Origin of the sequence: uncultured Dokdonia sp. (assembly GCF_947492535.1) — a bacterium.
Taxonomy (GTDB): domain Bacteria; phylum Bacteroidota; class Bacteroidia; order Flavobacteriales; family Flavobacteriaceae; genus Dokdonia.
The window spans coordinates 230,686-288,356 of record NZ_CANLNH010000005.1 but is presented as its reverse complement, the minus strand read 5'-3'; the positions used below and the strand labels follow the sequence as shown (position 1 = coordinate 288,356).

48 protein-coding genes and 2 tRNA genes (2 of these 50 only partly in view) are annotated in these 57,671 nt (G+C 34.7%); 20 read left to right on the top strand and 30 right to left on the bottom strand.

Features of this window, described 5'->3' with window-relative positions; translation table 11 throughout:
- The 3 genes in view from Q1A60_RS09200 to Q1A60_RS09190 are tightly spaced (at most 5 nt apart) and all read left to right on the top strand, a layout consistent with a single transcriptional unit that may run on beyond the window.
- Window positions 1–1,096 carry the 3' portion of an ATP-binding cassette domain-containing protein gene (locus tag Q1A60_RS09200; RefSeq protein WP_299765975.1) on the top strand. The gene continues 551 nt to the left of window position 1, outside the view, so 1,096 of the gene's 1,647 nt are visible here — the last part of the coding sequence; its start codon lies off the left edge, out of view; its stop codon occupies window positions 1,094–1,096.
- Between the two features lie 5 nt (window positions 1,097–1,101).
- The gene (locus Q1A60_RS09195) at window positions 1,102–2,454 is read left to right on the top strand and encodes a biotin/lipoyl-binding protein (RefSeq protein ID WP_299765977.1); all 1,353 of its coding nucleotides are present in this window, start codon (window positions 1,102–1,104) and stop codon (window positions 2,452–2,454) included.
- Window positions 2,451–3,911: a TolC family protein gene (locus tag Q1A60_RS09190; RefSeq protein ID WP_299765981.1), complete on the top strand. Its 1,461-nt coding sequence runs from the start codon at window positions 2,451–2,453 to the stop codon at window positions 3,909–3,911. The genes Q1A60_RS09195 and Q1A60_RS09190 overlap by 4 nt, the downstream gene beginning before the upstream one ends.
- A gap of 134 nt (window positions 3,912–4,045) precedes the next feature.
- On the opposite strand, the gene cmk is transcribed toward Q1A60_RS09190, so the two are convergent.
- The 3 genes from cmk to lon all read right to left on the bottom strand — a co-directional run bounded on the left by cmk (window position 4,046) and on the right by lon (window position 8,442).
- Window positions 4,046–4,738, bottom strand: a complete 693-nt coding sequence (cmk, locus tag Q1A60_RS09185) for a (d)CMP kinase (protein WP_299765983.1) — start codon at window positions 4,736–4,738, stop codon at window positions 4,046–4,048.
- 81 nt (window positions 4,739–4,819) lie between these two features.
- Window positions 4,820–5,836, bottom strand: coding sequence for a type IX secretion system protein PorQ (gene porQ, locus Q1A60_RS09180; RefSeq protein WP_299765985.1), 1,017 nt, complete (start codon window positions 5,834–5,836; stop codon window positions 4,820–4,822).
- Between the two features lie 155 nt (window positions 5,837–5,991).
- Window positions 5,992–8,442: an endopeptidase La gene (gene lon, locus Q1A60_RS09175; RefSeq protein WP_299765987.1), complete on the bottom strand. Its 2,451-nt coding sequence runs from the start codon at window positions 8,440–8,442 to the stop codon at window positions 5,992–5,994.
- A 421-nt stretch (window positions 8,443–8,863) separates the two neighbouring features.
- Here lon and Q1A60_RS09170 point away from each other — a divergent pair, with 421 nt between their 5' ends.
- From Q1A60_RS09170 to Q1A60_RS09155, 4 genes are read left to right on the top strand one after another with little or no spacing between them, the layout of a single operon-like run.
- Window positions 8,864–9,442 carry an RNA polymerase sigma factor gene (locus Q1A60_RS09170; protein WP_299765989.1) on the top strand — a complete coding sequence of 193 codons (579 nt, stop codon included), beginning with the start codon at window positions 8,864–8,866 and terminating at the stop codon, window positions 9,440–9,442.
- The gene (locus Q1A60_RS09165) at window positions 9,408–9,959 is read left to right on the top strand and encodes a hypothetical protein (protein ID WP_299765990.1); all 552 of its coding nucleotides are present in this window, start codon (window positions 9,408–9,410) and stop codon (window positions 9,957–9,959) included. The genes Q1A60_RS09170 and Q1A60_RS09165 overlap by 35 nt, the downstream gene beginning before the upstream one ends.
- Window positions 9,960–9,982: 23 nt before the next feature.
- On the top strand, window positions 9,983–11,068 hold the full coding sequence (locus tag Q1A60_RS09160; RefSeq protein ID WP_299765992.1) for a hypothetical protein: 1,086 nt from the start codon (window positions 9,983–9,985) through the stop codon (window positions 11,066–11,068).
- 22 nt (window positions 11,069–11,090) lie between these two features.
- Entirely contained in the window at window positions 11,091–11,810 is a 720-nt protein-coding gene (locus Q1A60_RS09155) for a head GIN domain-containing protein (protein WP_299765994.1), read from the top strand.
- Between the two features lie 66 nt (window positions 11,811–11,876).
- On the opposite strand, the gene Q1A60_RS09150 is transcribed toward Q1A60_RS09155, so the two are convergent.
- The 8 genes from Q1A60_RS09150 to Q1A60_RS09115 form a co-directional block, all read right to left on the bottom strand.
- Window positions 11,877–12,665, bottom strand: coding sequence for a hypothetical protein (locus tag Q1A60_RS09150; protein ID WP_299765996.1), 789 nt, complete (start codon window positions 12,663–12,665; stop codon window positions 11,877–11,879).
- 286 nt (window positions 12,666–12,951) lie between these two features.
- Window positions 12,952–13,704 (bottom strand): lipocalin family protein, encoded by a 753-nt coding sequence (locus Q1A60_RS09145; RefSeq protein WP_299765998.1) that lies wholly within the window; start codon window positions 13,702–13,704, stop codon window positions 12,952–12,954.
- Window positions 13,705–13,832: 128 nt separating this feature from the next.
- Complete coding sequence (locus tag Q1A60_RS09140; RefSeq protein ID WP_299766000.1) at window positions 13,833–15,134, bottom strand: MFS transporter; 1,302 nt, start codon at window positions 15,132–15,134, stop codon at window positions 13,833–13,835.
- Between the two features lie 67 nt (window positions 15,135–15,201).
- A complete protein-coding gene (locus Q1A60_RS09135; protein WP_299766002.1) occupies window positions 15,202–16,029 on the bottom strand; it encodes a M48 family metallopeptidase in 828 nt (275 codons plus the stop codon).
- A gap of 26 nt (window positions 16,030–16,055) precedes the next feature.
- Window positions 16,056–18,470, bottom strand: coding sequence for a glycoside hydrolase family 31 protein (locus Q1A60_RS09130; protein WP_299766004.1), 2,415 nt, complete (start codon window positions 18,468–18,470; stop codon window positions 16,056–16,058).
- Window positions 18,471–18,689: 219 nt separating this feature from the next.
- A complete protein-coding gene (gene glgB / locus Q1A60_RS09125; protein ID WP_299766006.1) occupies window positions 18,690–20,603 on the bottom strand; it encodes a 1,4-alpha-glucan branching protein GlgB in 1,914 nt (637 codons plus the stop codon).
- Window positions 20,604–20,605: 2 nt separating this feature from the next.
- A complete protein-coding gene (locus tag Q1A60_RS09120; protein ID WP_299766008.1) occupies window positions 20,606–21,874 on the bottom strand; it encodes a glucose-1-phosphate adenylyltransferase in 1,269 nt (422 codons plus the stop codon).
- Window positions 21,875–21,881: 7 nt separating this feature from the next.
- Entirely contained in the window at window positions 21,882–23,291 is a 1,410-nt protein-coding gene (locus Q1A60_RS09115) for a glycogen synthase (protein WP_299766010.1), read from the bottom strand.
- Between the two features lie 260 nt (window positions 23,292–23,551).
- Between Q1A60_RS09115 and msrB (Q1A60_RS09110) the strand changes: the two genes are divergently transcribed.
- The 3 genes from msrB (Q1A60_RS09110) to lpdA all read left to right on the top strand — a co-directional run bounded on the left by msrB (Q1A60_RS09110) (window position 23,552) and on the right by lpdA (window position 26,023).
- Window positions 23,552–24,034 (top strand): peptide-methionine (R)-S-oxide reductase MsrB, encoded by a 483-nt coding sequence (gene msrB, locus Q1A60_RS09110; protein WP_299766012.1) that lies wholly within the window; start codon window positions 23,552–23,554, stop codon window positions 24,032–24,034.
- Window positions 24,035–24,132: 98 nt separating this feature from the next.
- Window positions 24,133–24,525: a peptide-methionine (R)-S-oxide reductase MsrB gene (gene msrB / locus Q1A60_RS09105; RefSeq protein ID WP_299766014.1), complete on the top strand. Its 393-nt coding sequence runs from the start codon at window positions 24,133–24,135 to the stop codon at window positions 24,523–24,525.
- A 121-nt stretch (window positions 24,526–24,646) separates the two neighbouring features.
- Complete coding sequence (gene lpdA / locus Q1A60_RS09100; RefSeq protein WP_299766016.1) at window positions 24,647–26,023, top strand: dihydrolipoyl dehydrogenase; 1,377 nt, start codon at window positions 24,647–24,649, stop codon at window positions 26,021–26,023.
- A gap of 128 nt (window positions 26,024–26,151) precedes the next feature.
- Here lpdA and Q1A60_RS09095 read toward each other — a convergent pair whose 3' ends face one another.
- Window positions 26,152–26,862 (bottom strand): NUDIX domain-containing protein, encoded by a 711-nt coding sequence (locus Q1A60_RS09095; RefSeq protein WP_299766018.1) that lies wholly within the window; start codon window positions 26,860–26,862, stop codon window positions 26,152–26,154.
- Window positions 26,863–26,929: 67 nt separating this feature from the next.
- Here Q1A60_RS09095 and Q1A60_RS09090 point away from each other — a divergent pair, with 67 nt between their 5' ends.
- Complete coding sequence (locus tag Q1A60_RS09090; protein WP_299766019.1) at window positions 26,930–29,200, top strand: glycoside hydrolase family 3 C-terminal domain-containing protein; 2,271 nt, start codon at window positions 26,930–26,932, stop codon at window positions 29,198–29,200.
- A 40-nt stretch (window positions 29,201–29,240) separates the two neighbouring features.
- On the opposite strand, the gene Q1A60_RS09085 is transcribed toward Q1A60_RS09090, so the two are convergent.
- The 5 genes from Q1A60_RS09085 to Q1A60_RS09065 all read right to left on the bottom strand — a co-directional run bounded on the left by Q1A60_RS09085 (window position 29,241) and on the right by Q1A60_RS09065 (window position 33,003).
- Window positions 29,241–29,978 (bottom strand): diphthine--ammonia ligase, encoded by a 738-nt coding sequence (locus Q1A60_RS09085; protein WP_299766021.1) that lies wholly within the window; start codon window positions 29,976–29,978, stop codon window positions 29,241–29,243.
- Between the two features lie 5 nt (window positions 29,979–29,983).
- A complete protein-coding gene (aroQ, locus tag Q1A60_RS09080) occupies window positions 29,984–30,397 on the bottom strand; it encodes a type II 3-dehydroquinate dehydratase (protein WP_299766022.1) in 414 nt (137 codons plus the stop codon).
- Window positions 30,398–30,553: 156 nt separating this feature from the next.
- Window positions 30,554–31,069 carry a porin family protein gene (locus tag Q1A60_RS09075; RefSeq protein ID WP_299766024.1) on the bottom strand — a complete coding sequence of 172 codons (516 nt, stop codon included), beginning with the start codon at window positions 31,067–31,069 and terminating at the stop codon, window positions 30,554–30,556.
- A gap of 307 nt (window positions 31,070–31,376) precedes the next feature.
- On the bottom strand, window positions 31,377–31,892 hold the full coding sequence (locus Q1A60_RS09070; protein ID WP_299766026.1) for a porin family protein: 516 nt from the start codon (window positions 31,890–31,892) through the stop codon (window positions 31,377–31,379).
- Between the two features lie 544 nt (window positions 31,893–32,436).
- Window positions 32,437–33,003, bottom strand: coding sequence for a porin family protein (locus Q1A60_RS09065; protein WP_299766030.1), 567 nt, complete (start codon window positions 33,001–33,003; stop codon window positions 32,437–32,439).
- A 247-nt stretch (window positions 33,004–33,250) separates the two neighbouring features.
- Between Q1A60_RS09065 and xerD the strand changes: the two genes are divergently transcribed.
- A complete protein-coding gene (xerD, locus tag Q1A60_RS09060) occupies window positions 33,251–34,156 on the top strand; it encodes a site-specific tyrosine recombinase XerD (protein ID WP_299766031.1) in 906 nt (301 codons plus the stop codon).
- 65 nt (window positions 34,157–34,221) lie between these two features.
- Here xerD and Q1A60_RS09055 read toward each other — a convergent pair whose 3' ends face one another.
- The 10 genes from Q1A60_RS09055 to menA form a co-directional block, all read right to left on the bottom strand.
- On the bottom strand, window positions 34,222–34,596 hold the full coding sequence (locus Q1A60_RS09055) for a hypothetical protein (RefSeq protein WP_299766033.1): 375 nt from the start codon (window positions 34,594–34,596) through the stop codon (window positions 34,222–34,224).
- A 9-nt stretch (window positions 34,597–34,605) separates the two neighbouring features.
- A complete protein-coding gene (locus tag Q1A60_RS09050) occupies window positions 34,606–36,813 on the bottom strand; it encodes a carboxypeptidase-like regulatory domain-containing protein (protein WP_299766035.1) in 2,208 nt (735 codons plus the stop codon).
- A gap of 14 nt (window positions 36,814–36,827) precedes the next feature.
- A complete protein-coding gene (locus Q1A60_RS09045) occupies window positions 36,828–38,141 on the bottom strand; it encodes a M24 family metallopeptidase (RefSeq protein WP_299766036.1) in 1,314 nt (437 codons plus the stop codon).
- A gap of 90 nt (window positions 38,142–38,231) precedes the next feature.
- Window positions 38,232–38,711 (bottom strand): hypothetical protein, encoded by a 480-nt coding sequence (locus tag Q1A60_RS09040; RefSeq protein WP_299766038.1) that lies wholly within the window; start codon window positions 38,709–38,711, stop codon window positions 38,232–38,234.
- Window positions 38,712–38,805: 94 nt separating this feature from the next.
- Complete coding sequence (locus tag Q1A60_RS09035; RefSeq protein WP_299766040.1) at window positions 38,806–39,438, bottom strand: hypothetical protein; 633 nt, start codon at window positions 39,436–39,438, stop codon at window positions 38,806–38,808.
- A gap of 51 nt (window positions 39,439–39,489) precedes the next feature.
- Complete coding sequence (locus Q1A60_RS09030; protein WP_299766041.1) at window positions 39,490–41,655, bottom strand: von Willebrand factor type A domain-containing protein; 2,166 nt, start codon at window positions 41,653–41,655, stop codon at window positions 39,490–39,492.
- A gap of 91 nt (window positions 41,656–41,746) precedes the next feature.
- Entirely contained in the window at window positions 41,747–42,838 is a 1,092-nt protein-coding gene (locus tag Q1A60_RS09025) for an AMP-binding protein (RefSeq protein ID WP_299766043.1), read from the bottom strand.
- Window positions 42,839–42,896: 58 nt separating this feature from the next.
- Window positions 42,897–43,841 carry a type II CAAX endopeptidase family protein gene (locus Q1A60_RS09020; protein WP_299766044.1) on the bottom strand — a complete coding sequence of 315 codons (945 nt, stop codon included), beginning with the start codon at window positions 43,839–43,841 and terminating at the stop codon, window positions 42,897–42,899.
- On the bottom strand, window positions 43,832–44,881 hold the full coding sequence (locus Q1A60_RS09015; RefSeq protein WP_299766046.1) for an o-succinylbenzoate synthase: 1,050 nt from the start codon (window positions 44,879–44,881) through the stop codon (window positions 43,832–43,834). Before Q1A60_RS09015 ends, Q1A60_RS09020 begins: the two co-directional genes overlap by 10 nt.
- Before the next feature lie 10 nt (window positions 44,882–44,891).
- Window positions 44,892–45,797: a 1,4-dihydroxy-2-naphthoate octaprenyltransferase gene (menA, locus tag Q1A60_RS09010; RefSeq protein ID WP_299766047.1), complete on the bottom strand. Its 906-nt coding sequence runs from the start codon at window positions 45,795–45,797 to the stop codon at window positions 44,892–44,894.
- Between the two features lie 106 nt (window positions 45,798–45,903).
- Here menA and Q1A60_RS09005 point away from each other — a divergent pair, with 106 nt between their 5' ends.
- Window positions 45,904–47,592, top strand: a complete 1,689-nt coding sequence (locus tag Q1A60_RS09005) for an alpha-amylase family glycosyl hydrolase (protein WP_299766049.1) — start codon at window positions 45,904–45,906, stop codon at window positions 47,590–47,592.
- 2 nt (window positions 47,593–47,594) lie between these two features.
- Here Q1A60_RS09005 and Q1A60_RS09000 read toward each other — a convergent pair whose 3' ends face one another.
- From Q1A60_RS09000 to Q1A60_RS08990, 3 genes are all read right to left on the bottom strand, one after another.
- A complete protein-coding gene (locus Q1A60_RS09000) occupies window positions 47,595–48,137 on the bottom strand; it encodes an NAD(P)H-dependent oxidoreductase (RefSeq protein WP_299766051.1) in 543 nt (180 codons plus the stop codon).
- A gap of 108 nt (window positions 48,138–48,245) precedes the next feature.
- Entirely contained in the window at window positions 48,246–49,763 is a 1,518-nt protein-coding gene (locus Q1A60_RS08995) for an outer membrane protein transport protein (RefSeq protein WP_299766052.1), read from the bottom strand.
- Between the two features lie 51 nt (window positions 49,764–49,814).
- On the bottom strand, window positions 49,815–50,996 hold the full coding sequence (locus Q1A60_RS08990) for a hypothetical protein (protein WP_299766054.1): 1,182 nt from the start codon (window positions 50,994–50,996) through the stop codon (window positions 49,815–49,817).
- A 103-nt stretch (window positions 50,997–51,099) separates the two neighbouring features.
- Between Q1A60_RS08990 and proS the strand changes: the two genes are divergently transcribed.
- The 7 genes from proS to Q1A60_RS08955 all read left to right on the top strand — a co-directional run.
- Window positions 51,100–52,578 carry a proline--tRNA ligase gene (gene proS, locus Q1A60_RS08985; protein WP_299766056.1) on the top strand — a complete coding sequence of 493 codons (1,479 nt, stop codon included), beginning with the start codon at window positions 51,100–51,102 and terminating at the stop codon, window positions 52,576–52,578.
- An 83-nt stretch (window positions 52,579–52,661) separates the two neighbouring features.
- Window positions 52,662–52,733 (top strand) — tRNA-Glu (locus tag Q1A60_RS08980).
- A gap of 57 nt (window positions 52,734–52,790) precedes the next feature.
- A tRNA-Glu gene (locus Q1A60_RS08975) sits at window positions 52,791–52,862 on the top strand.
- A 30-nt stretch (window positions 52,863–52,892) separates the two neighbouring features.
- Window positions 52,893–53,144, top strand: coding sequence for a 30S ribosomal protein S20 (rpsT, locus tag Q1A60_RS08970; RefSeq protein WP_299766058.1), 252 nt, complete (start codon window positions 52,893–52,895; stop codon window positions 53,142–53,144).
- A 211-nt stretch (window positions 53,145–53,355) separates the two neighbouring features.
- Window positions 53,356–53,706, top strand: a complete 351-nt coding sequence (rplS, locus tag Q1A60_RS08965) for a 50S ribosomal protein L19 (RefSeq protein WP_299766060.1) — start codon at window positions 53,356–53,358, stop codon at window positions 53,704–53,706.
- Between the two features lie 691 nt (window positions 53,707–54,397).
- Window positions 54,398–56,623, top strand: a complete 2,226-nt coding sequence (locus tag Q1A60_RS08960) for an NADP-dependent isocitrate dehydrogenase (protein ID WP_299766062.1) — start codon at window positions 54,398–54,400, stop codon at window positions 56,621–56,623.
- A gap of 430 nt (window positions 56,624–57,053) precedes the next feature.
- Window positions 57,054–57,671, top strand: the beginning of a protein-coding gene (locus tag Q1A60_RS08955; RefSeq protein ID WP_299766064.1) for a TonB-dependent receptor. The gene runs 1,758 nt beyond the window's last position; only the first 618 of its 2,376 coding nucleotides appear in the window; its start codon is at window positions 57,054–57,056; its stop codon lies off the right edge, out of view.

Sequence of the window (57,671 nt, the reverse complement as noted above, 5' to 3'; positions counted from 1 at the left end):
ATTAGATACAAGTCTTGATGAGTCTAAACAAAAGTATAAAGTAGCACATTGGATTCAAGAAGTAGCCAGAACTATTACGAGTTTTAAACTCTCTGGTCAAACCTCTTTAGCTCTTGAAAAAAATGACAAATTGGTTTTAGAATATTTAAGAGCACGTGAAGGCCACTTTAAAATTTTGGTACTTCAATTCATGCAAATGATTGGCTTTAAAGTCCTTGTTACTGCTGGACTCTTACTTATAGGCGGAATTCTAGTACTGAACCAACAGATGAATATTGGTCAGTTTGTAGCGGCAGAAATTATTATTCTTTTAGTGATTAGTTCTGTCGAAAAATTGATTACAGGTTTAGAGTCTGTATATGATGTATTGACTTCGCTTGAAAAGATAGGACAAGTCGTAGATAAAGAGCTAGAACCTCAAAAAGGAGACCTTATTATAGATGAAGAGACACAGCTTGTTGTTGAACTAAAAGATGTAAGCTATAAGCATATTTTAAAAGATGTTTCCTTAACACTTCAACCTGGGGAAAACTATGTGATACAAGGACCACAAGGTTCTGGTAAAACAACCTTACTAAGACTTATTGCTGGTATTTTTGAGCCTAGTACCGGTGATATATTTATAAATGATCGGTCATTAAAAAGTGTTCATTTAAATCATTATAGATCGTATATCGGCCAGTCTTTAAATGAAGAATCTCCTTTTGAAGGAACGCTAAGGGAAAATATCACTTTTGGAGATACTACTATTTCAGAAAAACAAATTCAATGGGCCTTAGAAAAAACAGGACTCATGAATTTTGTAAAAAGTCTAGACAATGGATTACAAACTATTATCTATCCTGAAGGAAGGCAAATTCCCTATACCATTTCAAAGAAAATTGTATTAGCACGTAGTATTATTCGTAAGCCTAAACTACTCATTTTAAAAGACCCTTTAGATCATTTTAGCGAAACCGAAGCAGAAAAATTAATTCAATTCCTAGCAGGAAAAGAACATCCTTGGACACTTTTGGTTGTAAGTCAAAACCCTAAATGGAAACAATTTTGTCACAACCACATTATTGTAGAAAAAGGATCTATCATTAAAAAATAAGAACCATGCTTAATATTGCAGAAAACAAATTAAATAAGACAGTAGACCTTAAAGAATATAAGGCTATATCTAAGGTGATGCACAAAAAACATTTTAAGCATTTCAATAGATTTTTACTGACCTTTTCTTTCATAGGTCTTATTATATTATTTCTTCCTTGGACACAAAATATTACTGGAAAAGGATACCTCACCACCTTACGCCCTGAACAACGTGCTACCACGGTACAATCTCAAATTCCTGGACGTATTGAAAAGTGGTATAAAAAAGAAGGAGATTTTGTAAATGAAGGAGATACGATCATGCATATTTCTGAAATTAAAAATGAGTATTTCGATCCTAATTTAATCGCTCGTACAGAACAACAAATCAATGCAAAATCAAGTTCTGTTATAGCTTATCAAGGGAAAGTAAATGCACTTAACAATCAGGTGGTCGCTTTGCAAAGAGAACGTGTACTCAAACTAGAGCAAGCCCGTAATAAATTATTACAAGCAAAACTTAAAGTACAAAGTGATAGTATAGATCTGGAAGCTGCAAAAACAAATCTAACGATAGCAGAACGTCAATATAAGCGTACTGAGCAATTACAAGCCGAAGGTCTTAAAGCGACAAGAGATGTAGAAGACAAACGATTAAAATTGCAAGAAACACAAGCAAAATTAATCTCTCAGAAAAATAAATTGCTTACTAGTAAAAACAATGTGATCAATGCACAAGTAGAAATCACACGTGTTCAAGCTGCATATACAGATAAGATTTCAAAGGCACAAAGTGATAAATTTACCGCTTCTTCTAGTGGATTTGATGCCGAAGCGCAAGTAACAAAACTTGAAAATTCGCTGTCCAACTATCAAATTCGAAATAGCTTATATTATGTGCGTGCACCACAAAGCGGTTATCTTAACAAAGCAATTAAGGCTGGTGTTGGACAAACATTTAAAGAAGGAGATGAACTCATTAATATCATGCCCGACAATCCAGATCTTGCCGTAGAGATGTTTATCAATCCTATAGACTTGCCATTGGCACATAAAGGAGGTGATGTTCGTATTCAGTTTGATGGATGGCCTGCTATTATCTTTAGTGGATGGCCTAATGTATCTACAGGAACCTATGCAGGTAAAATTGTTGCTGTAGAAAGATTTATTAGCGACAACGGTAAATACCGATTATTAATTGCACCAGATCCTAATGAGGAGCCATGGCCAGAGGCACTTCGCGCTGGTTCTGGAGCACGTTCTATTGCCTTACTAGAAGATGTTCCTATCTGGTTTGAGCTTTGGAGACAACTCAATGGGTTTCCACCTAATTATTATCAAGCAGATTCAGCAACCAAAAAGACAGCATCAAAATGATGAAAATAGTGTTGTATACATTCATGTTTCTTTTAGGGTCCGCTTTCGCGAACCTGTCTGCTGCTAGTGCTCAAAATATAGCACGACAGGCAGGAGCGCAAACAACCCAACTCCCAAAAGCTAAGAAAATATTAGGTTTTGAAGAGTATTTAGGATATGTGAAACAGTTTCATCCTGTAGTAAAACAAGCAGAATTGGTGCTCACTGAAGGACAGGCGAATGTCTTAAAAGCACGTGGTGGCTTTGATCCAAAATTAGAAGCAGATTACAGTCGTAAGGATTTTAAAGATCTTGAGTATTATGATATTCTGGATGCAAAACTCAAAATCCCTACTTGGTATGGTATCGAATTAAAAGCTGGATTTGAGCGTAATGAAGGGGTTTTTCTTAATCCAGAGAGAAATGTTCCAGAAGAAGGTCTTTTTGCTGCAGGAGTGTCTATAGATATTGCGCAAGGACTATGGATTAATGACCGTATGGCAACCTTGCGCAAAGCCAAATTCTTTAGACAACAAACACAAGCAGATCGAGATCTATTAGTAAACCAAGTGATCTATGATGCTTCTTTAGCCTATTTTAATTGGTTACAAGCCTACCAAGATGCCATTACTTTTGAGCAATTTGTAAGCAACGCACAACTGAGATATGAAGGAATTCAGAAAAATGTAGAAGTAGGAGAAAGTGCACAAATTGACGAAACAGAAGCTTTAATATCATTGCAAAACAGGCAATTAAGTCTAGAACAAGCACAAGTAACACTATTTAACGCAGGAATGCGCCTGTCAAATTTCTTATGGCTGAATGGGGAAACCCCTTTAGAATTAGAGCAAAACGTAATCCCTAATCTGGACATTTCGAATGAAATAGATATTACGCTACAAATTGCAGGGCAATCCTTAGAAACTTTTACGGTAACAAATCATCCAAAGCTGCAATCCCTAAATCTAAAATTAGAAGGATTGCAGGTAGATCGTACGTTAAAGGCAAATAAATTGTTACCCAAATTAAAACTGGAATATAATTTTCTTACCTCAACTCCTGACATAGGAAATAGCTTTTTGGCAAATCAATACAAAGGGGGTGTTAATTTTAGTTTTCCATTATTTTTAAGGAAAGAACGTGGAGATTTAAAGCTTTCAAAACTAAAAATACGCGATGCAGAATTAGATGTAATAGCTACCGAAACAAATATTCAAAATAGTGTGAAAGCCATTTATCAAGAGCTTGATTCATACACAAGACAAAATACTCTTATTACTGATATTGTTACCAATTATCAAGTACTACTCACAGGAGAAGAACGTAAGTTTGAATTAGGTGAGAGTTCTATATTTTTAGTGAACTCCCGTGAAAAGAGTCTGATTGATGCCTATTTAAAAAGAAATAAAACGCAAAACGGATTTTTGAAAGCAAAAGCAAAACTCTTTAAAAGTATAGGAGTACGCCCTGTATTATAATATTCTTTTAACCCGCATTATGGAACGTAAATTCTAATAGCTACCAACTTAAAAGTGATCGTTTTAATCAGACAAGTACAGTTTAGTAAGCATCAATAGCTACTGACTAATAGCTACATACTATCAGCTAAAAGCTAAATACGTTTAGCAATACGATCTTTTGCGAGTTGCAAAATCGTATGAAACTGATCTTCAATATTGGTTTCTGTATTGTCTATTTCTATAGCGTCCTCAGCTTTGACAAGGGGTGAATCTTTACGTGTAGTATCGATAGTGTCACGCTCTATGACATTACTTAACACAGATTGATAGGTTATAGAATCACCACGTTCTAAGAGTTCGTTATAGCGTCTTTTAGCGCGTTCTTCAGCACTAGCGGTCATAAATATTTTGAGTTCGGCATTTGGAAAAACAACGGTACCAATGTCACGTCCGTCCATCACAATGCCTTTCTCCTCTCCCATCCGTTGTTGTTGCTCTACTAATTTTGCACGTACTTCTGAGACGGTTGCTACTGGACTTACAAAAGAAGAAACTTCTAAGGTTCTGATGTGATTTTCTACGTTTTCACCATTCAAACATACATCTGCTTTTCCGGTAGAAACGTTTTTCACGAAAGTGATCGTAATAGCATCCAACTTCTTAATCAAGAGTTCTTTATCAAAAAAACCATCGCTTATCAATCCTTCACGCATGGCAAATAAGGTCACAGCGCGATACATCGCACCTGTGTCTACATATATGTATTCAAGCCAATCAGCAAGCTGTTTAGCAACTGTACTTTTCCCTGTGGATGAATATCCGTCTATGGCAATGGTGATTTTCACGAAAGTGTTATTAAGACTACGAAAGTAAAAATTAGAACTGGAGGGATAAAATAATATGGAGTTTTATTGTAAAACTATGTTTTACTGCAAATCAATATTCAACCCAAATAAGCTACTTGAAGCTACACTATTAAAACGTGCATAGGCGTAGTTAAAACGAATCTTATTGATCTTAATCCCGATACCAGCACTAATACCCGCAAAGCTACGCTGATTGATAATACGTAATTCTTCACTACGTCTGAAGTTATATCCTAATCGGATATTGAAGCCACTTCGAGGGAACAATTCAACTCCTACAATGGTATGACGAATAACATTATCTAGGATACCTATTTCTTCTCCTGTGGTATTTCCATCAAGGTCTGTAATACCTCTTGCTTCATTTTCAAAAGCGATATTCCACAATTGCAAGTTTTCAAAAGTAAGATGCCATCGTATAGGTACATTAGGTACAATTTGAGAGATTCCTGCATCTATCTCTAGTGGCAATTTTTCAAAAGTATCTACATACGGAGTAATCTGCGTTCCTAAATTACGAACAACCGCAGCGATATTTAGATCCCATTTTTCATAATTATAAATAAATCCAAGATCTGTTGCGACCCCTACAGAGGTAAATTGTTCTAATTTGGATGTAATAAATTTCACATTAGCACCGATGTGAAAATCTGTACGAGGAATATTTACAGCATATCCAAAAGATAAAGCTGCTTCTCCTCCACTAAAATCGCCTGTTGGATTTCCGTTTTCATCTCTTCCGTCAAATGTCCCGTAATTAATATAGGTAATACCCGCATGAATTACTTGAGTACGTCTGTCCCATAAATAAGCATAACTCGCTGTCCCATAATTAATATCTGCTAGAAAGTTGACATAATTTACAGACAGTTGATTATCCATCCTGTAATTAATAGTAGCGGGATTGTAGAGCGCAGAATCAGGATCATAGTCATAGTTTGTGATGACCTTCCCTCCTAGTGCTGCTTGTCTAGGTGACGTTGATAAATTCAGAAATTGATAGGTAGCACGACCCCCTAACTGCGCATGACAAAAGGTGGATATTAAAAATACTACGAATAATATATATTTCTGCATGCAATGTATTCTAGTCTTTATACACTCTTTGAATTTATAATACTATAAAATGTACTATTTCAAAACGCATACAAGTATAATATATTTTGACAGGAGCGTAAAATATAAAGGACGAGAATATATTCTCGCCCTTACATTTATAAGTATATTAATAATTATAGCTTTTTAGCATTCTTTACTTTTTGTTTTGTGAGTGCTAATTCTAAGACTTCGCTCATATCTTTTACATAATGAAATGTAAGTCCTTTGAGGTATTCTTCTTTAATTTCTTCAATGTCTCTTCTATTTTGCTCGCACAATAAGATCTCTTTAATTTTAGCACGTTTTGCCGCTAGGATTTTCTCTTTAATTCCTCCTACAGGTAATACTTTTCCTCGTAATGTAATCTCTCCTGTCATAGCGATGCTCTTCTTCACTTTACGCTGTGTGTATAAAGACACTAATGACGTTAACATAGTAATTCCTGCACTAGGTCCATCTTTAGGAGTTGCTCCTTCAGGTACATGAATATGCACATTATATGAGTCTAATACCTCTGGTTTTAATCCAAGCATTTCTGCATTAGCCTTGATATACTCCATTGCAATAGTAGCACTCTCTTTCATTACCTTCCCAAGGTTTCCAGTAATAGTCAGCAATCCTTTTCCTTTAGATAATGCCGACTCTATAAATAAGATATCACCCCCTACGCGTGTCCAAGCAAGTCCTGTGACTACACCAGCCACATCATTATTTTCATATTTACCACGTTCTAAGCGAGGTGATCCAAGTACTTCAATAATATCATCGTTGTTTACTTTGACATTATAATCTTCTTCCATGGCTATATTTTTTGCACCATAGCGTACCATTTTTGCGATTTGTTTTTCAAGGCCACGTACTCCAGATTCCCGTGTATATCCTTCCACAATTTTTTCTAGTTGTGGTTTTGCAATCTTAAGCTGAGTATCATTCATTCCATGCTCTCCTAATTGCTTTGGCAATAAATGACGTTTTCCTATCTCTACTTTTTCTTCTATCGTATATCCAGTCACATTAATAATCTCCATACGATCACGTAATGCTGGCTGAATCGTATTCAAGCTATTTGATGTAGCGATAAACATCACTTTAGAAAGATCAAATCCCATTTCTAAGAAGTTATCATAGAATTCACTATTCTGTTCTGGGTCTAAGACTTCCAACAACGCAGAAGAAGGATCTCCTTGGTTTCCTGCGCTAAGTTTATCTATTTCGTCAAGTACAAAAACAGGATTGCTTGTTCCTGCTTTTTTAAGACTTTGGATGATACGACCTGGCATCGCTCCGATATAGGTTTTACGATGTCCGCGTATCTCTGCTTCATCACGCAATCCTCCTAAACTCATACGTACATACTCTCTTCCTAATGCCTCTGCTATCGATTTACCAAGAGAGGTTTTACCAACACCTGGAGGTCCGTATAAACATAAGATAGGAGACTTCATATCGTTACGAAGTTTCAATACCGCTAGGTATTCTATAATACGACGTTTTACATCATCAAGACCATAATGATCACGGTCTAATATTTTCTTAGCACGTTTTAAATCAAACTTATCTGTACTAAACTCATTCCATGGTAAGTCTAAAAATAAATCTAGATAATTACGCTGTATACTGTATTCTGCAACTTGCGGATTCATGCGTTGCATCTTCGCAAGTTCCTTCTTAAAGTGCCTTGCTACTTTTTCGTCCCATTTCTTGTTTTTAGAACGCATACGCATTTCTTCAATCTCATCTTCAGATGATACGCCACCCAATTCTTCTTGAATGGTCTTCATTTGTTGATGTAAGAAATACTCACGTTGCTGCTGACTCATATCACTTTGCACCTTACTCTGGATATCATTTTTGAGTTCTAGCTTTTGACGCTCTAAATCCATAAATGTCAACGTTTCTAAAGCACGTTTATGAAGATCATTTACTTCCAACAACTGCTGCTTTTCAGAAACTGTAAGGTTCATATTAGAACTTACAAAGTTGATCAAAAAGGAATTACTCTCAATATTTTTAATCGCAAAAGAAGCTTCCGAAGGAATATTAGGAGAATCCTGAATAATTTGTAACGATAAGTCCCGTATAGAATCTATCGCTGCCTTAAATTCTTTATTATTTTTTGCTGGGCGTTTTTCTGGATATTCAGCAATACGCGCCATCATATATGGTTTTTCTGAAGTCACTTCTGTGATTTCAAAACGTTTCTTTCCTTGAATGATTACCGTAACATTACCATCAGGCATTTTAAGTACACGTAAAATACGTGCCACCACACCTACTTTATGAATATCGTCTGCCGTAGGGTTTTCTACCTCCTCATCTTTTTGAGCAACGACACCTACGATTTTTCCTCCTTTATTAGCCTCATCTATAAGTTTAATAGAGGTATCTCTTCCAGCAGAAATAGGAATCACAACACCTGGAAATAATACCATATTACGTAAAGGTAAAATAGGAATACTCACAGGAAGTTCTTCTTTATTAATCGCTTCTTCATCTTCTGGAGTCATTAAGGGGATTAACTCCGCATCTCCATCTATATCTTGCAATGACAATCTGTCAAGCGTTGTAAATTTTGGTTTTGCCATATTATATATACGTCATAATGTCACATTTTTGTTTCAGTAGACGTTTCATTTATCAATTAATTACTAACGTATTAAAAGGAATGTATATATAAACCTACATATATACACTATCTTCTCTATATAGAAGTCAATTGTTGTGCCAGTTTGTGCGAATTTAAAAAGATGTTTTTATTCTTTTCAATATTCTTTTTTCCGCTTTCGCGAAAGCGAACTCACCTGCATCAATATCGTATTCTTACTAAGAATCTTTTATGTAATTTATAAAATATAAAAAGAAAAAATGCAGGCAACACCTTTAAAAACAGTAGCTTCATTATCTTTAAAGTGCCCTAATTACAATTTGTTTCAAATATTTTTTCACGAAAGTGTAACAAACTAAAAAAGAACACATCTTTATAACAGAAATAACCAAAACCATAAAGTGACACTAACCAATCGCGATATTAATGATCTCCTACCCATGTGTAAACGTGGAGAACAACCTGCACAGCTAGAAGTGTATAACCGCTACTACAAAGCGATGTACAATACAGCATTGCATATTGTAAAAGATACCGCCGAAGCAGAAGATGTCATGCAAGAAGCATTTCTCAATGCATTTACAAAGTTAGATAGCTTTAAAGGAGATGCTTCCTTTGGAAGTTGGTTAAAACGAATCGTAGTGAATAAAAGCTTAAATAGTTACCAGCGTTCAAAGCGACTAGATGAAACACCATTAGAAGATCACTTATACCGTATTGAAGATGATGCAGACGGTATTGCCGAAACAGATTTAAGTACTGTCAAAGCACAACAAGTAGTGAAAGCAATGAGTCATCTTAAAGATAATTATAGACAAGCATTATCTCTACACCTCATCGAAGGATATGATTATGAAGAGATGAGTACGATATTAAATGTAAGCTATGCTAATTGTAGAACCGTGGTTTCTAGAGCAAAAGATAGTTTACGAAAATTATTAAAAAATGATGAAGAAGGACGATATAGAACAACTATTTGATCGATTAGAAGGTCAGCTTAGTGCTGCAGAACCAAGCACTGACCATCAATCTCGATTTTTAGAAAAGTTACAGAGTATACAGCCTGTACAAGAAAAACCTGTACGTAAACTTAACTGGTGGAAACCACTAGCGGTTGCTGCAAGTATTGCTTTAGTGTTTATGATTACGCTTTCGCGAAATGTAGATACTGATGTAAGAGAACTTGCCGATGTATCTCCAGAAATGGAACAAACACAGCAATTCTTTACGCAGACCATAGAAAAAGAATTGTTTGAAATTAATGAGCAAGCAACTCCAGAGACACAAGCCGTTATAGATGATGCTAAAAAAAGACTTGCAACACTAGAAGCAGATTACGACAACTTAAAAAGTGATCTTGCAGAAAGCGGTCAAGACAAAAGAGTAATCTATGCAATGATTAGTAATTTCCAAAACCGAATCGATCTTTTACAGCAAGTACTAGAACATATAGACGCTATTAAAAATTTAAATGAATTAAAAGCTTCTACCTTATAAGAAGCCTTAATCATACACATACTATGAAAACAAAAATCTACACATTATTATTTATTTTAATCTCTATACCTACGGTTGCCTTTGCATACAATGGTTTTAAAGGACGCTACACCAAAGAGAAGAAAGTTAAAAAAGAATTTACTGTAAACCCAGATGCACGTCTTAAAATAGACAATAGTTATGGGAATGTAAATATTATCTCTTGGGATGAAAACAGAACCGTTATTGAAGTTTTTATTAAAACAAATGGTAATAATGAAGAAAGAGTTCAAGAAAAGCTAGATGAAATTGATGTAGAATTTGATGGAAGTGATGGTCTTGTAAGCGCTGTTACAAAGTTTAATAAAGAAGGAGGACGTTCTTGGTGGAAAAGCTGGAAAAGTAGCAATGTCAATATGGAAATACGTTATGAGGTAAAAGTTCCTGTAACGAACGATCTTGATATTGATAATGAATTTGGGAATATTTATATAAACAAGACTAATGGAGTAACTAAAATAAATTGTAAACATGGGAATCTTTCATTGGGAGAACTATTAGCAGATAATAATAGTTTAGCACTTGATTATGTTGGTAATTCAACTATAGAATATATAAAAAGTGGTCGAATTAAAACAAAACACTCCAGTTTTAATATAGAAAAATCAGGTACTATAGAACTTAATGCAGAACATACTACAAGTGTATTTGGAGTTATTGAAAATCTCAACTATGCATGTGAGTTTGGAAAATTACAAATAGATACTATTGGTAATCTGATGGGAAGAGGGGATCATTTAACGACCACATTTGAAACGGTACAAGGAGATGTAAACTTGAATACAAACTACGGCTCTGTACGAATTAATGAGCTAAGTGCTTCTGCAGGTGATGTCATCATTCAAAGTGACTATACAGGAATCAAATTAGGATATAACAGTCAATATAATTTTACATTTAATATCTCTTTAGAGTATGCGGGACTTGGTGGTAAAGATGATCTAGAGTTTACCAAAAAACGTATTGAGTCTTCAGATAAATACTACGAAGGATATCATGGTAATGCAAATAGTCAAAATAACATAAACATCAACTCTGAATACGGAGGCGTAACATTCACTAAAATATAAATCAATCTAAAAATCAAACATTATGAAAAAAGTAATCACAATCTGTCTTATTCTAGTATCAGCTATTCAAGTACAAGCGCAATGGTGGGGCAAAGGAGTTAAAGGAAATGGTAACATTACAACAATTACTCGTTCTGTAGGAACCTATGACGAAGTAAACGTAGGAGGATCATTTAACGTAGAACTTGTCGCGGGTACAGAAGGTACGATCACTATTGAAGGAGATAGCAATCTATTAGAATATATTGTTACTGAAGTACGAGGAAATGCACTTAAAATTAAAGTAGAAAACAACAAAAACATACGTTCTTCAAAAAAGATCAAAATCACGGTTCCTTTTCAGGATTTAAATGAAGTAACTCTTGCTGGATCTGGAGATGTCTGGACGAAAGATGTGATCAAGGCTACCAATTTTAAAACATCCGTAGCAGGTTCTGGTGATCTTATATTACAACTAGACGTAGATTCTATAGATGCAAGTGTAGCAGGTTCTGGTGATCTTACATTAAAAGGTAATAGTAGAGATATAGAAGCTAGTGTTGCTGGTTCTGGAGAAGTACACGCAAAAGATTTAAAAGCAGATAATGCGTATGTAAGTGTTGCAGGTTCTGGAGACGTTGCAGTATATTGTAGTAAAAGCATCAAAGCACGTGTAAGTGGTTCTGGAGATGTTGAATATTACGGTAATCCAGATAAGCAGGATACAAAGGTTTCTGGTTCTGGTAAAATCTCAATGCACTAAGAACATGATATACACATAAAAAAAACCTCGCAATGCGAGGTTTTTTTACTTTATATATATTTAATTTTACTGAGCAGTGTAAATAATAACTAAATCTTCAGATACTTCAACCGTACCATCACCAGTATCATTAATAAACTCTCCTAAAAAGGCATCGGTAAAAGAGAATATAATTTGATTTCCTGATATTATACCTGGAATTTCTTCTCCAAAATCATCAAAATTTAAAGTATTACCATCTCGCACATAACCAGTTTCTGTATTCTCAACTTGATCAATACATTCAGACAACTGAACCAAATTCCCATTGGAATCTTCTTCAACTACAATATTTAAAAATGAAGTAGACATTGCAGTGGCATTTGTTTCATCATTAAAAAATATCGTTTCATTTTGGAAACATCCTGTTTCTGCTAAAAGATCTGTCGTTGCAATTCCATCTCCATTAAAATCTAACTCAGACGTAGTTGTAAAAGTGGTTAATAAATACGTTCTACCCACAATATTCACACCGTCATCATCATCATCTCCTCCTGTTACGAGATTGCAGTCAGTACCTAGTTCATCCAATAACATTTGTAACGCACCTCCTTCATCGCCACATGTATTTATAAAACTATTAATAGTTGCTATAAATGCATCACATCCTGCTTGTGCTTCAGATGGATCTAAACCTAAAAGTGCTAGTTGCGCTTCTGCGATAGCAAGAGGTCCTGTTTCTTGACAAAACACTTCTGGATCACTTCCGTCAGGTGTACTAAAGAATTCACCTTCTAATTGTTCATCATCACATGAAACGAAGGCTAATGCTGTAACTAATAAAATAAAAGGCAGATAGTAGGATATTTTTTTCATTCTAATATAGATTTGTAAACTTCAAACGCAAACTTAAGTAAAATATTCTACTCTTATCAAAGATGCTAGACTAACAGTGTCAGGATAGTATCTTATAAATACTATTAATTTCATAAAAGGTACGAACGTATTTATACCTATTTCTTAATTACTAATACACTAGTAAAAAGATTATGAAACATCTAATTTATAGGTAATAAAAAAATCCAGTAAAGCAAGCTTCACTGGATTGAATTATTTATTTTAGAGGCTGTCGACTTATTTCTACGATAAACTAAGTCATCAATTACAATCTAGTGTATTCTCTAAAAAAGAACTCAACTAACTCGCCATCAACTGTTTCCCCGTCAAACTGAATTCTTAGCGTATTTTGATTTACAAGTATAATACTTGAAGGTTCATCTGAATTGGTACAATCAACTCCAATACATTCATTATCATAATTTGCTTGATAATTACCATTCATATTAGCCCATGTGCCTGAATCTGTTGAAGATAAAACTACACACTCACTATTAGGAATATCATACATTGTAAAACTATATGATCCATTTTCTTCAAAAATTTGTCTGCTTTGTTCGGAGCAATCATTAGCTAAAAATTCATTCTCCATATCATTAAAAAAATCAACAGATCTGACTAAGGCCCATTCACCAACAATCGGATCTATAGTTCCATCATCATCATCATCGTCGTCATCGTCTCCGTCACCTCCATCAGTCGTAAGGTTACAATCAGTACCTAATTCATCTAATAATAATTGTAATCCTCCTCCTTCATCACCACATGTATTTATAAAACTATTAATAGTTGCTATAAATGCATCACACCCTGCCTGTGCTTCAGATGGATCTAAACCTAAAAGTGCTAGTTGTGCTTCCGCGATAGCAAGAGGTCCTGTTTCTTGACAAAAAACTTCTGGATCACTTCCATCTGGAGTGCTGAAAAATTCACCTTCTAATTGCTCATCATCACAAGAAATAAAGGCAAAAGTCATAAATAATAAAAGAAAGGGAAGATAGTAGGATATTTTTTTCATTCTTGTATAGTTTTGTAAACTTGGAAACGCAAACATAAGTAAAATATTCTACTCTATTTTTATTAAAATACTATAATATTAGGTGATTCTTTGTATACGCTTTCGCGAAAGCGTACACTGAAAAAACATTACTTTTTTTCTTCCTTAGGGACTCGTTTTAATAATAATACACCCACGCCAAAGAATACAATTAAAAAGATAATAGAATAGCGCATACTTCCTGTAAGTTCTTGCATTGCTAAAAACATAAGCATTCCAAAGACAATTCCTATTTTTTCTGATACGTCATAAAAACTAAAATAAGAAGTCGTATCATCTGTTACTGGCAGAAATTTAGCATAGGTAGATCTTGAAAGTGCTTGTACACCACCCATGACCAATCCAACAACACCCGCTGTCACATAAAATTGTATAGGTGTGTAGACAAAGAATGCCCAAGCACATATGGCAATCCAAATAATATTAATCACAATCAATGCTTTGACGTTTCCTATCCGTGCAGATAATTTTGAGGTTAAAAATGCGCCTAATACGGCTACTAATTGAATGAGTAAAATACTAATAATAAGCCCTAGTGTTTTATCTGTAGTTCCCCAATCTAATTCTTCTGCTCCAAAATAGGAAGCTGCAAGCATCACCGTTTGTACCCCCATACTATAGACAAAGAAAGAAATAAGATATTTTTTTAAACGAGGTTTATGTTGCATTTCTTTCCATATCGCTTTCAATTCTCTAAAACCCTGATAAAATATATCTTTTGATAGTGCGCCATCACTCTTATTTCCTTTAGGTAAATAGGTATAGGTATACTGACTAAAGACAATCCACCAAATCCCTGTAAGCACAAACGAAAATCGCATCATTTCAATTTGATCTGCTGTTTCTTCTTTACTCATTACCATAGCAAGACATATTATAAGAAGTATGACACTTCCTATATACCCTAAAGAAAAACCTTTGGCACTAATACTATCATGCTGGTCTACATGCGCAATATCTGGTAAGTATGAATTATAAAACACAAGACTTCCCCAGAAACCTATCAATGCCAACAGATACAATGTAAGCCCAAGAAAAATATGATCTACATAAAAAAAGTATAATCCAATCGTACTAAAAGCGCCTAAATAACAAAAGAATTTCAAAAAGAATTTCTTATTCCCTAAAAAATCAGCCACTCCAGAAAGTAAGGGCGATATAATAGCTACTATTGAGAAAGCTACCGCCGTCGTTCCAAAAATGAGGGAACTACTTTTCCAATCTTTTCCAAAAACGGCTACAGTTTCCTGTCCTTTAACAGAGAATATAGCATCATAAAAAATAGGGAAGATAGCCGATGCGATCACTAGACTATAAACTGAATTTGCCCAATCATAAAATGCCCAAGCATTTAAAAGTTTTTTGTCTCCTTTCTGTAACTGTGTCTTCATCCTACTAAAATAAGAAAGCTACACGATTGTGTAGCTTTCTTATGAATAATATTATGATAAATTTTATTTATTTAAACGAAGTCACGCCAAACTTTGCTGCCTCTTTTACAGCAAAGGGTGCTTTTGCAGTTAGGTTTGCAATTCTAGAATCATTAGAAGGGTGTGTACTTAGTATTTGTGGCGGTGCTTGTCCTCCACTTGCTGCTTTCATACGTTTCCATAAATTTGCAGCTTCATAAGGATCATATCCTGCAATGGCAGCAATCACAATTCCAATCTCATCTGCTTGTGTTTCGTGAGAACGGCTAAAAGGTAACATTCCTCCTAATTGTGATGCAAGACCATACGCTTGCATCCATGATGCTTGCTGCTCTTGACTTTGTCCAGCGACACCAGTTCCTACAGCGACACCAACAGCTCCAATTTGTTGTAATTGTGCAGCACTCATACGTTGCGCTCCATGGTCTGCTAGTGCATGTGCTAACTCATGTCCCATTACCATAGCCAGTCCTGTTTCTGTTTGGGTAATGGGTAAAATACCTGTATACACTACAATTTTACCACCTGGCATACACCAAGCATTTACCGCATCATCTTGTACTAAATTATACTCCCATCGATAATCCTTTAAGTAGCCTGGTTCTCCTAATGAAGTAAGGTATCGTTCTGCTGCAACAGCTATTTTCTCTCCAACACTTCTTACCATATTGGCATCGGCCGTTCCAGTAATTACATTATTTTCAGACAGAAATTGATCATATTGCTGAAAAGCCATTGGAAACAACTGATCGTTACTTACAAAATTTAAGGTTTTCTTTCCTGTAAAAGGGCTTGTTTTACAAGCACATACTAGGACAACAGTTAATACTAAGGTGAATAATCGTTTTGTCTTCATGGTCATTGATTTTAAGTACGATAAAGTTACAAATTATCTGCAATCCCTGAGATATGAAGCTCTGTAAAATCTTTAGGTACGATCAAAGAACACGTTTTATCGTCGTATTGTACACTTTCAAGCGATACTTGTGTATTATCCAATTCAATATCTTTTATTTTAAATGGCAATCCAATTAGATGAATTCTATACGTATCGTAGGGTGTAATATAGGTTCCGCGTTTGTGTTGTTGTATAATCCAGTCACTCTCGCGTCCTGACATTTTAAAGGTTCTAAAACTATAACGCTCTTTTGTATAATCATATCCATCTTGTGCATCTTCATATACATTCGATTGATTTTTCCCTAACGCATAATACACCTCTAATTCAATTTGTTCTAGTTTTTTCTCACCAACATATTGCTGTATTGGATATTTAGGAATAATAGCACCTGCTTTCACAAATAAAGGCATGCTATCTACATCTGCATCTACCCATTGCTCTTTCCCTCCTTCTACTGGAAGTTTACTCCAATAGTTATACCAAGTACCTCTTGGAATGTACATACGTCTTCCCTTAGCATTAGGTTCTAATACAGGGCAAACTAAAATTTGGTGTCCAAACACAAACTCATCGGTTCTATAATGTGTTTGCGGATCATCCTGATCAAAGTACACAAGTGGTTTTAATAATGGCGTCCCATTTTGAGTATACTCATAAAACATCGTATACAAGTAAGGCAATAGTCTATAGCGTAAGTTGATAAATTTACGTGCGATATCGGTCACACCTGGATCAAATGCCCAAGGTTCTTGATCTCCATGATGTCCAGAAGAATGTGTTCTGCAAAAAGGATGAAAAACACCTAATTGAATCCATCGTGCATATAACTCTCCTGTAGGTTGTTCTGCAAATCCACCTATATCAGTTCCTGTAAAAGACATCCCAGAAATACACATACGTTGCACTTGGATATTGGCTACCCATAAGTGTTCCCAACTTGCGATATTATCTCCTGTCCAAGACGATGTATAACGTTGTGCCCCACTATATGCTGAACGTGTAATTACAAATGGACGTTTAGGATAGGCAAATTTCTTTACACCTTCATAAGTGGCACGTGCCATCTGAGTTCCATAAATGTTATGTGCTTTACGGTGACTACATGGATTGCCATCATAATCATGGCGTACATCAGGGGGAAATGTTTTTCCTGGCACTTCCATCACTGCAGGTTCATTCATATCATTCCAAACCCCTTTGACACCTATATCTCCTATCAGCTCTTTAAAGAGACCTGCCCACCAGGTGCGCACTTTAGGGTTTGTATAATCAGGAAAATTACATTCGCCTGGCCATACTTTTCCTTTCATATACGGACCATCAGCACGTTTACAGAAATAATCATTCTCAACGCCTTCATTGTATATGCTATAGTCTTTATCTATTTTAATTCCTGGATCTATAATCACAATGGTCTTAAATCCATCATCAGCGAGTTCTTTCACCATGCGTTTTGGATCAGGAAAATACTCCTTATTCCACGTAAAGCATCGAAAGCCATCCATATAATCAATATCCAGATAAATCCCGTCACAAGGAATTTGAAGTTCTCTGAACTTTGCTGCTATTTCTTTTACATTACTTTCTGGATAATAACTCCACTTACATTGCTGGTATCCCAATGCCCATAAAGGTGGCAATTCTGGAACGCCAGTAAGATTGGTATAACTTTTTACTACATCGGGCATACTAGGTCCGTAAATGAAATAATAATTCATCTCGCCTCCTTGTGCCCAAAAACTCGTCACATCCATACGTTCATGACAGAAATCAAAAAAGGTTCTAAACGTATTATCAAAGAAAATACCGTAAGCTTTCTTTTTATTCAATCCAATGTAAAAAGGAACACTCTTATAAATAGGATCTTGATCTTTTCCAAAAGCATATTGATCGGTAGCCCAATTTTGCACACGCTTTCCTCGTAAGTTCATATGCATTGGTTTATCACCTAATCCATAATAACTTTCTGCATGTTGTGCTTTTTTACTCATCTTAACGATGTTCCCTCCGTATTCAAAGCTTTCTTCATAATGAAAACCAAGTTCGTCTTCATTGATTAAAAACCCATCTAAATCATAGATTTTTGCTTGAAGACTTAGTTTTTCTATATGAACAACAAGTTTTGATGTGGTAACAATATAGTTGAGATCATCACTTGTCACTTCCAGATGATTGTAGCCTCTATTGGCCCCTTCATCTATAGCATATGAGAAATCATTTTCAAAAGCACCTTCTGTTGCATACCGAAATCTGATTACACTATCTCTTAATACTGTCAATTGTAAAATAACAAGGTTTTCAGTTTTAAAATATAAGGTATCTACTTCCTTATTAAAATCTATAATTTGATTAGGAAATTGATTCCCTTTTTGTTGTAATTCTGTATTAATGATCATAGGATCTTTATTTTATAATTCAAATAAACACTATCTATTTAAAAGAAGAAAATTAATCGCAATAAGTTATTAACGCTAACGTTTTCGTAGTGTTATTATAAGGTCGCTATCTTGTTTTTGAAGGTATTTTATACGCTTTCGCGAAATCGAGCTTGCGAGATTCACGACCAAAAGGGAGAGCGTAGCGTTAAAGCGTACTACGTATTATTCACACTATTTTTATGATTTTAATTCCAATACAATTCCTCCAAGCGGTGGCACCACAATTTCTGCGGAATGGGATTTACCGTTCCATGAAGTTTTTGAAACCTTGAGATTTTTATTATGATAATCTCCTGTTCCTCCATATATAGAGGCATCACTATTAAATAGTTCTCGTAAGGTTCCTTTTTGGGGCACTCCAATACGATATGTTGTACGTGGTACAGGCGTCATATTAAATACTCCTATCACCAACGTATCAGCATTATTCCCTTTACGAATATAGCTTAACACTGCATTTTCACTATCGTCATGGGCGACCCATTCAAAACCATCTGCCTCAAACTGTTTTTCATATAATGAGGGCACTGTTCTATATAAATGATTCAAATCTGCCACTGTTTTCTGTACACCTTTATGGATATCATATTGTAAGACATACCAATCTAATTGTTCTTGAAAATTCCATTCAGACCCTTGTCCAAATTCGCTTCCCATAAACAGCAATTTCCCTCCAGGGTGGGTATACATATAGGTATATAATAATCTAAGATTTGCAAAACGCTGCCACTCATCACCAGGCATACGTCCTAGTATAGATTGTTTCCCATACACCACCTCATCATGTGATAAAGGAAGCATGAAATTTTCTGTAAACCCATAGGTCATACTAAAACTAATCTCATTATGATGATGGTTTCTGTATAAGGTATCTCTTTTAAAATAAGAGAGTGTATCATGCATCCAGCCCATCATCCATTTCATACCAAAACCTAATCCGCCTACAAATACAGGTTTACTTACCATTGGAAAGCTTGTAGATTCTTCGGCGATGGTTTGTACATCTGGGAAGCTGGCATATACTTCTTGATTGAGTTCTTTTAGAAAACTAATCACAGCTAGGTTTTCTCTTCCTCCCTGCTCATTAGGTTCCCACTCTCCTTCTTCTCGACTATAATCTAGATATAGCATAGAGGCCACCGCATCTACACGTAAGCCATCTATGTGATATTGATCTAACCAGAATAACGCATTGCTAATTAAAAAGGAACGCACTTCATTACGTTCATAATTAAATATCAAGGATTTCCAATCGGGATGATAGCCTTTACGACGATCTGGATGTTCATAACAGGCAGTACCGTCAAAGTTTCCTAGTCCGTGTGCATCTTCTGGAAAATGGGACGGCACCCAATCTAGAATGACACCAATGTCGTTTTGATGAAATGCATCTATGAGTGTCATGAGTTCTTCTGGATATCCAAAACGAGACGTAGGTGCAAAATACCCTGTGAGTTGGTAGCCCCAACTTGGATCATAGGGATATTCCATAATAGGCATGAATTCTACATGGGTAAAGTTCATTTCTTTTACATAAGCTACTAACTCTGTTGCCAGTTCTGAATAGCTTAGACTTCGATTGTTTTCTTCGGCTTTTCGTTTCCACGAACCTATATGTAGTTCATATACAGAGAAAGGGGCATTTAAGCTATTATGCTTGTGACGCTTTTGCATCCAGTCTGTATCTTTCCAAACATGGTCAGTACTATAAACAATCGAAGCTGTTTTAGGTGGATGCTCAGCACGTCTTGCAAAAGGATCTGCTTTTTCAGTAACAATCCCGTTATGATTAGAATGAATCTTGTATTTATAGGCATCACTATGACCTACATTAGGAATAAAGCCTTCCCAGATACCACTTGCATCCCATCGTACTTGTAACAGATGTGCGCCATCTTGCCAATGATTGAAATCTCCAATGACCGATACTTGATTGGCACTAGGTGCCCAAACTGCAAAATAGGTACCTTCTACACCATTTACCGTGCAGATATGCGAACCCATTTTTTCGTGTAAACGAAAGTGTTTTCCAGCCTTAAAAAGTGAAATATCAAAGTCTGTAAACAGACTGTAGGTTTGTACATTACTCATACTTAAATAATCGTTCCCGAAGGAATCAAGGCTCCGTTTTTAACAACCACAATACCATCTCTTACTACATAGGTATCTGTCTCAACATCCTCTAAATGCTTTCCACCAGTAATACGAACATCATCCCCAATTTTTACATTTTTATCAATAATACAATTGGTGATAAAACAACGATCTCCTATTCCTTCATGAGGTGTCCCTTTTGCGCGTGCGGCGTCAATTTCTTCTAGATCTAAAAAGCGATTACTTCCCATGACATAGGAGTTTTCAATCACGGTACCTTTTCCTACCCTTGAACGAATTCCTATAACAGAATTTGCAATACGACTTCCATGAATGATACTTCCTTCTGCTATAATTGATTTTTCGAGAGTCGTTCCTGATATTTTTGTGGGAGGTAATACACGAGGGCGTGTTAAAACACTTTGATCTCTATTAAATAAATTAAATTTAGGAATATCTGCTGTAAGATCAATATTGGCTTCAAAGAACGAATCTATATTTCCTATATCTGTCCAATAGCCTTCATAAGCATAACTTAATACTTTATGATCGTTGATAGATTGTGGTATAATTTCTTTCCCAAAATCCATAGTATCTGTACCTTCTAATAAGTCTACTAACAGGTCTTTATTAAAGATATAAATCCCCATAGAAGCTAAGTAATGTTTTCCTTGCTTCTTCATAGCTGAAGAAACTGGTGACTTCCATTCTGGTAATAATGATGTATCTGGTTTTTCTATAAAAGAACCTATGGTTTGATCTTCATTTGTTTTTAAAATCCCAAAGGATGTAGCGTCTTTAGCATTTACAGGAAGGGATGCTATACTAATTTTAGCATCTGCTTCTATGTGAGCTTCTAACATTTTATTGAAGTCCATTTGGTATAATTGATCTCCAGAAAGAATGAGAATATAATCAGACTCATAACCTTTAAAGTGATGCATGCTTTGACGAACGGCATCTGCGGTACCTTGAAACCAGCCTTTATTTTCGGGTGTTTGCTCTGCTGCTAAGATATCTACAAAGGCATTTGAAAAATAGCTAAATTGATAGGTATGCTTGATATGCTTGTTTAAGGAAGCAGAATTAAACTGGGTTAAAACAAACATACGTTTGATATTAGAATTGATACAATTAGATATAGGAATATCTACCAAACGATATTTTCCAGCGATAGGCACTGCTGGTTTTGATCGCATTTTTGTAAGTGGGTATAATCTTGATCCTTGTCCTCCCCCTAAAATAATTGCTAATACCTTTTTATTCATTTCTATTCTATTTTAACTGATTATATAAAGATACATACATTTGAGCTGAGTTTTCCCAACTGTGTTCTAAATGCATCATTGTCTTTTGTATTTCTTTAAACTTCTTTTGGTTTTTAAAATGCGTTACCGCTCTTCCTATACTATATACAACATCTTCTACTGAAGTATGATCATGACAAATCCCAAATCCACCTTCTTCTCCTAAATCAATGACTGTATCTTTAAGTCCACCTGTACGTCTTACAATAGGCATACACCCATAACGTAACGAATACATTTGGTTGAGTCCGCAAGGTTCTACGCGACTCGGCATTAATAAAAAGTCTGCTCCTGCATATACCTGATGAGACATCCGTTCTTCATAACCTATATAGGCATTATAACGGCCCTTGTATTTTATGGCTAAATCGGCCAATTGAGATTCTACTTCTGGCGAACCTGAACCTAATAATATAATATTCACATCATACTCTTGTAATGCTTTGTCTATAATTGTTGGTAAGATATCGGCGCCTTTTTCCCACACCAAGCGGCCTATAAAACCAAATAGCGGCTTGCTCGCATCCAAGCCAAACTCATCACACAATGCCTCTTTATTGACTTTACGTCCAGATTGTCTGGTCCGTATGGTATAGTTTTTATGTAGATAAGTATCTGTTGCAGGATCCCATGTTTCGGCATCTATACCATTTAAGATCCCTACACATTTCGCACGTTCATGATTCAATAACCATTCTAGTCCGTTGGCTTTCTGTTTCAATTCTTCCATATAAGAAGGAGAAACTGTATTTACGCGCCATGCACATTTAATAGCTGCAGCCAGCGGATTAATCATGCTATCCCAGTCAAGTAATCCTATATCGCTTTCGCGAAAGCGTGGCAAGATATTCTCCATTTCGTGAGAAAACTGTCCTTGATATTGTGCATTATGTATCGAGAGTACCGTCGGAATATTTTTAAGCGTAGCAAAATCTTCACATCGACTCATCATAAATGGCACAAGTCCTGTATGATGATCATGGCAATGTACCACCTCAGGAAGTGTATCCTTACTTAAAATCCATTGTAATGCTACCCGTTGAAAAGCCACAAAACGTAACGCATCATCTTCATAACCATATACGTCTTTTCGATCTGTTAAGTCAGCGATACGTATTAGAAATAACGGAAAACCTAATGCTGGGTCCTGTACTGAAAGTACTTCTGCAAAATAGGTTTTTTGATTCATCACTAGGGTATAGCAAAAATCAACTACAGTGGTTGCTTTTTCTACATAAGCTGTCTCATAGTACGGCATCAAAACAGTGGCATGATGCCCTATTCTATTTTGATATTTTGGTAATGCGCCTACAACATCTGCAAGACCCCCAACTTTAGCTATAGGATAGCACTCTGCACTTATATGTATAATCTTCATGAACGGTGGTTAATAGGTATACAAGTTTATTAATTTAAAACAAATCTCTTGTATTACACCTATTTATATGTAAAAATTACATTAAATTTTTAATATAAATATTCAAAAACAAATACATAAAACACTGTTTTACAAATAGTTAAATACACTTACAACGTTGTAGTTTACCCTTATAAAAGTTTATCTAATTATGTCATTTTAGAATAGTTTTAACGACAGAAAATATGATAAATCGTATTTTTACATAAAAAGAAAAAGTCATGATAAGACAATTTGCAATAGCTTTATTTACATTGGTACTTATAAGTTGTAATGGAAAAGCACAAGAAAAAGAGCCTGAAGTATTTCCAGTTCAAAAAACAGATGCCGAATGGAAGGCTGAATTAACAGCAGATCAATACTATATATTACGACAAGAAGGTACGGAGCGACCTTTTTCAAGTAAATTAAATAAAAACTATTCTAACGGAACGTATAAATGTGCTGGATGTGGTATTGCACTCTTTGAGGGAAAGCATAAATTTGATAGCGGGACTGGATGGCCTAGTTTTGATCGTCCTATCGGAGAGAATGTCGCCTATTCTACAGATCGTAAATTAGGATATACAAGAGTAGAAGAACACTGTGCCAATTGCGGAGGTCATTTAGGACATGTCTTTGGCGACGGACCGAGAAACACAACGGGTAAGCGTCACTGTATTAATGGAGATGCATTAGTTTTTGTACCTGAAGGAGAAGAATAAGAAAAGACTACATATACAAATGTGGTTTAGAACTAATTTAAAAAGATTTCTGCTGGAGTTTATGCTGAGCATAATCGAAGTGAGGAAATAAATTGATTATGAAAAAATACCCTATCGAAAAAACCGAAGCAGAGTGGCTAGAAGAATTAGGTCCAGAACGTTATGCCATATTGCGTAAAAAGGGAACCGAGCGCCCGTTTACTGGTGAGTATAACTTACACGCAGAAAATGGGGCTTACAATTGTGGGGCTTGTAATACGCAACTATTTGAGAGTACAAATAAGTTTGATAGTGGATGTGGATGGCCAAGTTTTGATGCTTCTATAGAGGGTACTGTAGAGTACATAAGAGATACTACGCATGGGATGATACGTACTGAAATAGTATGTGCAAATTGTGGTTCTCACTTAGGGCACGTATTTAATGATGGTCCAACAGAAACTGGACAACGGTACTGTGTAAATTCTGCTAGTATTAATTTTAAAGGATGATTTCCTTTTTAAATATAACAACCAATTAGAATCCTGAAGAAACACTTCAGGGTTTTAGTTTTAAGATATGGTGTTTAATATGTATTTTCGCACTATAAAATAGACCATAAAAAATCTAAATATGAGCAAGTATGATGTTATCGTTTTAGGGAGTGGCCCTGGCGGATATGTAACAGCTATTAGAGCTTCTCAACTGGGTTTAAAAACTGCAGTTGTAGAAAAAGAAAGCCTTGGAGGTGTATGTTTAAATTGGGGGTGTATCCCAACAAAAGCATTACTTAAAAGTGCTCAAGTATTTGAATACCTTAAACATGCAGAAGATTACGGTCTTAAAGTAGAAAACGCCGACAAAGATTTTGCTGCTGTTGTAAAACGTAGTCGTGGTGTTGCAGAAGGAATGAGCAAAGGTGTTCAATTCCTAATGAAAAAGAATAAAATTGACGTTATTGAAGGATACGGAAAAATTAAACCTGGAAAAAAAGTAGAAGTTGACGGTAAAGATTATAGTGCTGATCATATCATCATTGCTACTGGAGCTCGCTCTAGAGAACTTCCTAGTTTACCTCAAGACGGAAAAACAGTTATTGGATACCGCGAAGCAATGACATTACCTGAGCAACCTAAGAAAATGATTGTTGTAGGTTCTGGTGCTATCGGTGTAGAGTTTGCTAGTTTTTATAACTCAATGGGAACCGAAGTGACTATTGTAGAATATATGCCTACGGTAGTACCTGTAGAAGATGTAGATGTTTCAAAACAATTTGAGCGTTCTATGAAGAAAGCAGGTATTAAAGTAATGACTAATAGTTCTGTTGAGAAAGTTGAAAAAACTGATAGCGGAGTAAAAGCTACAGTTAAAACTAAAAAAGGAGAAGAAACACTAGAAGCAGATATTGTACTTTCTGCTGTTGGAATTAAAACAAATATTGAAAATATAGGGTTAGAAGATGTTGGTATTGTTGTAGATCGAGATAAGATCATTGTAAATGACTGGTACCAAACTAATATGCCTGGATATTACGCTATTGGTGATGTCACTAAAGGCCCCGCGCTTGCACACGTTGCTTCTGCCGAAGGGATTACTTGTGTAGAGAAAATAGCAGGTATGCATGTAGAAGCTATCGATTATTCTAATATTCCTGGATGTACGTATGCAACTCCAGAAATTGCAAGTGTTGGAATGACAGAAAAACAAGCTAAAGAAGCGGGTTATGAACTCAAAGTTGGTAAGTTCCCATTTTCTGCATCTGGTAAAGCAAGTGCTTCGGGAGCCAAAGATGGTTTTGTAAAAGTAATTTTTGATGCAAAATACGGAGAATGGCTTGGATGTCACATGATTGGTGCTGGTGTAACCGATATGATTGCTGAAGCTGTTTTAGGTCGTAAGTTAGAAACTACTGGGCATGAAGTATTAAAAACAATTCACCCTCACCCAACAATGAGTGAAGCGGTGATGGAAGCTGTCGCTGATGCGTATGATGAAGTAATTCATTTATAAGGCGATCATAAAATACTATATATACTATAAGAGGTCTGCTACATTTAGTAGACCTTTTTTAGTGTATGATTTTTTGAGTGTATACGCTTTCGCGAAAGCGTATATAGAAGCATTCCATTTATAACAGATTATACCTTAAATCTATATACATAAGGTTTACGACGTGGCGCATTTTCTTTAGGTTCAGGTAAACGTTCAAAAACTTCCATCGATAGCATTTTCTTTTGAAAACGACTTCGCTCTAATTTCTTATCCAAAATTGCTTCATGTAATTTTTGCAACTCTGGCATTGTAAATGTTTCTGGTAACAATTTAAACGAAATATGCTCTACCGTAATATCTCTTTTAAGTTGTTCTTTTGAATCAACCACAATTGCTTCATGATCCATATGCATAGTAGGCAAATTATCAAGAGGAAACCAACCATAGTCTAGCGAAAATAATCCCCCATTTGGAAATACTTTATCTATATCTACTAAGGCATAATGAGCAAGTGTTATAAACCGCTGATTAATCCATAAGTCCTTATGCCAAGTATATCCATTTTTCTCTAAAATCGTTTTAAATTGATCTGAAAAACTTCTATTAGGACTTCCAAAAACTTGAAAAAGTTGCAAGTATGATTGTTTTAATCCTGTACGTTCTTCTAATACTCTAATCGCTGCATCACTTACAGACTCTTCCTTTCTAATATATCCTCCTGGCAAACACCATTTATCATCTAATTGCTGTAATATTACTTTAAGTATCCCTTCCTGATATCCTAAGATCACTATATCTACTGATATATTAGGCAAATAATGTTCTTCTCCTTCTTCTAAAAAAGTCTTTAAATTCATACCGTAAAAATACTGATTTGTGGCGATATGCCACATTTATTTTATATTTGTGGCAAAAAGCCACATTATGTCAAAATCTAATTTAAAAAAATGGATAAAGAGAATTCTAAAATTTTTGGGAATTTTCTTATTGTTATTATGCATAGTGAGTGGATATCTATATTATAAGAATTCAAATTATGATATGTACAGTCTGTATATCACTGACACTAATTTAAAAACTAAAATAACCTCATCTGACACAAAAGAGATTGCAAAGGAGTTAGTTTCTCAAATGACACTTGAGGAAAAAATTCAACAAATGTATGGAGAGTCTTATGGAGGTGGTATGACAAAGTTTGTTATAAATGCTGTATTAAAAGAACGATTTCCTCATGTCTATGTTGGAAAAAATGATCGTTTGGGCATTCCGCCATGGGTACTTTCTGATGGCCCTAGAGGTGCCAGAGTATTAGATAAAGAGATAGATGCTGTTACAACATTTCCTGTAGGAATGGCGCGTGGAGCTACTTGGAATCCAGCGCTAGAATATGAAGTCAATAAAGTAATCTCTTCAGAAATGCGTGCTAATCGGGTAAATTATGGTGCAACTCCATGCATTAATATATTACGTCACCCTGGTTGGGGACGTGCTCAGGAAACATATGGAGAAGATCCATGGCTTATGGGAGAATTTGGTGTTGCTGCTGTTAAAGGGTTAGAGAAGAATAATATTATGGCATGTCCTAAGCATTTTGTTTTAAATAGTATCGACAACTCTCGCTGGATTGTTGATGTAAAAGTAGATGAACGTACATTACGTGAAGTCTATCTACCCCATTGGAAAAAAATTATACAAGAAGGCAAACCAGCTTCTATCATGAGTGCTTATAATTCAGTGAATGGGGATTTTTGTGCAGAGAATAAATATTTGCTTACTGACATTCTTAAAAATGAATGGGAATTTGATGGTTTTATAACCACCGATTGGGTATTTGGTCTTTACGATGGTGTAAAAGGAATACAGGCAGGTCTCAATGTAGAAATGCCATTTCAACAAGCCTACACTTCTGACGTTATAGAAACAGCTATTACTAACGGAGAAATTACAGAAAAACAAATTGATCAATTGGTTATTGAATCGTTAGCGACACGCCTCAAATATGCATTAGTTAACGATCAAGATAAGTACCCGCATAGTGTTATTGGGAAAGCTTCAAGCATTGACTTAGCACGTAGTGTAGCCGAAGAAAGTATGGTTCTTCTAAAGAATGAAAATGTACTACCATTTAAAAAGGAACGTGGAAAAAAAATAGCTGTTATAGGACGAATAGCTGATATAGAAAACACAGGAGATAGAGGGAGTAGTAACGCTACTCCTATGTATGTAGAAACTCCTTATGAAGGTATAAAGAAATATCAAGAAGCTCTTGGTAATGAAGTAATATTCAATGATGGTAGTGATATAGAAACTGCTAAACAAATTGCTAGTGAGGCGGATGAAGTTATCTTAATTGTAGGTTTTACTCATGAAGATGAAGGAGAGTATATTATATTTAGTCGTGATAAAATGCTAGAAGCTGCCGAAAATGGAAAACCCACTGATAATACTTCTTTTGGAGGAGATCGTGTAGACTTACGTCTTTTACATAGTGATGAAAATTTAATTAAAACAATTGCACCTGTAAACAAACAACTAGCTATTGTTTATATAGGAGGTAGCGCTATAGATATGTCTTCTTGGGAAGATCAAGTGCCTACTATCTTGTTTTCTTGGTATTCTGGAATGGAAGGAGGAAGCGCATTAGCAAATATATTATATGGAGATGTGAGTCCTAGTGGAAAACTACCTTTTTCCATTGCAAAGAATGTTAAAGACTATCCATATTTCACTCCTTACACTAAGGAAATTACATATGATTACTATCATGGTTACACCTTATTTGACAAAGCTCATATTGAAACTGCATATCCATTTGGCTATGGTTTATCATATACACAATTCAAATATGATTCTTTACAAGTAAAACAATCTTCTTTATCTATTGATGATAGTCTTAGTATTACTGTTCAAATCAGAAATGAAGGCACTATACCTTCTAAAGATGTTGCCCAGATGTATATTGGTTTTAAAAATTCAAAAGTAGATCGTCCTGTAAAGTTACTAAGAGACTTTAAAAAAATAAGTATACTCCCTAAAGAAACTAAAGGGGTTGAGTTACAAATCCCTATTAAGGATTTAGCTTGGTATAATCCAGAGACTAAATCTTGGGAAATTGAACATATGGAGTATGAAGTATATGTAGGGAATTCATCGAAAAAAGAAGATTTATTAATGACTACATTTCAAGTTGAATAATACTATTATTTATAAAAAGTCTCACTCATATGTGAGGCTTTCATGTTTTATGAGCGATTAAATCACAATACCAAAAGGCTGTATCCCAAGATTTCTGATCATCTTCATCAATAAAGCAATTATCATCATCATTATCTGCTTTATCATAGCCTCTTAGTACCTTCTCTCCTATGGTAAAAGGGATTGGGTTTTTAAATATAGGACCGTCATATACAAACGTATGAAACTCTCCATTTTCACCACATACGTCAACAGTATCAGGTAAATCTTCTATAAAAGATTCGTCTATGATTCTTCCACAAAAATGTTCATCCAAATGCTTAGCGTTTACACATACTGTAATGGCTTTAAACCCCAAATCAATAAACTCTTTAAGTAGTGCTTTAGTATCTTTTTTCCATAAAGGATATACGCCTTCTATTCCTACTTCTGCTAATTGTTCATCTCTATACGCTCTTAAATCTTCTAGAAAAATATCTCCAAAAACACCATGTGTATAACCATCTGAACGAAGTTGGGTTACTTCTTTTTTCATGGTATTTGAGTAGCTTTCCATAGAAACCGCTGCAGGAAATTCTATAGTATGTAATGGTAGTCCTATACTTTGCGCTTGTTGTTCTAAAAGTGCTATACGTAATCCATGCATGGACACACGTTTATAATCTGAGTTTATGGTTGTCACTAGTTTTGAAATAGCGTACTGGTCGTTTTGTAAGATTTTATATAATGCTAAACTAGAATCTTTACCACTACTCCAATTAAAATATGTTTTGTTCATATATCTTATAAAAAGCTTTGGATAGCTAGATCATAGCTCTGTAGACCGAATCCTAAGACAACACCTTTTGCATATTTTGAAATATAGGATTGATGTCTAAATTCTTCTCTTGTAAATGTGTTAGAAATATGCACTTCAATAACAGGAGTTCCTATCGCAGCTACAGCATCGCCAATCCCAACCGAAGTATGTGTATAAGCAGCTGCATTCAAAATAATTCCGTCATATACATCATCAGAGTCTTGAATATGAGTAATCAACTCCCCTTCTATATTTGATTGAATATAAGAAAATTCAATACTTGGATATTTATGTTGTAAATCTTTAAAATAATCTTCAAAAGATTTCCCACCATATATTTCAGGTTCTCTCTTTCCTAAGAGATTCAGATTTGGACCATTAATAATGCGTAGTTTCATAAGTGTTAACTTTCGTACTTCGGCTTCGCTCAGCATAAACTTCTACGTCACGATGTTTCTCGAAAACGTAAAAATACTACATTACAAGGCATAAAAAAAGCGTCTAAATAAATAGACGCTTAGGATGATCAATAATTAGTTTAGTTATTGTATATATTAAAATCTATATCCAACACCAACGTTGAAAAAATCAGTTCTAGCTGTAATATCTCCATCACCTGTAAAACTATTTGTTAACTGAAGGTGATAATGAGCTTCTGCAAAAAACTTTTCTGTAAAGTCATATCCAAATCCTCCTGTTAATCCTACAGATAACGATGAAAAGTCGTCTGCAGTTTCTTCTAAAATAAGATTAAACTGAGGACCAGCCTGAATATTAAATCCTCCTTCTCCTATAAGGTATTTTCCTAAAACAGGAATTTGTAAGAAGCCCGTATCATCTATGTTTGTATACAATGCACTTGGCGTAACGTGAAATTGGTCAGAAACTGTAAAATCTGCGACAACTCCTACAAAAAATCCGCTCTCGCTAGCAGAAATATCTTGTCCTCCTGCTTCAACGGTTGCAGAGGCACTTGAAAAACCTGCTTTAACTCCAAATGTAGTTTCTTGAGCATTCATTCCTGTGATGGTTAATACTGCTATAGCAGCTCCTAAAATAATTTTTTTCATAATTGTAATTAATTGTTTTGTTATGTACTAGTTCACATAATTACAAAATCTTACCCAACAAACTAATAATTATTTTCTAAATGCTATGATCTACTTCAAATTTGAAGGTTTAGAATGTATATTCGAATAAAACTATTTGTTACATCTAAATTTTCAGTCATGCACATTTCATAGAATATATGCGACTTCAACAGGTCTAGTATATTATTTCGCGAAAGCGTAAAAAGCCTACATCACAAGGCATAAAAAAGCGTCTATATAAATAGACGCTTAGGATGATCAATAACTAGTTTAGTTATTGTGTATATTAAAATCTATATCCAACACCAACGTTGAAAAAATCAGTTCTAGCAGTAATATCTCCATCTCCTGTAAAACTGTTTGTTAACTGAAGGTGATAATGAGCTTCTGCAAAAAACTTTTCTGTAAAGTCATACCCAAGACCTCCTGTTAATCCTACAGATAACGATGAGAAATCGTCTGCAGTTTCTTCTAGAATAAGGTTAAATTGTGGTCCAGCTTGTACATTAAACCCTCCTTCTCCTATTAAGTATTTACCTAAAACAGGTATTTGTAAGAAGCCCGTATCATCTATGTTTGTATACAAAGCACTTGGCGTAACATGAAATTGGTCAGAAACTGTAAAATCTGCGACAACTCCTACAAAAAACCCACTCTCGCTAGCAGAAACATCTTGTCCTCCTGCTTCAAGTGTGGCAGATGCGCTTGAAAAACCTGCTTTTACTCCAAATGTAGTTTCTTGAGCATTCATTCCGGTAATGGTTAATACTGCAATCGCAGCCCCTAAAATAATTTTTCTCATAATTGTAATTAATTGTTTTTGTTAAGTATTAGTATACATAGTTACAAATTGTTACAAGATAAACAGGTTTTTATTTTGTAAACTTTTCTTAAAACTAGAAAAACTGAATACTGTATTAATTAAAATTACTGTGTATCTCTTTTAGTTAGAAACTGTCGTATTCCTTTAGATTCCATAATAAGACAAGTATTTTTAAACTTCTTATTTCTTATACAATCGGAAGTATTGCAAAAAGTTCTATTACAATTGAAAAGAAGAGACTCAGAAATTTATTATATGATATTACAACCTAGATCACAAGTACGTATTGTAGCTAGATGGTAGTTCTTTAAATTAATCTTCAAAAGGACTTTCCTCCATATATTTCAGGTTCTCTTTTTCCTAGGAGATGGAGACCATTTATAATACGTAGTTTTATCTACTAACTTTATTTTATCAATGATGATATTTTAATATACGCTTTCGCGAAAGCATAAAAACAACAGATTACAATGCATAAAAAAGTGCTTTCAACTATAAAAGCACTTTTTTTACACTAGATTTTTTAATTGAAGAAGTATCCTACTGAAAGTGAAAACACATTATTTCTTGAACGTAACCCTTGGGCATAATCTGTAAGACCAAGACTATATCGCCCCTGAAAGAAAATTCCTTGTTCTAATTTATACTGTGCTCCAAAAGCTAAAGCAAGATCTATAGTTTCAGCACCAGGTATATCAAATGTACTATTGTCAGCTTCTGTTTCTGCGTTAATATTAAACCCTATTTGAGGACCTGCTTGTAAACTAAAGCTATCTAAAACTTTATAATCTAATAAAACTGGTACGTTAATGTAATCTAATTTTATGGTAGACTCAAATCCATTAACATTTGAATTTGCTCCTTGGGCAGAATACAAAAACTCGGGTTGAATCCCAACATTTTCAGTAAGTTCTATATTCACCACTCCTCCTAGATGGAAAGAAGTTCTTCCATTTATAGTTCCAACTGCATTTTCAATGTCTAGAGAGGCTAAATTGACACCTCCTTTAGCACCAAAATGAATGTTTTGAGCACTTACTCCTAAAATGGTTAATATCCCAATTGTAACAAATAAAATGATTTTTTTCATAGTTTATATTTCTTTAGTTAATTCAACTTTAGGCAATAACGAGTATTTAAAATCTTTAGTATATTAATTAGCATTTGGGTTTACCTAGTAAAATATCCAAATAATATAGTTTTCTTCACGGCTTTATTTTTAATTTATGAATTAGATTTTATTAGGATTCATTCGTTAAATCAAATAGAACAAGTATTTTTAGGTTACTTATCTTACTATATGCTAAGAGTAGCCATAAAAAAGAAGATATACTTACATGAATTGGAAACATAGTATTACAGATTATAAACACTACTTACGTATTGAACGCGGACTCTCTGATAATACGATTTCCAATTATTCTAGAGATATTACAAAATTGATTCGATTTCTTGAGGCACATAAGATCACAAAAAGCCCTATTACAATTGGAAAAGAAGAGATTCAGAAATTTATATATGATATTGCTAAAGAAGTACAACCTAGATCACAAGCACGTATTATATCTGGACTAAAAGGTTTTTTTAATTACCTCATCTTTGAAGATTATCGTGATGACAATCCTACTGATTTAATAGAACCTCCAAAAATTGGACGTAAACTACCAGATACGCTGTCTGAAGAAGAAATAGATCAGTTGATTGCTGCTATAGACTTAGGTCATCCACAAGGAGAGCGTAACAGAGCTATGCTAGAATGTTTGTATGCATGTGGACTTCGAGTCTCTGAATTAATCAGTTTACAACTTTCAGATTTATATTTTGAAGAAGGATTTATTAATGTAATAGGAAAAGGAGATAAACAACGTTTTGTTCCTATAAGTCAACATACTCAAAAATATATTAACCTATATCGCAATGAAATTAGGATACACACAGCCCCTAAACCTGAATATAGTAATACCCTTTTTCTAAACCGTAGAGGACGACAGCTCACAAGAGCTATGGTTTTTACAATTATTAAAGATCTAGCGATTAAAGCGGGTATTCAAAAAACGATTAGTCCGCATACGTTTCGGCATAGTTTCGCAACACATTTATTACAGAATGGTGCCGACTTACGTTCTATACAACAAATGCTTGGTCATGAAAGTATTACAACTACTGAAATTTATATGCATGTAGACAGATCTCAACTTTCTGAGGTATTACACACATTTCATCCTAGGAGTAAGAAGAATTAAAATTCTATTCATAAATTACAATATAATAGTATTGTTATTAGAATAGAATAAATATAGAATTCTGATTAAATTACATCATAGTCTATTTCTTGATTAACAATTTTTCTCATAAGGTTTACCTCCATAATCTTGAAGTTATTTTCACGTATATAAAGAATAAATTGTTCAGGAAGTTTTAATTTATGTTGTACCAAATAGTGTTTTATCCATATAGGCCAAATCCATTTACCATCTGTAAAATAATTTCTAGAACCTGCTACTTCTCCACATAATTTACAATCTTCCTTACTAGCCATTGTAACTATTTTACCCCCATTTTCTAGATAATTAATAATTAAATCTAAATCATGATAATCTGATTTGTTAATCAATTCAGGTTTAATGTGTTCTTTATCGTCAAGTATTTGATTAAAAATATCATTTATGATGTACTCCGTCATACGTTAATTTTATAATGTAACCTCCAGTACTGTATATGGTTGATTTACATCAATTAAACGTACTACTTTTACTTCTCTAGATTCTTTAGGAGTTCCGTACTCATCATAGACTGTAAATTTCATATACGTAGGTGATCCATCATCATCTGTTATTTTTCCGTAATAAATGATATTAAAAGTCCATTTTCCTTTATCATCTTCTGTTAAGAAAAATTCTTCCATCTGAAAGCCATCTCTCTTTTCTTGAGCAAGTCGCTGTGCTGCTACTTTTTCAGTATGCTCCCATGTAAAGAATCTATTTTGAGGATTTACAATTTGTAAATCAAATTTTGCATCTTGATGATTCCATTCTAAAACAATACGTTTTTTCAGTTTTTCTGGCTCTTTTAAGAATCGAGGTAAAATGGTACTTACATTGATTGCACTTTTATATTTTTTTATAAAGTTTTGATATTCTTTAATAAGGCTTTCTTCTATACCAGAAGCATTTACGACAATATTGCCTTTCCCTTCCACAATATTTTGATAGATATTAAAAGCATTACCTACATCACCATTTTCTGCATATGAAAGTGCTAGATCACGATAAGATTGTACTTCTAAAGATCTAATTCGACTGATATATTTATAAACCTCTAATGCTTTCTTTTTATTCCCAATCTCATCTATTTTAAAAGCCATCGCTCTTAATGCTGTTGCATCATTTTTTGCAATTTCAGAAACATTAGAAAGGACTCGAGAAGTCATTTCTACATTATTCCATCCTTTAAAATAATCGGCAACATTGAGATAAAAACTAGGGGTACTACCATACGTATCTCTTTGTATAAGATATTCTTCAAAAGCGGCGTCAATTGTTTTGTGCTTTTGCAAAGCCGCTATATATTCTGTTTTGGGAAGTGCTTCTATTTCGATAGCCGTATCAGCATATGTAGCAGTAGTTCCTTTAGGTGCGGTATCTCTTTTTGTTACTTCCCCTGCTATTGCAGATTTTGTTGTAATCAATATCACGCCTCCTTTTCCTAGTGTACCGTATCTATTTGTAGCGGCAAGTCCTTTTAAATAGCTTATACTTGCAATATTATCAGGATTAATATGAGTTGATATCCCTGTGCTTCCTGTATTTCCTGAAAATTGTCCAGAATCAGTTTTAGATTGAGGCACACCATCTATAACCACCAATCCTGTTTGATCTCCAAGAAGTGTCATGTTTTTGTGTCTTCCTAAAAACTGAGATAAATCTACTCTAGTTTGTGCTGCATCATTTGCAATCTCTAGTCCTGCAAATTGTCCATTTACAGCTTGTTTCACATCTGTATCTATTTGAGAAATTTCTTTATCTGTAATAGTCTCTACAGAATATCCTAATTTCTTTTTCTGGATTTTATGTTGTCCAAGATCTACTTCTTTTTCTTCAACAGCAGTCTCATTATTTCCTCTACTTGTAATAACGACTTCTTTAAGCACATCCCCTTGATCACTAAATATGATATTCAACGTCTGTTGCTTACCAACTCTAAATCTTCTTGCTTTCTTACCTACGTAAGATATTTCCAACACACTTTCTGGAAATGCTTCTATACTATACGCTCCTTTTCTATCAGTAATTACTTCTTTATCCCCTCCTACTATTTTAATGACTGCTCCTTCTAATGCTTGTCCTCCTCCAGTATTAGCATCTATTACAACACCAGTAACTAGAGTAGGTTGTCTATTTTTTTTGCGTGCAAGTTTATTTGTATTTGTTAGGCTACCGACTGAGTTGAGTGCCAATTTCATAATAGAACGATTCTTATTATTGGTGATAATATGAACAGGCGCGCTTGCTTTTTCAGGTAATTCAGAAGAGATACTTTCTCCATCTGTTGAAAGTATAAAACGATCTGTTTGTATAGTGAAATCAAGAGATGCAAAAGAGACAGCTCCGTCATATACTGTACTTTTTAATTCCGCTTTTAGGGCATCCCAATTTCCATTAACGATCGTATAATCTTCTTCTAAAATAATTTCTGAACTAAAAGACACAAAATGGACCGCTGCTTCTTTATGTTTTTCAAAAAAAGTATCTAAATATTCTAATTCTATATCAAGATTCCTATCCTGCATAGATAATGACGCATCCCAATAAAATAGTATGTTTTCTTTAGTTTGCGCTTGAGTTGTGTGCGCTTTCGCGAAAGCAAAAAACACAGCAATTACAATAATTAGATTTTTCATGATCGTATGGTTGTTTAGTCTATCAATATCAAGGCATCTTGTCTTCCTGAAACATATCTAAATCCTTCTTCACCCCAAAAACCTGCTTCTTCTAACATGATACGAATATCTTTTTTCCAAGCAGGAATAGTAACGGTAGTGTTAAGTTCTATAGCGTAGGCAGTGTTTTCATAGAGTGGATAGTCTCCCGTACCTACTACACCTCCTTGACTGTCCCACATTCCTATAGTAGGACCTGCAGAATGTCCATATAAACCTAATGGATGTGTGTAAATTGCCGGTGAATACCGATCATCTTTTCCCTCTTTTAAGGCTTTTAATAGTATCTGATTTCCCGTTTTTCCAGTCTTAAAATTAGTTGTTAAAATATCCTGAACTCTATTTCCATCTGCAAATGCATTGACCAAATAGTCAGGCGCTTGCGTTTCTCCATCTTTTAGCACATATGCATGTTGTTGACAATCGGTATTTAATCGTAAATACGTGATTCCAAAATCACAATGTAGCAAGTCTCCTTTCTGAATAACCTTGCCTTCGGGTCTATTAGAAAAGGATTCTATATGACTTGCTAATTTCTCATTACTACGCTGTATATCTACCGTAGGATGAAACCAAGTTTCTAATCCCATATCGGTAACACGTTGTCGTAAATACCATACTACATCATCTGTAGTGGTTGTTCCTGGCGTAATTACCGTAGCGCTAAAAGCATCTTTAATGATATCATGTGTAATATCTACAAGTTGTTCAAAATACACCATTTCTTTAGGTGTTCGGGTCTCTATCCAACCAATAGCGAGTTCTTCTGCAGATGTAATTTTAGAAGCATAACTAGTAGGCAACGCTTCTAAAAACTCATTATAATCTGTACGGACAACACCATCTGCCAAACCAAAATAATCAGAATAGTTGAGTGCTATTTTTTTAGGATTACGAGCTTCTATAAGCTTCACTAAAGCTTTCCATTGGTCAGGTTCCTTTTCTTTATCCCAAGCTGAAGTAATACTTTTTCCAATATTATATCTCGCTACTGCTAGTTTTTCTATAGTATTTTTTTCTTGATCTCTATAAAAAACAAGGATGGTACGTCTTCGTGCATTCAACCAAGTTGCAGGCAACATTGTTTTTAACACAGGGTCTTCGTTGTACTCTCTTGAAATTAACACCCACATATCTATATTGGCTCTATCCATAAGTTTTGGAAGCAGTGTATTAAAACGGTCTTCCAAAATATCATCAACAATTACTGCACGCTCTCGTTCTGATACTACTTGAGCTGTAATATTATATGATAGTATTAGCAATAAAAAAGTATATATTCTTGTCATTAGAAATAAATTTAATTGATCATTTAAAATTACGTAAAATAAAAAAGAGTGCCGTATAGCACTCTTTTTAATATTTATATAAAAAGGAGATTATCCTTTTTTATTTTTTTTCTTTCTCTTTTTCTTCTTTTCTTCTTTTTCTTCTTTCTTTTTCTCCTTCGCTCTATTACCAAATTGCTCTTCGATAAGTATCTGCTCTACTTGATCTTCTGAAAAGACTTCTTTAAGTGCTTTTTCAAATTTCTTTTGCTCAAGGTTGATTTGTTTTTGTTTATCCTCAAATTTTAAATCTGGATTATAATCTATATCAACACGAGCTCTATAATAATCTTTCAAATAGGTACGCAATACTTCTTTTTCAAATACATCTATCCCAAGCATTTCTTTATAAAGTGTTGCTTTTTCTATACTCAACTGATTTACATCTGGTTTTTCGGGCTCACCAGCATCTACCTGTCTTGGTTGAGGCGAATACCCACGTTGGCCACGTTGAATACTTCCTAAGTTTTGAGCTCCTATCGAAAGTGTTCCTAGAAAAAGAACGAGCGCTAAAACAATTGTACGTTTCATTTTAAAAATTTTTACAAAGATGCATCTTTTATTTCATTTTACAGCTTTTCAAAAATGATGCCTAAAATTTAAAAAGAACACAATATCTTTCATCTTAATCTTTTATTACCTCTAACACTTCTGGTAATATGCTAAGTGCTGTAATAGCAATTGCTCCTCCTAACTTGTAAGATTGTCCCGCTTCTTTACGTTCTGCTCTTGTCTTTTTATGCTTTTTCTCCTTGTCATTTTTTGAATCTGCTGCTATGCTTTGTGAAGCTACCTGATCATTACGCATCATAATCACTTTATTTTCTGTGTCTTCTACATAATAGTTTTTTGCAAATTGATATGCCATATCAATTCCATCTTTGCCTTCATCTTGATTTGTGATGGTATATATTTTTTGTAATTCTTTCAGGATATGATCACTATTAGAAGCTTCCGTATACGATACAATTGTAGTATTGTTTCCTCCATACGTACCTATTGCTATTTTATCTTCAGGTTGTAATCTTTTAAGAAGTAACTGTATTCCTTGTTCTAAATAAAAGCGATGGTCTGAAGAAATACCAGAAGCCCCTGTCTCTATCAATAAATAAATCTGTTGTGGTTCTTCATTAGGGTATGCATCGGCAGCATGTGTGATTAAATCTTTCAGTTTAATAACTGTAGTGGCTATGTCTTCTTGAGCATTTACTTGTATTCCTATTAATAGCAATAATGCATATATCATATATCTTTTCATAATTATATTTTTTAGTTATTGTTTTATTTAATCACATAGACCCCGTCGTACTTATTTAGCTTTTACCAAACGTATAAACTCCGCTCTAAATCCATCTGTATCTTCTCCTCTACCAGATTGAGCTAATGCCAATACATCTTCCTGCTTTATATCTTTCACATATTTTGAATCTCTAAGTTGCATTCCAAACATCGCCACGGCAGCAATAAATTTCACATCTTCACTAGCTTTATCTATAGAGTTAACATCATTATATACAACCTCTGAAAACAACTTACTTTTTGATCCTTCAGGTGTTTTGTATCTAAACTTCACCGTAAGTAATTCATTAGAAGTATTTGAATGTTGAATTTGCTTTTGATATTTAAGCGTATTACTTGGAGTTGGGTCATATGAGGAATCTACAGGTACTACCTCATATAAAGCTGTTACTGTATGCCCACTTCCTATCTCTCCTGCATCTTTTGCATCGTTATCAAAATCTTCATTTGCTAGCAATCTATTTTCATACCCAATAAGTCTGTATGACTTTACTAATAAAGGGTTGAACTCCACTTGAATTTTCACATCTTTTGCTATTGTATATAGGGTGCCTCCAAATTCTTTTCCTAAAAACTTATGCGCTTCTTGCATGGTATCTATATACGCATGGTTCCCATTTCCTTTATCAGCTAGTGTTTCTAGTTTCGAATCTTTATAATTTCCCATTCCAAAACCTAAACAGGTTAGAAAAATACCCGAATCTCTTTTTTCTTCTATTAGGGTTTGCATTGCTTTATCACTACTTTGTCCTACATTAAAATCACCATCAGTTGCTAGAATAACGCGATTATTCCCATCCTTCACAAAGTGTTCTTTTGCTATTTTATAAGCGAGTTCTATTCCTTGACCACCAGCTGTTGAACCACCTGCACTCAGGTTGTTAATTGCCTTCATAATCGTTTCTTTTTGGTCTCCTGAAGTTGGTTCTAACACAACACCTGCCGCGCCTGCGTACACAACAATAGATACCGTATCTTCTTTCCTAAGCTTCTTTACCAATATTTCGAAAGCCGATTGTAGTAATGGTAATTTATTCCTATCAGACATAGATCCAGAAACATCTATCAAAAATGTCAGGTTAGAAACTGGAAGTTCATCTGTACTTAATTCTTTTCCTTTTAATCCAATACGTACTAATTGTGTCTCTTTATTCCATGGTGTTTGGATTACTTCAGAATGTACTGCAAAAGGTTTATTATCTGTAGGAGGTGTATATGCGTACTCAAAATAATTGATCATCTCTTCAATTTTCACAGCATCTACTGGAATTTCTTGACCATTATTAATCATTCTACGTATGTTACTATATCCTGCTTTATCAACATCTACAGCCATCGTAGAAAGCGGGTCAAAGAGTACACTTTTAAATTGATTTTCGAATAACGCTTTATAGCTTTCATCATTTTCAACACGGTAGTTTCCATGTTTCGTATTGATAACTATACAACCATTTTTAGTTTCTGTTCCAAAACGTTTAGTCGTTTTTTTTGAATTATATACTTTCTTATTCTTGATTAAAGCCTTATCCATTTGAGCAACAATAGAAACAAGAGAGGGATCTATAAGAACACCATCTACTATATATATGGGTTGGTTTTCATCTACTTTAGTTGTGTTTGTTCCATTAACAGGGGCTTTTTTAGTGATTTCAATCCTTTGGTTGCCACCATTTATACTACTATTCCCACGTATAACAACACGAGTTGCGCTCCCTGAAATACCATTTTGATTTGAGATAGCTACACCAGAAGCTTTACCAGAGAGTACCCGACCTACATCTCCTTTTGTACGATTGGACAATTGTTCTGATTTTACTGTACTAACGGCATATCCTAATGCTTTCTTTTCTCTTTTTATACCATGCCCAACAACGACAACCTCATCTAGCTGATTATTTGATGCTAACGTGACATGTATTGTTGTTTGACTTCCTACGGTAACTTCTTGTCGCATATACCCTACATAAGAAAACACTAACACATCTGTTGCTAATGCGTTGATTGTATACTTCCCATCAAAATCTGTAGAAACCATTTTAGAAGTCCCTTTTACTAAGACACTAGCGCCTGGTAATGGGCCATTTTCTTCATGTACAGTTCCGGTAATAGTAACTATTTGCGCATAAAGTGATGTGTGTAAAAAGAATACAAATGCAATTTTAAATAACGTTTTCATAGGATTGATTTTTAAATTCAATCCAAACCTACTTTAGATTAATAGGGGATAAAACAAGTAATGAGGGAACTAAGACGTTGGGTGAGTAAAACTAACTTTTAATCATTTTATAAACGGTCTGTCCTCTTTGCAATTTTCCATTTGCTGTGCGTTCAAACCGCGGAAGCGAAAAAATAACTTTTGGGATTTCATACTTTTCAAAATCTGATACATCGTATTCCGCTTTCGCGAAAGCAAACGCTTCTTCCTGCTCAACAAATAATGCTAATTTCTCTCCCAAGGCATCATCAGGTATGCCAGCTACAAAAAAAGGCACATGAATCATTGGTGATAGTTTTTGTTCTATTTGTTCTGGATACAACTTTATACCTCCACTATTAATCACATTATCTACACGACCTAACCATATAAATTTTTTATAGGTTTCTAATAGAACAAGGTCATTTGTAACAACAGGGTCACTACTCACTAAAGGTGCTTTTATAACAAGACAACCGCGATCATCTGTATGGACACTCACTTTAGATAATGCCTTAAAAGGGATACGTCCTTCTTTTTTCTTTTTAGGATTTACACGTCTCGCTGCTATATGCGTTACCGTTTCTGTCATTCCGTAGGTTTCATAAATCTTGGTAGAAACTCCTTGTAATTCCTTTTTTAAAACTTCAGAAATACTACCTCCTCCAACAATGAGTTTAGATAATAAATGTAGTCTAGATAATGAATTATCTAATTGAAAAGGGGTCATTGCACAAAAATCATATCGACGATATACATTATCTAAAGGATTTGATTTAGGCTGCGTCATATCAATATGCCATCCTAATACCAATGCACGCACTAACATCATTTTACCCGCTATAAAATCGGCTGGTAAACAAAGAAGTGCTGTTGTTTTTTCTGGCAGTTTAAAGTGCTTGGCAGTCGCCTTTGCACTATTAGACATGTGTGCTTTTTTAATCTTTATAGCCTTAGGGGCTCCGGTAGATCCTGATGTCTTTACAGTAACATATGATTTTTCATTAAGCCAGTCTAGTAAAAAAGCACCTACAGACTCTTCATAAGGTTCTCCCTCTTTTATAAACTCATAAGCTAGTGTGCGCAAAGAAGCTATCGTATAATGCGTCCCATTCAGTTTAAATTTGGGATGCACACGTATGTATCGTTCAGGGTTTTTTACCATAATGAACCAAAATACAAGCTTCGTATAAAGCTAAAGTTACCTTACTATGAGGTTATTATTAATTTATGACTTCTTCTTTAGGAAGAATACGTCCTGCAAGTTTTTCTTTCCAGTTATTCCATTTGTACTTTTTTGCAAAGACAAATGTGAGGATAGGTAGAATAATAAATATAGGCACAATTTGACCTATCGCAGAAGGTTCTGATACATCCAAAAACACAGAATTGGTTTGCAACGCAGTCCAATCTGATGTTACCAATAGTGCAATAAACATATTATTTGCTGCATGAAATCCTAGTGCTAATTCCATTCCGTCATCCATCAATGTAATAATTCCTAAAAAGAGCCCTATACCTATGTACACAGACAATACACTATATCCTAACTTTTCAATTTCAGGATTTAAGCCATGCATTAATCCAAAAATTAAAGATGTTATGATTAAAGGAGCTAATCTATTTTTAGCAGCCATGCCTATACCCTGCATTAAATATCCTCTAAATAAAAATTCTTCAAAACTAGTTTGCAATGGTAGTAATAGTAATGTGATTGCCAATAGTCCTAAAAATGGCATTAAATTAAAATTCCACTGTAAATCTTCTGGCGCTAAGTAATAACCTATAAAAGTGGTAATAACAGAAAATGCGCCCCATATACCAAACGCAAAAAACACTCTTTTCCAATCTAATGTAGCTCTAGAGGTTAGCATCTTTACAAACCGTTGTCTATGGAAATATTTTACTACAGGAATAAGCGCTATCAAACCTCCTATAAATGTAAATATCACAAGCACTAAATAAAAATTACTCTCGCCAGGATATAAATCAATAAACATCTCTTCAGAAGAGGCTAAAAATTCTCCTACATTAGAAGATCTGGAAAAAGCACTCACAAATAATGGAATTACTCCTATAATTTGCCATCCAAAAAGGAATACAATTAAAAATCCGATAATATATCTCCACCCCTCATGTAATCCTTTATACGCTTGTTCTATAAACATAATGTACCTGTATTAAAATCCCAATCTACTTGATTATTATAGTGTAAACCTCCTTTTCTAACTTCCAAAGGAGCTTGAATATTATTTGTAAATAAACCACCTGTACCTAATCCTTGTGGTCCTTTTGCTTTTAATTCATAGGTCCATTGTGCTATAGCATTAAGGCCTATATTACTCTCTAAAGCAGATGTGATCCACCATCCTATATCCAACGCTTCTGCTTGATCTATCCATTCTTCACTGCCTTGATATCCGCCCACAAAACTTGGCTTCAATATAATGTATTGTGGCCGAATGACATGTAGCATATCTCTCTTTTTTGTTACATCCATGATACCAATTAGTTCTTCATCAAGCGCAATAGGTGTCGGCGTTTCTGCACAAAGCTGTTTCATTTCTTCCCATTGTCCTACTGCGATAGGTTGTTCTATGGAATGAATATCTAATAGTGCTAATTGTTTTAGAACTTCTTGCGCTTTCGCGAAAGCGAACCCACCATTAGCATCTACACGCACTGTTATTTTTGATGCATCATAGTGCTTACGAATCGAACGAAGTAAGGCTAACTCTTTATCAAAATCAATAGCACCTATCTTCATTTTTATACAATCAAAACCCGCTTCTAGTTTTTGCGCTATCTGTGCTTTCATAAACACCTCATCACCCATCCAGACTAAACCATTTATAGCTATAGCATCTTTAGAATTTGTGAATTTTGAAGGAAATAACACAAAAGGATCTTGTGCTTCGAGAGATAGAAAAGCCATTTCAACGCCAAACTGAATACTAGGAAATTCTTTTAACTCCTCCCACAATAGTTCGGGTCCTTTTTCAATATTTGCACAGGTCCAACGTAAGCGTTCTTCATAATCAGGACGATCATCAAAGCTTAATCCTCTTAAGATACCGCACTCTCCAATTCCTTGCTTATTACCATCTTCAATAACAATATACCATGTCTCTTTTGTCTTTAAGATACCTCTGGAAGTACCGCTAGCTCTTTTAAAATTGAGTATGTGTTTATGATACGTAGCTTTCAAGAAAGAGAAATTAAATAGTTATAGAAAGAATAAAAAATAATAAGGATAGTAAAAACGTAGATAAGGCGACAACTTTTAATTGCGGATCTAAAGCTGTGTGGTCTTTAGTTTTTTGCACTTTTATAAAATGAGCTAATAAAGGTAAAAATGCAAGGCAACTAATGAATAACATAGGTTTTGCTTCAGAAAATACTAAATACAAAATCCAACTTATGATACTAAAACCAAATAACATATTATGATAACGTAACGCACCATTCTTTCCTAACATAACAGCGAGTGTGTTTTTACCTACTTTTTGATCTTGTTCACGATCCCTCATATTATTAAGATGCAATACGGTTGTAGATAGTAATCCTATAGTCGCTGCGCCTAAAAAGTGATATATGGGTAGTTTTTGTGCATACAAAAAATAAGATCCCATTACGGCTACCAAGCCAAAAAATATAAACACAAAAACATCTCCAAGACCTTTGTAACCATAGGCACTTTTCCCAACGGTATACTTAATAGCTGCTACAATAGCACTTATCCCTAAAAACATATATATAAGTGATAAAAGTAATTGATCTGCTCCAAAGGAAATATAAATCAAATAGATCACAACAATACTCGTAAGTAAAGACGTAACTATAATCCCTCTTTTAAGATCTGATGCGGTTAATAAGCCACTTTGCATGGCACGGGCAGGTCCTACTCTATCTTCGTTATCGGTTCCTTTTATTCCATCTCCGTAATCATTTGCATAGTTTGATAATACTTGAAACCCTAACGTAGCCAATAATGCACAAGCAAATATCTTCCAATCAAAAAAACCCGTACGCTCCGCCATGGCGCCTCCTACTAATATGCCGGATATAGATAATGGCAACGTCCGTAATCTAGAGGCTTGAATCCAAGCTTTTAAAGATGACATAAATACATTTTTAATATATCAAAAGTACTTATTTTCTTTCGCTTTGCGCGAAAAGAGATTGCTTTTTAAATGCAATTTAGTAGCTTAGCTTTTCAAATCAATCATCATGAAGAATTATACGCTTTATCCCTTATTTCTTTTATTGTTTTTAGTATCAGCTTGTAAAGAAGAAAAAAAAGAAGATAGCACCAAAGGTATTGAAGAAGAAGAAGACGTTGTAACGACACCATTTTTATGGGAAGCTTCAAATATGTACTTTTTACTTACAGATCGTTTTAATAATGGAGATCCTACAAATGATATCCATTTTGATCGATCAAAAAAAACAGCTGTATTGCGTGGATTTGAGGGCGGTGACTTAAAAGGAATCAAAGATAAAATTCAAGAAGGATATTTTAATGAATTAGGTATAAATGCATTATGGTTTACTCCTGTTGTTGAGCAAGTACATGGAGCAGTAGATGAAGGTACTGGAGTTACATATGGATACCATGGGTATTGGGCTAAAGATTGGACGCAATTAGATCCAAATTTTGGAACCATGGATGATTTAAAAGACGTCGTAGATGCGGCTCATGCTGCTGGAATACGTATTGTTATGGATGTTGTTTTAAACCACACAGGTCCTGTTACTGATCAAGATCCTTTTTGGGGAACTGATTGGGCAAGAGAAGACCCTAATTGTAAATTTTCTACCTATGAGAATACTACGGCATGTAGTCTTGTAGAAAACTTACCTGATATTTTAACTGAAAGTACTACAGAAGTTGAACTCCCAAAATTACTTATTGAAAAATGGAAAGCAGAAGGGCGTTATGAACAAGAAATGAATGAACTTACTGCTTTTTTTACTGAAAACAAGTATAAAAAAACACCTCGTAATTATATTATTAAATGGCTTACTGATTATGTACGTGAATTAGGAATAGATGCCTATCGTGTAGATACTGCAAAACATGTAGATGAAGCGTCATGGGTGGTATTAAGAGAAGAGGCAGACAAAGCATTTGCAGCCTATAAAAAAGCGCATCCTGATAAAGTACTTGACGATACAGATTTCTTTATGCTAGGAGAAGTATATAACTACTCTGTAGATGGTGGTCGTTCTTTTGACTTTGGTGATGGAACAAAAGTAGATTACTTTGCTAACGGTTTTGACAACTTGATCAATTTCCAGTTTAAATACGATGCACAAGGGGATTATGAAGCCTTATTTGCTAAATATGATAGTATTAATCGCTCATCTCACAAGGAAGTAAGTATCACGAATTATGCAACTTCACATGATGACGGACAACCCTTTGATGTCACAAGAGAAAAAGCAAAAGAAACAGGAACTAAATTAATACTAACACCTGGTATATCACAAATCTATTATGGTGATGAAAGTGCCAGAAATCTTGTTATTGAAGGTACGCAAGGAGATGCAACGCTGCGTAGTTTTATGAATTGGGAGGACCAGAAAAACTCTCCAGAAACAAAAGAAATATTAAAGCATTGGAGAAAACTTGGTCAATTTAGAGCAAATCACCCAGCAATTGGAGCAGGGAAACATACTATGATAAGCAATAAGCCGTATATCTTTAACCGTCATCTTACGATAGGCGAATATACTGATCATGTTATGATAGGTCTTAATCTCCCTTTCGGGAAAAAAGAGTTTCAGGTTGATGAAGCTTTCGCGAAAGCGGAATACCTAATAGAAACTTATTCAAAACAAAAAGTAAGAGTTATTAACGGAAAAGTTAGTTTTAGCTCTCCATTTGATATTGCTTTATTAGAAAAAGGAAAATAAATTTACCCGTCTACTTCTTGCAAGAAAGAAGCAATTACTTCACTCACTCCCATCGCAAGCGTAGGATTTGTAATTGTCTTTGAAGTACTATCAAAATTTTCTTGAAACGAAGGAAAACTAAAATTTTCTACTACATTTCCCCCCATGTGAGGTAGTGTACCTTTTGTATACTCCAATGCATTTTTACCACCTCTTGCACCAGGAGAAGTGCTTAATAAAAATATCTTTTTTCTACTTAAAAAATTACGATCTACACGAGATAGCCAATCAAGAATATTTTTAAAAAAAGCTGAAACAGATCCGTTATGTTCATTTACAGATATAATAACGCCATCACTTTCTGAAATCTTGTTCTTCAAGATCGTAGCATCTACAGGAAATCCTTGTTCTGTTTCTATGTCTATAGAATACATTGGAATCTCAAAGTCAGTAAGCTTCACAACAGAAACTGAAGCGCTCGTGATTTGATTTGCTAAATAGTCAATTAACTGACCATTAATAGAGTTTTTACTGTTACTCCCCGCAAAAGCAATAATTTTTTTCATGTATAATCTCGTTTTTATGATAAGTACCTTAAAGATACATCATAAAAACAAAACAGGATAGTCAAAAAGACTCTCCTGTTTTTATTTTTAGTATATAGAATACGTCTTTTATAAACTAAATGTAATGGTTCCTACAAAAGCTGTATTACTTCTTTGAATTGCAGCTTGGCTTGTTAGCCCTGTATTGAATAATGCTTGATTGCGATCTTGTTCTGAACGATCTACAGCAACATCAAACTTCACATTTCCCCAATTATAGCCAGCTCCCACTGAATACCCAGTAAGATCTCCTACCGTTTCTCCATCTTCATACGGGCTTTCTTGAAAACGATATCCAGCTCTTAGGCTCCATTCTTTGATACGATACTCACCTCCTACTTTAAAGGTAGAAACCCCCTTTAATGTATTTTCTATTTCTTGATTTAAGTCTTGAAAGAAAGGATCATTTGTAGGTCTAAACGTAAGATTAGAAAAATCTGAGTATGAGTAATCAAAACTAATGAGTCCGTTTTTACCAAAAAGATACGCTAAACTTCCAGTATATCTACCTGGAACTCTTAATTCATAATCTTGAAAGACATTTGTTACTCTAGGGTTTATAGACGTGGTAAAATCTCCATCTACATCATTACCACTCGTAGAGATACGTTGTGTTCCTTCTTCTGATATGGTATACCAAGTTGGGGAATCATAGGTAAGACCTAAACGTACATTTTGATGTACTTTTGCAATAGTTCCTAACTGGAAAGAAAAGCCATTAGAAATAGTACGTAAGCTATTCTGAAATCGCACTTCATTAATAAGGCTTCCTTCATTATCATTAAATTCAACTAGTTCTGTAGATTGTGTATAATCTGCAAAGTGAGAATTAAGATTTAGTCCAAAAGATAATCTTTCGTCATATTGAGCACCTATATTAAATGATGCTTTACTATTATATCCTTCTGATATAAATGAGTATCGTTGATCGAATGAGTTTCCAGCAATATTAGGAGTATATGCAATGTTGTTAGGATTATCAAAGTCTTCTGGATCTATTATAAAAGATTGAAAACCTAAAAATGCTTGTTGTGCTGCAAATCCTTCTTGCTCTCCTAAAAACTGATAGAGACTTGCAATACTTTCTCCATCTTGAAGTTGTAATAAATCTAATGGAACTCCTTGTGCAAATTCTGAGAAATAACTAGCAATAGAAGTATTGCCTATTCCTGAAGCAAAAAACTGATCATCTAAATTTGCTGAACGATCATAATTAAATGCCAGTGCAATTTTATTCCATTTTGAGCTCGGACTCGCCTCTATTATAAATACGCCTCCAGCTTGATTAAAAGAAACATCTTCATCTGACGTATTATTTGAATTTCCAAAGTAGTTTACATCGCTATTATAACTATCTACGGCTAATGTGAATGATGTTGTTCCTCTTGTGAATATGACACTACTTGCTGGATTTATTCCAATAGCGCTTAAGTCTCCACCTAATGCTCCGAATGCTCCTCCTAATGCTCTAAAACGAGCTGTACCAGTAATATCAGTTGTGCCTAATCGTAATCCATCTGTAATACTTTGGGCATAAGATGTCAGTGTCACACACATAAGTGCAACAAGTATATATACTTTTTTCATGGTGAATATTCTATCTAGGTGTTTTTGTAAATAAGGTCTAAAAGTGTTGATCTACCCTCTTCTTCCACCTCCACGAGAACCACCTCTTGAACCTCCTGATGATCTTGAAGAACTACTTCCTCTTGAGAAGCCACCACTTCTTGAACCACTACTTCTTGATGGACTAGAATAAGATGGTCTAGATCTCGAAGTACTAGGCCTTGTTGTTGGGCGACTTGCTGGTCTTGCTGATCTTGCTGACCCTTGAGGACGTATACCTCTTGCAGAACGTGCATTTCCGCTTGGTCTCGTTGAATTCCCTCCTCTAGAATAACTAGGACGACTATTTCCACTAGGTCTAGATGCTGATGATGAACGACTACGATCACTACGGTTATTTGCATTTACACCTCCACGAGAAATACCATTTCTATTGTTAATCCCCCTTGCTCTACTGTTTACTGTAGTTCTTGGTCTTGTTGTTCCTCTATTTCTTGAAAAAGTTGATCTTGATCTACTATTTGTACGACTTGCTAATGCACTCCTAGTTGCTGCTCTTCGTGCATCTCTTTGTGCTACAGCAGACCTTGAAGTTCTTCTGCCATTATGATATGCGACTGCACTTCTTCCTCTATTATATCTGCTTCCGTATGCGAAGTTATTGTAATAACCTCCTCCATATCCGAAATTATTTCTAAATCCGAAACCGTTTCCATATCCAAAACAGTAGTATGGGTTATAAAAGTTTCCAAATCCAAAGTATGGATTAAAGAAACCTCCGAATCTAGGTCCCCAGAAACCTCCACCCCAATAAGGGTTACCCCAGAAACCTCCGCCCCAGTAGGCGTTGCCCCAGTAGCCTCCGCCCCAGAAAGGACCGTTATTATATACATTTACAATGGTAGATTCTGTTTCATCTCCCCATGCGGCACGGTTACTAGTATACCCATCACCTTCTACATACTCAGCATCGCTTTCTGAAGAATAAGAATCTACATCTGTAAATATTGCATCCTCTTCTATAATATCTCCTAGTGCTTCAGCTTCTTCTTCAAAATAGTTTTTATAAACTTGATCTGTGGCGCTCAAATTATCAGTTGACTCTTCTTCTGAGGCTGCAGTAGTACTACCATTATATATACCATCGTCGTCGTATACAGATTGTGAAGAACTACAAGACAAAAGTGTTATAGCTGCCAGTCCAGAAAAAAGGAATGTTTTTAGAGTGATTTTAAGAGTAGAAGAAAGTTGCATATCTCTAAAGTGTTTAATTGTTGTTCGTACTAAAAATAACTAATTTTGTATTAATTATTATTTGTCTAATGTAGTCACAAATTTTGTGCCAAAAAAACCTTTTATGGGGAAGAACTTAACAAAAAGAAGCGAAGATTACTCAAAATGGTATAATGAACTTGTCGTCAAAGCTGATTTAGCAGAAAATTCTGCTGTGCGTGGATGCATGGTCATAAAACCATACGGATTTGCTATCTGGGAAAAAATGCAAGCAGAGCTTGATAGGATGTTTAAAGAAACTGGACATCAAAATGCGTATTTCCCTCTTTTTGTTCCTAAGAGCCTTTTTGAAGCTGAAGAAAAAAATGCAGAAGGTTTTGCTAAAGAATGTGCCGTTGTAACACATTATAGACTTAAAACGGATCCTGATAATGAAGGAAAACTAATCGTTGACCCTGAAGCAAAACTACAAGAAGAACTTGTAGTTAGACCTACCAGTGAAGCTATTATTTGGAATACCTATAAAGGATGGATACAGTCTTATAGAGATTTACCATTATTAATTAATCAATGGGCAAATGTAGTGCGTTGGGAAATGCGTACACGTTTATTTTTACGTACAGCAGAGTTCTTATGGCAAGAAGGTCACACAGCACATGCCACAAAAGAAGAAGCTATCGCTGAAGCAGATTTAATGAATAATGTATATGCAACTTTTGTTGAAAATTTCTTAGCAGTACCTGTTATTAAAGGATTAAAAACGGAAAGTGAACGCTTTGCTGGAGCTGATGAAACTTTTTGCATAGAGGCATTAATGCAAGATGGAAAAGCATTACAAGCAGGAACTTCACATTTCTTAGGGCAAAATTTCGCGAAAGCATTTGATGTAAAATTTGCAACCAAAGAAGGAAAACAAGAACACGTATGGGCAACTTCTTGGGGAGTATCTACACGTCTTATGGGAGCACTTATCATGACACATAGTGATGATCAAGGGTTGGTATTACCTCCAAACTTAGCACCTTATCAAGTGGTCATTGTTCCTATATATAGAAACCAAGAACAACTAGATGCCATTTCTCAGGTGGCTAATGAAATTGTAAATGACTTACGACTTCATAATGTCACTGTTAAGTTTGATAATAGAGATACACACAAACCTGGATGGAAATTTAATGAGTATGAATTAAAAGGAGTTCCTCTTAGAATTGGAATAGGACCAAAAGATTTAGAAAAAAGGACAGTAGAACTCGCAAGGAGGGATACACTTACAAAAGAGTTTGTTGCTAAAGAAGCTATAGTTGAGACGGTAGTTCAACTTCTAAAAGATATTCAAGAAAATCTATATGATAAAGCAAAAACATATAGAGATTCTCATATTACAGAAGTTCAAAACTTTGATGAATTCAAAGATATTTTAGAAACTAAAGGAGGATTTATAAGTGCTCATTGGGATGGAACTACTGAGACTGAGAATAAGATTAAAGAACTTACTAAAGCTACAATACGTTGTATTCCTTTAGAGAACCCTAAAGAGGATGGAGTTTGTGTTTATAGTGGTGCTCCATCTACGCAACGTGTACTATTTGCAAAGGCATATTAAATATTTTAAAAAAAGTTCAATTTAGACTTGTGTCGTGTGAAAATAGTTGTATTTTTGCATCCGCAATTTAAGCAATTGTTCTAGGCCCGTTCGTCTATCGGCTAGGACGCCAGGTTTTCATCCTGGTAAGAGGGGTTCGATTCCCCTACGGGCTACGAAACAACATTAAAAACAAAATTCACTGATGTGTTTTGAGTTTTAAATGTTACCTAGGCCCGTTCGTCTATCGGCTAGGACGCCAGGTTTTCATCCTGGTAAGAGGGGTTCGATTCCCCTACGGGCTACATATTTTATAATATAACTAAAGTAAGACAATGGCAAATCACAAGTCAGCATTAAAGAGAATCAGAAGTAACGAGGCAAAAAGACTGAGAAATAAGTATCAGCATAAAACGACTCGTAATGCGATCAAAAAATTACGTGATCTTTCTTCTAAGAAAGAAGCAGAAACTCTTTACCCTGCTGTAGTTTCAATGATAGATAAGTTAGCTAAACGCAATGTTATTCATTCTAACAAAGCAGCTAATTTAAAATCTAAATTGGCTAAGCACGTAGCTGCACTTTAAGTCGCAGCTTGATAAAATTTATAAAACTTCTACATATGTGTAGAAGTTTTTTTGTTGTTTACATTCATTATATAGAGTGTATTCAATCAAAAAACAACAAAAATAATATTGCTAAAGTAATTTAAAATTGTACTTTTGCATCCGCTTAGATCAACCTCTGACGAAAATCGTGAACGTTGCACTAACTTAAAAAATAATAAAATCCATTACAATGGAAGATTTAGTAAAATTTGTACAAGACGAATTTATAGCAAAGAATGATTTACCAGAATTTAGTGCTGGTGATACCATTACTGTTTATTACGAAATTAAAGAAGGTGAAAAAAGCCGTACACAGTTCTTTAGAGGAGTTGTTATCCAATTAAGAGGAACTGGAAGAACACAAACATTTACAATTAGAAAAATGTCTGGAACAATAGGTGTAGAACGTGTTTTCCCATTAAACCTACCATCTATCCAGAAAATAGAAGTAAACAAAAGAGGTAGTGTACGTAGAGCTCGTATCTATTACTTTAGAGGTCTTACTGGTAAGAAAGCTCGTATCAAAGAGAAGCGTTCATAAAGGAAACACCTTTAGAAAATAATATATATGAAAAGCATTTGATTTATAATCAAATGCTTTTTTTCATGAACAATTGTTAACAACCTAAGTTCATAAGTGGTTGATAATTATAGTTATACTGTTTTCACTTTTGTATTCTAATAACTTCTATATTTATACTAAGTTTAATACGAAATAAGCGATTTCGTTCATATTGTATTAGCCTTTCTAGTTTCAAAAAACATATGTTATAGAGAAACTCGATCGTGATACCACTAACAAGAAGCGCTGCAAAAGCTAGATGTAGTATTAATTAATAGCGTACAACTATCAATAAGTGTACATCGAAAAATCTTAAGTAAAAGCGATCACATCAAAACATCCTATCATAATTCAAGGTTATGGTTCATGTTTTGAAGGTATTTTAAATAGTTTTATAGGAATGAAACATCCCTTACAAACGTCAAGTTTTTTTACTATTTAAAATACCTAAAAAGCCATATCAAGCATGTATTTGCATTGATATGGCTTTTGTCTTTTCATAAGAAAGGAATTAATGTGATCTCTTCAAGAAATAAAAAACCATTTTTTTACAAAAAATTAACCTATTTCATCCTCTCACTACATTATAATAAATGCATCGTAATAGCTATATTTGCAATCCTTTTAAGTTCACTACGACTTAAGAGCAAAGCAAAAACAATTCTTTTATATGGCAAACGCTAAAACTATCATCAAATATACGTTTACAGACGAAGCTCCAATGCTTGCAACGCATTCCTTCTTACCTATCGTAAAACGTTTTACTCAATCCTCAAATATAGCAATAGACACAGAAGATATTTCTTTAGCAGGCAGAATCATTGCTAACTTTTCAGATCATCTTACAGAGGCTCAAAAACAGAATGATTCTCTAGCTGATTTAGGTGTATTAGCAAAACAACCTGAAGCAAATATTATAAAATTACCAAATATTAGTGCTTCTATACCTCAGCTTACAGAGGCTATAAAAGAATTACAAAGTCATGGATATGCTATCCCTGATTTTCCAGAGGAACCAGAAACTAACGAAGAAAAAGAAATACGTAAACGCTATTCTAAAGTATTAGGTAGTGCTGTAAATCCTGTATTAAGAGAAGGTAATTCAGATCGTCGTGCACCTAAACCTGTAAAGCAATATGCAAGAAACAACCCTCATAGTATGGGTGCATGGAGCTCAGAATCTGCTTCCCATGTAGCTACAATGCAAGAAGGTGATTTTCGTCATAACGAAAAATCAGTAACCATAACACAGACTGGAAACGCACGTATAGAACATACTGATACTTCAGGTAACAAAACCATACTTAAAGAAGCTGTTCCAGTATTAAAAGACGAAATTATTGATGCAACTGTTATGAATAAAAAAGCACTTATTGCTTTTTTAGAAGAACAAGTAGCAGACGCTAAAGATAAAGGCATCCTGTTTTCACTACACATGAAAGCAACTATGATGAAAGTTTCTGACCCTATCATTTTTGGACATGCCATTCGTGTATTCTTTGCGCCAGTATTTGAAAAATATCAAGCGGTATTTGAAGAGCTAGGAGTTGAAGAAAATAATGGTTTTGGGAATATACTTTCTAAAATACAAGAATTGCCAGATGCACAACGTGAAGAAATAGAAGCGGCTATTGAAGCATGTTATGCAGAACGTCCAAGTGTAGCTATGGTAAATTCTGATAAAGGAATTACAAACTTACACGTACCAAGTGATGTTATTATAGATGCCTCTATGCCGGCTATGATTCGTACTTCGGGTAAAATGTGGAATACCGCTGGAGAATTACAAGATGCAAAAGCTGTTATTCCTGATAGTAGTTATGCAGGAATCTACCAAGAAACGATTGATTTTTGTAAAAAGCATGGTGCTTTTGACCCTACCACAATGGGAACTGTTCCTAATGTTGGACTTATGGCACAAAAAGCTGAAGAATACGGATCACACGACAAAACTTTTGAAATCGAAAGTGATGGAACTGTCTCTGTAATAGACGAACAAGGAAATACACTTATAGAGCATACTGTTTCTACGGGTGATATCTGGAGAATGTGCCAGGTAAAAGATGCGCCTATTCAAGACTGGGTTAAACTTGCTGTAAAGAGAGCTCAGGCTACACAAACTCCGGCTATTTTCTGGTTAGATAAAACAAGAGCTCATGATGCGCAACTTATTGAAAAAGTAAACGTATACTTGAAGGATCACGATACAGCTGGATTAAACATTCAGATTATGTCTCCTGTAGAAGCAACTCGTTATACATTAGAGCGTATTAAAAAAGGTGAAGACACCATTTCTGTAACAGGAAATGTATTAAGAGATTACAACACAGACCTCTTCCCTATTTTAGAATTAGGTACAAGTGCAAAAATGCTTTCTATTGTACCTCTCATGAATGGTGGTGGTTTATTTGAAACAGGTGCCGGAGGATCTGCACCAAAACACATACAACAGTTCTTAAAAGAGGGGCATTTACGTTGGGATTCTCTTGGAGAATTCTTAGCACTTGCGGTTTCTTTAGAACATACATCTGAAGCAACAGATAATAAACGCGCAGCTGTTTTAGCAGAAGCACTTGATGATGCTACCGTGAAATTCTTAGAAAATAGAAAATCGCCTTCTCGTAAAGTACACGAGCTTGATAATAGAGGGAGTCATTTCTACCTTGCTATGTACTGGGCGCAAGCTTTAGCGAGTCAAGATGTGGATCAAGATCTAAAACAAGAGTTTACTCCTTTAGCAGAAGCAATGGCTTCTCAAGAACAAGCCATTATAGATGAATTAAACAATGCACAAGGAGCTCCTATGGACATAGGCGGTTATTATCACGTAAATTCAGAAAAGACAACGGCGGCAATGAGACCTAGTGCTACTTTTAATGCTATTATAGATGCATAGTACGCTTTCGCGAAAGCGTATAAAGCAACATATAATTCATAATACAAAGGGGTTTTAAATTAAGGTCCCGCTAAAAAGTTGAATAAAAAAACGAGTGCTATAACAGCACTCGTTTTTTACATATAAACCTAACCGACTTAAAATCTATAATTCTTTTGGCAATTTTATGTTCATGTACTATAAATTCTTAAACGAATGTACTATTTAGTATGCTATTAATAATGTATCAATGAGAATTTGATGGTATTGAGTGAGAATTTGACCGCTTTCGCGAAAGCGTATAAAAGTATACCCGATTTCATTATCAAATACTTATGGATTTACCATAAACAATATGAAAAATCGAAAAAATCTTATCATAAATAAGGTTTTTGTTTTTTTAACATTGTGTCTCAAAAATTGATATTAGATTTACTACAAATCCTTTTTTATGAAAAAAAGTATACTCTTTGCTTTCCTGTTTTGTATAGGAATAGGTTCTTCATTTTGTCAAGAAAAATTTACCCTTAGCGGGACCATATCTGATAATTCGAGTAATGAAACACTCATAGGAGTAAATGTCTTATTTCCTGAGTTATCAAATGGTGTAGCTACAAATTCATACGGTTTTTATTCTATCACATTACCCGAAGGCACCTATCAAATTGTTGTAAGCTATTTAGGGTATAAAGAAATTACAGAAACCATCGTATTAGATAAAGATATTCGAAAAGACATTCAGTTGACATTGGCCACAGAGTCTCTTGATGAAATCGTTATTGAAGAAAAAGTAGAGCGTGTCAATATTAGAAAACCACAGATGAGTGTCAATTCACTCTCTGCTGAAACAATCAAACGAATTCCCGTAGTACTTGGAGAAGCAGATGTGATCAAATCTATTCTTTTATTACCTGGTGTGACAAGTGCAGGTGAAGCCGCATCTGGCTTTAATGTTCGTGGTGGTGCCGCCGATCAAAACTTAATACTTCTTGATGAAGCTATTATTTTTAATTCTTCTCATTTATTTGGACTCTTCTCTGTATTTAATCCAGACGCGATTAAAGATTTA

What these genes read in the sequence shown, in the direction of transcription:
- Q1A60_RS09195 (WP_299765977.1), top strand. Translation starts at nt 1,102, where the DNA reads ATGCTTAATATTGCAGAAAACAAATTAAATAAGACAGTAGACCTTAAA.
- Q1A60_RS09190 (WP_299765981.1), top strand. Translation starts at nt 2,451, where the DNA reads ATGATGAAAATAGTGTTGTATACATTCATGTTTCTTTTAGGGTCCGCT.
- porQ (WP_299765985.1), bottom strand. Translation starts at nt 5,836, where the DNA reads ATGCAGAAATATATATTATTCGTAGTATTTTTAATATCCACCTTTTGT.
- lon (WP_299765987.1), bottom strand. Translation starts at nt 8,442, where the DNA reads ATGGCAAAACCAAAATTTACAACGCTTGACAGATTGTCATTGCAAGAT.
- Q1A60_RS09165 (WP_299765990.1), top strand. Translation starts at nt 9,408, where the DNA reads ATGATGAAGAAGGACGATATAGAACAACTATTTGATCGATTAGAAGGT.
- Q1A60_RS09160 (WP_299765992.1), top strand. Translation starts at nt 9,983, where the DNA reads ATGAAAACAAAAATCTACACATTATTATTTATTTTAATCTCTATACCT.
- Q1A60_RS09155 (WP_299765994.1), top strand. Translation starts at nt 11,091, where the DNA reads ATGAAAAAAGTAATCACAATCTGTCTTATTCTAGTATCAGCTATTCAA.
- Q1A60_RS09150 (WP_299765996.1), bottom strand. Translation starts at nt 12,665, where the DNA reads ATGAAAAAAATATCCTACTATCTGCCTTTTATTTTATTAGTTACAGCA.
- Q1A60_RS09145 (WP_299765998.1), bottom strand. Translation starts at nt 13,704, where the DNA reads ATGAAAAAAATATCCTACTATCTTCCCTTTCTTTTATTATTTATGACT.
- Q1A60_RS09140 (WP_299766000.1), bottom strand. Translation starts at nt 15,134, where the DNA reads ATGAAGACACAGTTACAGAAAGGAGACAAAAAACTTTTAAATGCTTGG.
- Q1A60_RS09135 (WP_299766002.1), bottom strand. Translation starts at nt 16,029, where the DNA reads ATGAAGACAAAACGATTATTCACCTTAGTATTAACTGTTGTCCTAGTA.
- Q1A60_RS09130 (WP_299766004.1), bottom strand. Translation starts at nt 18,470, where the DNA reads ATGATCATTAATACAGAATTACAACAAAAAGGGAATCAATTTCCTAAT.
- glgB (WP_299766006.1), bottom strand. Translation starts at nt 20,603, where the DNA reads ATGAGTAATGTACAAACCTACAGTCTGTTTACAGACTTTGATATTTCA.
- Q1A60_RS09120 (WP_299766008.1), bottom strand. Translation starts at nt 21,874, where the DNA reads ATGAATAAAAAGGTATTAGCAATTATTTTAGGGGGAGGACAAGGATCA.
- Q1A60_RS09115 (WP_299766010.1), bottom strand. Translation starts at nt 23,291, where the DNA reads ATGAAGATTATACATATAAGTGCAGAGTGCTATCCTATAGCTAAAGTT.
- msrB (WP_299766012.1), top strand. Translation starts at nt 23,552, where the DNA reads ATGATAAGACAATTTGCAATAGCTTTATTTACATTGGTACTTATAAGT.
- msrB (WP_299766014.1), top strand. Translation starts at nt 24,133, where the DNA reads ATGAAAAAATACCCTATCGAAAAAACCGAAGCAGAGTGGCTAGAAGAA.
- lpdA (WP_299766016.1), top strand. Translation starts at nt 24,647, where the DNA reads ATGAGCAAGTATGATGTTATCGTTTTAGGGAGTGGCCCTGGCGGATAT.
- Q1A60_RS09095 (WP_299766018.1), bottom strand. Translation starts at nt 26,862, where the DNA reads ATGAATTTAAAGACTTTTTTAGAAGAAGGAGAAGAACATTATTTGCCT.
- Q1A60_RS09090 (WP_299766019.1), top strand. Translation starts at nt 26,930, where the DNA reads ATGTCAAAATCTAATTTAAAAAAATGGATAAAGAGAATTCTAAAATTT.
- Q1A60_RS09085 (WP_299766021.1), bottom strand. Translation starts at nt 29,978, where the DNA reads ATGAACAAAACATATTTTAATTGGAGTAGTGGTAAAGATTCTAGTTTA.
- aroQ (WP_299766022.1), bottom strand. Translation starts at nt 30,397, where the DNA reads ATGAAACTACGCATTATTAATGGTCCAAATCTGAATCTCTTAGGAAAG.
- Q1A60_RS09075 (WP_299766024.1), bottom strand. Translation starts at nt 31,069, where the DNA reads ATGAAAAAAATTATTTTAGGAGCTGCTATAGCAGTATTAACCATCACA.
- Q1A60_RS09070 (WP_299766026.1), bottom strand. Translation starts at nt 31,892, where the DNA reads ATGAGAAAAATTATTTTAGGGGCTGCGATTGCAGTATTAACCATTACC.
- Q1A60_RS09065 (WP_299766030.1), bottom strand. Translation starts at nt 33,003, where the DNA reads ATGAAAAAAATCATTTTATTTGTTACAATTGGGATATTAACCATTTTA.
- xerD (WP_299766031.1), top strand. Translation starts at nt 33,251, where the DNA reads ATGAATTGGAAACATAGTATTACAGATTATAAACACTACTTACGTATT.
- Q1A60_RS09055 (WP_299766033.1), bottom strand. Translation starts at nt 34,596, where the DNA reads ATGACGGAGTACATCATAAATGATATTTTTAATCAAATACTTGACGAT.
- Q1A60_RS09050 (WP_299766035.1), bottom strand. Translation starts at nt 36,813, where the DNA reads ATGAAAAATCTAATTATTGTAATTGCTGTGTTTTTTGCTTTCGCGAAA.
- Q1A60_RS09045 (WP_299766036.1), bottom strand. Translation starts at nt 38,141, where the DNA reads ATGACAAGAATATATACTTTTTTATTGCTAATACTATCATATAATATT.
- Q1A60_RS09040 (WP_299766038.1), bottom strand. Translation starts at nt 38,711, where the DNA reads ATGAAACGTACAATTGTTTTAGCGCTCGTTCTTTTTCTAGGAACACTT.
- Q1A60_RS09035 (WP_299766040.1), bottom strand. Translation starts at nt 39,438, where the DNA reads ATGAAAAGATATATGATATATGCATTATTGCTATTAATAGGAATACAA.
- Q1A60_RS09030 (WP_299766041.1), bottom strand. Translation starts at nt 41,655, where the DNA reads ATGAAAACGTTATTTAAAATTGCATTTGTATTCTTTTTACACACATCA.
- Q1A60_RS09025 (WP_299766043.1), bottom strand. Translation starts at nt 42,838, where the DNA reads ATGGTAAAAAACCCTGAACGATACATACGTGTGCATCCCAAATTTAAA.
- Q1A60_RS09020 (WP_299766044.1), bottom strand. Translation starts at nt 43,841, where the DNA reads ATGTTTATAGAACAAGCGTATAAAGGATTACATGAGGGGTGGAGATAT.
- menA (WP_299766047.1), bottom strand. Translation starts at nt 45,797, where the DNA reads ATGTCATCTTTAAAAGCTTGGATTCAAGCCTCTAGATTACGGACGTTG.
- Q1A60_RS09005 (WP_299766049.1), top strand. Translation starts at nt 45,904, where the DNA reads ATGAAGAATTATACGCTTTATCCCTTATTTCTTTTATTGTTTTTAGTA.
- Q1A60_RS09000 (WP_299766051.1), bottom strand. Translation starts at nt 48,137, where the DNA reads ATGAAAAAAATTATTGCTTTTGCGGGGAGTAACAGTAAAAACTCTATT.
- Q1A60_RS08995 (WP_299766052.1), bottom strand. Translation starts at nt 49,763, where the DNA reads ATGAAAAAAGTATATATACTTGTTGCACTTATGTGTGTGACACTGACA.
- Q1A60_RS08990 (WP_299766054.1), bottom strand. Translation starts at nt 50,996, where the DNA reads ATGCAACTTTCTTCTACTCTTAAAATCACTCTAAAAACATTCCTTTTT.
- proS (WP_299766056.1), top strand. Translation starts at nt 51,100, where the DNA reads ATGGGGAAGAACTTAACAAAAAGAAGCGAAGATTACTCAAAATGGTAT.
- rpsT (WP_299766058.1), top strand. Translation starts at nt 52,893, where the DNA reads ATGGCAAATCACAAGTCAGCATTAAAGAGAATCAGAAGTAACGAGGCA.
- rplS (WP_299766060.1), top strand. Translation starts at nt 53,356, where the DNA reads ATGGAAGATTTAGTAAAATTTGTACAAGACGAATTTATAGCAAAGAAT.
- Q1A60_RS08960 (WP_299766062.1), top strand. Translation starts at nt 54,398, where the DNA reads ATGGCAAACGCTAAAACTATCATCAAATATACGTTTACAGACGAAGCT.